Below are 57,671 nucleotides of genomic sequence, written 5' to 3'. Positions count from 1 at the left end.
GCCAGGCGCTGGCGCGGGCGATGATCGCCGGCAAGCAGCAGCAGCTCGATACCGCCTGGCAGCAGGACAACACCGGATCGCGCGAGCTCATGCCGGTCGACTACCTGACGGCGAAGGCGGCCGACGACGTGACCGCGCTCGGTCTCTTTTCGCCAACAACGGTGCAGCAGGCGGAAGCAGGCATGCAGGCATCGCTGCCGAGGGCGCCATCGCGCTCGTCCGTCGATGCCACGAACAAGGCGTACGACGATCTCGCGAAGGCCAAGGCCTCGGGCAATCCGGCCGCCCTCGCGTCGGCGCAGCAGGCGCTGAACCAGGCGGTCACGGCCGAACTCCAATCGGTCTATCGAGGCCAATTCGCCGGCAACACGCTGTTCACCGACGACGAGAACGCCAACTGGCTGTATCTGGCCGAAGTGCAGGTGATGCGGGACCATATGTCCAGCGCGCCTCTGCTGAAGCAGCTGCCGTCGCTGATTCAGGCTGGCGAGATCACGGCGTCCAGCCTCGGCAGCGGCAACGATCCCCGGCAGGCGGCGCTCTCGCTCGATGCCTCGCTCGGCCCGCTGCAACAAAACGGCGCCGATCCAGGCGGCAGCGTCACCCAGGCAGTGCTGGGCGATGCCCGCGTCCAGCAGTTGATCGCGAGCGAGGTGATGACGGCGACCACCGGCACCGATCCCGGCAACGGGCCGGCGACGCTCGCCCGTGAAGCGCAGGCGATCGCTCCCTATGAACAGAACGATCCGAACGGTCCGGTCGCGCGGCAGATCATTACGGGGGTCGTCGGGAGTGCGGCAACGAAGCTGGTGCTGGCGGACGCGTCGACCAAGGCCGCGGCGAGCCACGATCCGCTCGGCACCGCCGCACCGCTGATGCAGGCGGCCCAGCTCTCGCCAAGCCTCACGCTCGCGGTCTACGCCAATTTCGATGGGCGTGGTGCGACCGGCGGCGTGACGAACATGCTTGCCCAAGCCGCCGGCAACCTCAAGAGCGCTGCCGGCTATCGCGATGCTGCCATCATCTATGCGGCGCTGCCGGATGATCCTCAGGTAACGGGCGACCCGGCCGCGCTCGCCGCCGCCCAGAACGACAAGGTCTCGCTACTGACCGCCGTCGGCGGGCAACTCGGCAAGCCGAACGATCCAGCGGCGAAAAATCTGAAATCCTGGATCCAAGCCTCGTTCAGCGGCGCGAACTCGGCGCCCGCCTGGCTCGCCGAAGATCTGTCGACCGGCTACCAGTATCAGCAGAACGACAAGACGGTTACGGCCGGCAAGCTCGGCAATGCCGACCTCGTCTCGACGATCCAGGACGCGCTCTACCAGCAGAAAGCGGATGGCACGTCAGGACCCGCCCCGGCATCCGATACGACGGCCGAAGACATGGCCGACGCCGCCAGTGCCGACGGCACGACCTTGCAGCTGGCCACGTCCGACAGCACGCTTTCCGCCTATGTGAGCCAGGCCTACGGGCTGCGGCCGGGCGAGGTCTCGCCCGATACCATCGTCTACAGCGACACGACGCTCGGCCAGATGGTGGCTCAAATCAAGCGGCAAGCGGGCGTCGCCACGCTCGGCAACGGCAGTTCGATCGCGCTGCAGGCGACGCCCGTCATGATCGACGGGCAGCTGGCCGCCGGCTTCCGGGTACAGAAGCAGGATGGCTCGACCGTCTGGCTCGGCCCGACGGGTGCCATCACGACCGACTGGGCCGGCCAGAACCTGTCCCTGACCCAGCACGTGACCGGTACCGTCGTGCAGGTCGTGGGCGGCGTATCGGAAGCGGATGCCGGCGGCAACGCCAATCCGCTGCTCAAGCTCGACACGCCCCCGCCGCCTCCGCCGCACCATCAGTCGATCTGGGCGACGGTCGGCGAGGATGCGTTGGCCGTGACCGCCGGCATCGCGGGCACCGTTCTCAGCGGCGGCAATGTGCTCGTCGGGTTCGCCGCGGCCTTCGTCGTCGAAGAGGCGTTCGACACCGTCGAAGGCAAGGTCACCGTCGTCAAGTTCGGCGCAGATCTGGCCACCGGCCACGCCAGTTGGAAAGAGGCCGGGCAGTTCGCCGTCGATACCGGGACGGAAGTGGTCGAGGCCGCGGCCGACGCCGTCGGACCCGCCGCCGCCGGCTGGGTTTCGGCCAAGATCGCCGGTACGGCTGCGGTGACGGTGGCGACCGCGGCGACCGAAACCGCCGTCACTGCGACGACCGAGACTGCGGCCGCCGCGACGACCGGCGCGGCTACCTCGACCGCCGCGGGCACGGCGGCAACGACGTCGGCGACCGCGACGGAGGCCGGCAGCGAGACCGTTGCCGCGGCGGATGAAACGACGGCGAGCGTTGGGGCACAGGCGCCGATCGCCCTGTCGAGACGGGTGATCTCCACGGCCGCCGGCGCCGTCACGATGCAGGGCGTGCAAGGCGTCGCCACGCTTGCAAACACCGCGATCGCCGACGGAGCGCACGGTACCCTTTCGTGGGGGGACATCCGCCAGGCGGCGGAGCAACAAGGGATCGGCATGGCGCTTGCCGTCCCTACGGGCGGCCTCAGCGGTTGGATTCCCACCGGGCGGATCGTCGCCCAGGCCGTGGTCGGCTTCGGTTCGGGGCTCGCGCAGAGCGAAGTGTCGGACCAGGTGTTCGATCATCACAACCTGACGCGCGACGACGTCCTGGGCGCGCTCATCATGACCGTGCCGACAACCCTCCAGGACATCGTCTCGAACCACGACGGACAGGAAGTCATCCAAAATATGGCGCACGAGGCGGCGACGCCCATCGTGCCTTCCGAGCTTGACTCCGAGCAGCCAACGGATCGTTCCGACAGCGAGCCTGCGACCGAAACAGCGGCGTTTACCGTGCCGGCCGGGCAGGGCCCGGATCGATCGGAGCCCCTTCCTGTCGGAGAGCCGCCGGCCGACACCGCGGCGACGACCGTGCCGCCAGAGAGCGGCGTCGATCAGCCGGCAGATCCCGAAACCGTTCTTTCCGGCGCCTCGCCGCTGGCCCAGGTCGCATTCGCGACCTTGGAGGGAGCGGGTTACAGGTGGGACGACGCCACGTGGAACGCGGTCAACGACTATGTGGACGACGCATCGCGATCGCCCGACCCGGCCTTGGGTGATGCGGCGCAGAAGGCGCGAGCGGCGTTGGGCAGCGGCGATCGATCAAAGGGCTTCATCGTCCTGGCCCCGGAAGGCGAAGCCTTGGGCGCGCTGCTCGCGGAAGATATCCGCGTGCAAAGCGCAGGTGACCCCTATTCGGGCGCCTCGGCACGGGCACAGATCGCGTTCGGTGTCTTGAAGAAGTCGGGCAACAAGTGGACGAATGTCACTTGGAAGGCGATCAACGGTTACCTGGACGAGGCGGTGCAATCGTCAGATCCTGCAGTGCAGGAGGCGGCGCGAAACGCCCGTGACATCTTGGGCAGCGGCAGCCCGCCCGCGGGCATCCCCGTTTCGGAAGCGGAAAGCGAAAAGCTGGGGGTGCTGCTCGCTGCGGACATCCTGGAGACGCAGCGCACGCAGGCAGCGCGCCAATCGTCCGCGATCGCGTCCGATCCGGTCGAAACCGCGATCCGCAAACCGGCAGCCAGGCTCCTGAGCAGTGAAACTGCGGGTACCGGAGCCTTGGAAAATGTCCCGGAAGCCACTCTATTGAAGCGAATTCTCGTCGTGCTCGCGCATCCCGACGACGAGACCTTGAGCGCCGGCGCGTTCACGAGACTTCTCCAGGCAGGGTTCAAGATAGACACGGTCTATCTGACGGAATCCAACGGCGGATCGATGTATGGTTTGTCGAAAAAGGGAATGCCTGAAAAAAGCTACGACGCGGCAGGGAAGGAAGAGTCGGATCCGGTGGCTTACGCCGCACGGCGTGTGGGCGAGATGAGGGGATTTTGGGGGGCGATCAAGGGGAGCGCCGCCAATTTGGCCCATAGAGTCATGAATAATCCCGACTTCAACCCGTTCAATGCGCCCAGAAACAACGTCCGGTACGCCATAAAGGCCGATTGGGACATTCCGGCGATTCAACGGGAAATCGGCGGCAAGCTGGAGGAGCAGGACTACGATTTCATCTTCACGACGGGTAAGGATCCCAAAATCCACGAAGCTCATGACGAGGCGCACAGAATGGTCGATGACGCCGTTGCGACCTATACGGCGAAGACCGACAAGACCGCGCCTCCGATCGTCGAAGGCGTCGAAGAAGGCTGGTATAGTCTCGATGAGCTGAAGCCGCTCATTCCGAGCGAAACGATCGAGCTCAACCTCCATCCGAGCGAATTCGATGCGAGGCAAAGAGCGCTGGAACACGAATACGGCAGCCAGCCGCCGGGCCATTCAAAGACCTTCGGCAATGCTCGCGAGCGGGAGCTCATGCGCATTCCGGCCATGCCGCCGGAGACGACAGCGGCGCTTCTGAAAATCCTGTCGGCCCCGCTAGCTGCTGCCGATGAGACCGCGCTGAATTCAGCAGAAGCAGCTCCTCTCACCAGGATCACGGTGTCGAAGAGCGACCCGGCGACGGTGGAGACTGTGCCGATCGCGGATCCTTCAAAGCGTCCCCCATTGGTCGGCCCGCAGACGACGGCGGAGCTGCGAGATCTGATGGTCGATTACTGGCAGCTCGCGACGAGCGGCGCCGGCGAGCGCCCGGTTCCGATGACCTCGGGGCAGGAGCCGCAGTGGTTCTATCTGACCCAGGCCGGCGCGCCGCATGTTCCCGAGCATACCTCGCTGCGGGATCGGCTCGATCTCAAGGGCGATGACGGCAGCTTCTGGCATGGCCCCCGGAGGGACGCGGTTGCCTATGTCTCTTCCGATCAGCCGCTTCATGAGGTCATCGGTCCCGCAGGGACGGGCCTCGACCTGGTCGGGAATACCCGTCCCTGGGCGAACATTTCAGGGGCGCAAGCGGAAGCGAACCTGCTCTACAAGACGAAATTCACCAACAACCCCGGCGAGCAGGCGATCGAATGGACGCCGACCGTCTATAAGCTGATCGGCCCTCCGGAGGTTCTCGCCGCTGCCATCAAGAGTGGCCATATCGATCCCGAACTGATCGAAGGCGGAACGGCGATCATCAATTCGCGGGCCGGCTTGTCCCACTATACGGCGATGAACGCCGCCGCCAAATACAGTCCCAAGCCCGGAGATGTGCTCACCGCCCCGGTCAAGAAAGGCATGACCCCCAAGCAGGTTCGGCGGGGCGTCTACAAGGCCGCCCGCAATCTCACCGGAACCGCCGCGGGCGTCTATGTCGGCGCGCGGTGGGGGTATGAAGGAGGCCAATATATGGCGACCCGCGGCTTGCTGGCCACCACCGGGCTTGGCATGTTCGGCTATCGTGCGGCAGTCGGGGCCATGACGCAGATTGCGAGGAACCGACTTGGCAGGCAGCTGGTGCCGGTCGGCCAGGATACCCGCCCAGGCCTCGACGGGGTCCGTCAGCAAATCGGTGGCTGGCGCGGGATGGTCAGAGGAATACGGCCGTCGGATCGGAACAGCCTGGCGCTCGCGGGCGAAATCCTCAAGATCAACCCCGAGGACGGTGATGCCTATCGCATCCTGGATGGGGCGCCCGGCAGTCTGGTGTCGCCGAAAAGCGAGCTGGGGCGCGTGCTCGAGCCGCTCCGGCAGGCGAGTCTCGCGATCAACCATGACGCTGGCGGGCTTCGCGAGGTGCTCGATTTGGTAGCGGATCCAAAGGACAGCCTCGTCGCATCATCTCTCGGATCGCTCTCGCAAACGGCGACGGCGGCGAGCAATACGGCGACGGTGAGCTTCACGCCGGTCCACTTGGCCGGCGATGCCAGCGTCCTCATCCCTCGGGGCCTGGCCAATCAGGCGGAGCGGGATGCGATGGACCATGCCGTCCAATCGGAGGGCGAGAAGCCGCGCGCGAACTATCCTGGAAATGAAGGCCGGTCCCGGTTCGTCCAGTTCGTTCAGGGGCTCGGCGATCGCGCCAATGTGATCTATCCGAGCGAAAGCCCCGTCGGCAGTCGCGTGCGCAAGCCGTCGTTCGTCGCCCGCCTGCAGGAATTTTCCATGAAGGGCGCCACCATCGGCTCCGTGCCGTTCATGGCCGCCGATGTGCCGCACGCGATCCAGGCCTTCAGCTCCGGTCATCCGGTGGCGGGTCTGATCCAGGTGGGCTACGCGCTCGGCGACATGGTGTTCATGAACGGGTACCGGAACGCCTATGTGGACGCGTTCCGTGCCAATCGTGAGATGGGCCCGCTCGTTCGGCAAAGCCGGGTCATCCCCTGGCTCAACGCACCGCTGAAGGGCGCGGAATCCAACCCCACCGACATCACGAAGCCGCGTCTGGTGGACAAGGGTATTCTCAAGACCTACTCGCCGCTCATCGTCGTTGGTGCCGGCATGAGCCTTCGCGTCCTGCTGGGCCTGCTGGCTCCATGGGATCCGAAGAATGGTCGATCCCGGAAAGCGGCTTCCGTGTCGTCGCGGTCATCTTCGTCGGCATCGACCCATGCGCCGAACTCGTTGCCCACGGCAACTGCAGCAATTTCGTCCGTTCCTGGTTGAATGGAAACTCGGGTGGAATTCTCGGCAATCAGGCGGCCTTTCAGCGTGCTGGAAACGCCGCCAGCGGAATTTTTTTTCCGAAGCGCCTTGGACATCCTGGCACCAAAGTGACGGAGAGGGTCTATGCTCGCTTCAATCCTGGCTTTCTTCAGAATGCCAGGGCATTGGACGACTGATGAACAAGGCTCTTCTCTTTTGCGCGATCGCATCCCCTTCGTTCCGGAAGATGCTCCAGAGTGCCTGAAACGGGGCGCGCAACATGTCGTAGAGCTGGCGGGCCGGGATACCAGACGGTCTGAGTTACGAGGGCAATGACGGATTCCACGATAGAGCGCCTTCTAGCCGCATCGGGCTGTCTCGACTTGTTGTGGTCCAGTTGGGATGCTTGCCCGGTCGGCCCGGTGGTTCGACAGCGGCTGGATAGACTGGCTCGGACTCTGCCGCCCGTACCCCATATCGGGCTGGAATTGAGGCTCGGAGGCGGGATCGACCGAGTGGATCTCCACCAGCTGCTCAACGCAAACGAGATTTCCGGCTCGGGACACGTCCTCGACCATCTCGATGCCCTGTCGCATGCTGGTGATGGAGGTGCCGCGGCGCGGCTGCATCGCTTCCTCGACGCCTGGGCGCGAGGCAATGCGTTCGGAACGGTCTTCCGGGACATATATCTGGAATACGACTTGCCGGACGGTGAGGACTGCCGCCTCGCGCGGGTGCCCGGAATTTTTCTCGACGTGCACAACCGAAGCGAAGATCCGCGGGACCGGGCCGCGCGCGAGGCATTGATGCTCGACGCAGTCGCCCGGTTGCGGGGCGGGCTCGAACCCGAGATCGCGGCGAAACTCTCAACATGCTTCGCGGCAGCGGCGCGGGTCGGTTCGATCGGCCATCTGGGCGTGATGGTGGGCCGCGTGGGTTCTGCGATCCGCGTCAACATCAAGGATCTAGGCCGGGACGACCTGCTGCCTCTGCTCGAAGCGATCGGATGGCCCGGCGATCGCCCGGCAGCGCTGGAGGTGTTCGCCAGAATGCTGGATGAGGTCGATCTCGTGACGGTGGCACTCGATCTGGACGGCGATTGGCAACCCTCCCTCGGCGTGGAAGCCTTCATCAACCGACGGCGCGCCGCTGATCCGCGATGGCGGCGGCTGTTCGAGCTGCTCACCGGCGAAGGGCTATGCTTACCCGCCGAAGCGCAGGCACTGCTGTCCCTGGGGGGCAGGATCACCCCTGGTACCGCGGCGCCACCCTGGCCCGCGTCATGGGCCGTCGCGGCCATGCTGGCGCCGAGGGACCGCCTAGCCTCGTTCCAGTGTGCGCTGACCCATGTCAAAGTCACGCTCGACGGCAAAGGCGCCCGGCAGGCCAAAGTCTATGTCGGCATGCATCACGAATGGCAGCTGCCGGCGGCGCGCGCCGCCACCGACGATCGGAGCCGACCCGCGTCGGCACTTCCCTCCGAAAGGCTGTTGAGCCAAGCGATGGACCGCGCCCTCGACTTCCTTGCCGCTCGCCGTCGGCAAGGCGGCTTCTGGCGTGACTTCGACCTGTCGATCGGCGAAAGCGACGAATGGGTCACCGGCTTCATCGCCTGCCAGCTCGCCCTGGCGGGACAGGAGCGCGGCCGAAGCGTCGCTGAGCAGGCGATTGCATGGCTGCTGAGGCGCCAACGGCCGAGTGGCGGATGGGGCTACAATGCTGTCAGCCCGCCGGACGCGGATTCGACGGCCTGGGTCCTGCATCTCGCCGCGGCTCTGGGCATCGCATCACCCGCGCTGGAACCGGCAAAGGCCTTCCTGGCGGAACATTTTCTGCCCGATGGCGGCGTTGCAACCTATGGACCGGCAACCCCCATACGGCTGGATGATCGCGTGCTGACGACGGCGGAGGCCGCCGGCTGGCGGCAGGGCCATGATTGTGTGCTGGCGAACGTGGCGCCGCTGTTCGGTGGCGACACGCTGGCGCGGCTCCGTCGACGCCACCGGCCCGACGGCGCCTGGACCGCCTATTGGTGGGACAATGATATATTCGCGACGGCCCTGGCCGTTGACAGCCTCAATCCGGCGGATGATGCCGCAGCGATCGCGGCCGCCCGGACCTGGTGTCTCGCGCTCGACCCCGCGAGCCTGTCGACTTTCGACCTTGCCTGGGTGCTCCGTCCGCTGCTGAACCACGGGCCAGCCGTCGACGGCATGCCGGCGTTGACGCGGTTGCTCCAGTTGCAGGAACGGGACGGTGGCTGGCCGGCCGGCGCGCCTCTGCTGCATGTTCTTCCGCATCAAACCGACCGGGACGGTGCACCACCCAAATACATCGATCAGGAGCGGTGTTTCACCACTGCTTCTGCGCTGGCCACCCTGGCGCTCGCACGGCGTGCCATCGAGCCGGTATCACACAGGAAAGATCGATGACTTATCAGGCCGCCATGGCATTTCTCGAGGCTCTGTCCGGACAGCCGGACATAAGGCCCGCTCCGGCAGCGACCGAGAACTACCAAGAACTGGCGCGGCATGCGACACGGCTTGGTTTTCCTTGCACCGCGCAGGAACTAGATCAAGCCTTTCGCCATAGCTATAATATTCTTCACGCCGCCTGGCGAAAAAAACACCTATGAATAGGCGTTCGGCACGGTGCCGCTGTCATTGCCGCTGCCGGAAGCGTTGTGCTTAACAATCTCCGCCACTTCGTCCGTCGAAGTGATTTCCGGCTTCACATAAGGAATTCGAACCGATTCCCGACTCTTTATCTCGGTATTGACGGACATACTCACCAAGCCTTCATTTTGCCGGTTTTTCTTAAGAACGAGAATTTAGATGCCACAATCATAAGAGAAATGCAACCGTCGCCAAAGCGAAAAAGATGGTGGATCGAACGGTAACACGGTTGCTGCAGTAATTTCTCATGATCGACGCGTGTCGTTGAAGATTTCTTCAACTATTGTTCGAGATAAATCAGGCAATGCATCCAGGCCGCGTGGCCGGAGGGCCCTGAGAATCGGAACCCGGGACGCAACCAGGCATTGGCGTTGAAACAGAATCGCCTGCCCGGCGGGCCGAAGCGGCACGAAAGGCAGATAGAGTTCGGCCGCCAGTGCCAGGAATGCCTCCCGTGGCGACAATCGTTCCAGCACCGGATCCTCAATCCCGGGCGTAAACCCGCCGAGCAGCAGAATTGCGCTGAGCGGTACCGGAGCGATCGAGACGGCCGGCTCAAACTGAATATGGCGTTTCGCTGAATCGAAGATTGTCGGCCAGTCGGACAAAGCTTCGCCCAGGTGTTCCAGACTTTGTGGCCAGAGCTTCACGCCCCCTTGGCCTGGCAGGACGAGCGGACTATTCGTGCCGGCGACGATGACGCTCATATCATCGCTCAGCAGCGTGCCGCCGTGCTGGATCAGATGGGCCACCAGCGTAGATTTTCCGCTGCCGCTCGGGCCGGCGATCGCGACGGCGCAACCGCCCATCGCCACCGCTCCGGCATGCAGCGTCACCTGTCCCTCCAGACGCAGGATCAACCCGAGCACGGGGCCGAGGGCCAGATGCACCAGATCGCCCATCTGGGCCTCGGGCCGGGTCCAGACGACGCCGACGCGGCCGGTATCGGCGGCTATGACAAACTCGGCATGATCATCCCCGCCGCTGAAGCGGATCAAGTGGCGGACGCCGTCGGGGGTCGCCTGGCACCAAAGCCGCGCGGCCGTGGCATGGGCCCTCTTATCGAGCGGCACCTCGATCCAGCCAGGCTCGGTCAAGGAGGGCAACGCGAGCGGATCGCAGCAGCCGTCGAACATGAATGCGATGTCCGCATCCGCTCCCGCCGCCGCCTCGACCAGCCCGGGCCACGCGAAAGACAGGACGACCCGTTTGCCATGAAGCAGATAGCACGGCATGGGAAGCTTACCCGAACGCCGCGATGTCAGCCGGCTCGCGCCGGGACGGCAGATCGCGCAACCATATGGCCAACGTCCAGATGAAATAGATTTGCCCAACGGTCGCCTGATCCAGGCGCTCGGGATGGCGCAGCAGATCGGCCACGGCCGCGCGGTCGATGTAGGGCTGCATGGCGTCGAGCGAGAGCAGATCGAACATCCAGGGCTTCGGCCCGTCGCGCAGCAGCCAGGCCTTGATCGGCGTGCCGGCAAGCGCCGTCTTATGCCGATGCAGGACCGCGGCAGGAAGTCGTCCTGCCATCGACAGGCGCAACAGCATCTTGTCGCCCCGCCAAGGCAGTGGCGGTATGCCATTGACGAAACGGACCAGCCGGAGGTCGAAGAACGGATATCGGACCTGCAGCGGCACGCCGGTAAAATCCGCGTCCGCCCTGTCGAACAGGTTGCGCCAAAGGATATCTGTCGCCATGCCGGTTCCCGAGGGCGCCAGGTGCTGCTCCAGCCAGGCGAGACGGCGGTCGTCGATGTGTTCGCGTCGGGCGAAATCGCGGTCCAGCAAGCTGTCGGAACGCAGCGGCCACGACCGCCGCCGACCCGCGTGCCGGCGCTGGCGGACACCGTTCCAGGGTTTGCGCCGGTGGCGCAGGCCGAGACTGGCCATATCGGGCAGAGCGCGAAGGATTTCGGCCGCGCCCACGGGTGGCAGGCCGGCGAAATCGAAGAGCGGGTCGCCGCCATAGCCGCGCAGCAGCACGCGTGCATGGTCGGCGGCACGCGCAAAGACGGCATCGTGGGACGAGAGCAACGCCTGCGCCGGTTCCGGCGCGACATGTCGCGGGTTCAGGGCGATGGCCATATCGAGCAGCGGCTCGATCGGGAATAGATCGAGCGGCATATCGTGCTGCGCGGCGATCGTCCGTGCGAGGCGCCCTTCGTCATCGGGCAACAGATGATCGAAGTAAAAGGTGTGGGCTCTGAGGGCCCGTTGGGTCTTCGCCGGCCCCCACAGGGTCGCGACGCTGCTGGCGATACTGCTCGCGTCCATGCCGCCGCTGAGATCCGTCGCCACCTGCTCGCAGCGCAACCGGTCGCCGACCGCCCGATCGAAGAGTTCGCGAAAGGCGTCGACATGATCCGCCGGCCGTCGCGTGTGGGCCGGACCCGGTCGCGCCGGCAGCGCCCAGTAGCGGCAGTTCTCGACCGTGCCGCCGGCAGCCATCAGTTTGCAGCCGTTTTCCAATCGACGGATGCCGCGGTAGAAAGTGGTGTCGCACCGGGCATTCATGCCGATCGCCAGATGGGCAGCGATCGCGTCCTCCGACAGGCCGAGATCGACCGCCGGATGCGCCTTGACGCACAGCAGGCTGTTGCTGAGCACCAGGACATCGTCGATCTCGGCGACATAGAGGGGCATGATACCGAACTGGTCGCGGGCGGCCAGCAGGCGCCGCCGTCCTCCATCCCACAGGCAGAACGAGAAATCGCCGGCCAGGCTGTCGAGGCAGTCATCGCCCCTGATCCGATAGGCATGGAGCAGCAATTCGTCGTCGGAAGTGCCCCGGCCGACCGGGGCGCCGGCGGCGTTGAGCGAGGCCAGCAACCTGTCGCGATCGTCCAGACGCACGTCACCGACGAGGTACAAACCATCAAGCCCGATCGGGCCGGAGTGCCGTTCGGTTTCAGGGTCCGTACGCAACAGCGCGCAGCCCAGTCCAATTGAACCCTCGCACCATGTTCCCGTACCGTCCGGCCCCCGCCAGGCCAGTCCCGCAGTCAGGTGCGCCAGCAGGCGACGATCGACAGGGCGCCCGGTCCGGTGATGGATCGCGATGAATGCGCTCATGGCCGGCTTAATCGGCCTCGCGCGCGACTAGCAGCTTCTTGGCCAGCAAGTCTTCGACCAGTTCCCGCACGTCGTTCTCGGCCGTCGCACGGTCGATGTCAAACGTATCGACAAGCCGATCGATCGCCTCTTCGACAGAGCCGTCCTTCAGAAAGCACGCCCAAAGGAACGAAGCAGTTCTCGAAAGAGAATAGTATTTTCCGCCATTTATATCGAGGACGACGCCGTCATCGGCAATCTGGGAGAAGATGGCGGTCTCAGCAATCGACACTGTACGGGGAAGAGTCACAAAAAGGCCTAGCGGTTACTTGTTTGGACGATGCGGAATCTCTGAACATTCCCGGATGACGATGGCAACCGAAAATCGCCAATCAAAGCCCCGAGCCTGTCATTGGGATAGCCTGCCTCCGCTGCGGAAGCTATCATCCCGCCATGGGAAAGTGGTATCGAATCGCGTCGACGTTCCGCAGGCTGGAACGGATCGGCCGTCGCCGCCGGCGGCTTTTGTTCGAGGCGGCGCTATGGCTTTCGCTGGCGCGTGCGAGCATCCTGATCGTGCCGTTCCGGCATCTCGCCCCCCGTATCGGCCGTGTGGCGCCGCTGGCAGATGGGCTAACCCCTGTGCAGCGATCGACGCTTCTCGAAGCCGAGATCGAGCTTGTCCGAGACATCGGTTGGGCGGTGACGCGTGCGGCGCGCTATGCCCCTTTTGAGGCGGTATGCCTGCCCCAGGCCCTGGCCGCGAAGATGATGTTGCGCCGGCGCAAAGTGCCGGGGGTGCTTTTTTTCGGGGCTGCCCGGCGGCCGGCAACCGGCAGGTTGGAAGCCCACGCCTGGGTGCTGGCGGCAGGTGTGGAAGTCACCGGCTATCCCAGCGCGCACAGCTTCACGCCGACCGTCTGTTTTGTCTGACGCGACGGCAGCCCGGATCACGGGCACGGGGCCCGAAGAGCGGCCGCGCGATCCGCGCGGGAGTGCCGGCGATTTTCTGGCCGATACGATCAGCCCGGAATTCGGCTTGCTGGCAATGTGCTGCCGATGGCCGCCGTCGCCTGATCGCGACGCCGCCATCCGAGCGGCGGCGGCCCGCCCGATCGACTGGCCTCATTTCGAGCGCGTAGTCAGCCGCCAGCGGGTGGCAGGGTTGGTCTGGCATGGGCTGTCGCGGACCGGGATCGACATGCCGGAAGCAACTCGGCAGGCGCTTCGGAAAGCAGCGACCGCAATAGCCCGCAGCAGCCTGGCGCTTGCCGCCGAGTCGCTTCGATTGCAGGGCCTGTTCGACCAGGCGGGCCTCGATTGTGCTCAGGTAAAGGGGGCGACCTTGGCGGCGCTGGCCTATGGCAGCCTCGGCATCCGCCATGCCAAGGACATCGATCTCGCCGTGCCGGAGGTGCAGCTCTCAGCGGCATGCGGCCTGCTCAAGACCGCCGGCTATGAGCAGCAGCGACCCCCGCCGGAGATTTCGCAGGCAGGTTTTGACTTATGGCGGCGCTACGACAAGGACATCGTGTGGTGGCATCCGGCCAAGCACATCGAGCTGGAACTCCACTGGAACCTGACGAACCTCTCGATGCCGATCAATGAAACGCTGGATTTCTCCACGTTGCAGCCGATCGACATTTCCGGCTCCGGCGCCGTCAAGACGCTCCCGCCAGCACAGCTCTTTGTCTATCTCTGCGTGCATGGCGCCGGCCATGGCTGGTATCGCCTGAAATGGCTGGCCGACATTGAGGCGTTGCTGGAAGACAAGACCGGGAACGAGATCGAGGCGTATTATCGGCTAGCCCAGGAGACGGGCTCCGAGCGTGCTTTAGGTCAGGCATTCCTGCTCTGTGCGGATATTTTCGGCCTGGAGCTGCCGCCTGACCTGTCGGCGATGCTGCACCGCTCGCGCCGGGCAAGATTGCTGGCGCGCCTGGCCTTGATCTGCATGACCCGCGGCAAGGCCGAGACGGAAATCTACCAGCTGCCATTCGGCACGAGCGTCGTGGCGGTCTCGCATTTTCTTTTGGCGCGAACGCCTCGCGCCTTCTTGGCCGAGATTGCACGCAAGAGCATCAATTTGGAGGACGTGCTGTACCTGTCCCTGCCGAAGCGATTGGAATTTCTCTACTTGTTGCTCCGGTGGCCGCTTTGGCTTTGTCGCCGTTGGAAAAACGCAGCGACGAGATGATCCGGGGAAAGGCGGCGACCTCGTCGCAGCGGAAGAGCGGGTTCAAATCTCGCGCCAATGCTTGGTCCATCTGTCCGTTACGGCGATAAATCGTCGACATCATTCGATCTGGCTGGTCCACCAGCAAAGCCGAAGAAGGGCGGCGCGGATGCGTCTTACCGTCGGGGAACCCTCATCGCCACCGCGGGAAGGGAAGCGGACGCCCGGCGCACCGACCCCTCGATCCCTGTTCAGTGCGCGGGACCTAGAAGTCCGCGACCTGGCCCCAGGCTGAGGCATCGAAGCGCTCGAAGCGGTACGGCCTGGGATCGACGATCGGCTCTGCCCCCGAGATGAGATCGGCAACCAGATGGCCCGCGCCGGGCGCAATGCCGAAGCCATGCCCGGAGAAGCCCGCCGCGAGCATGAGGCCGGAGATTTTCGGGGTCGGCCCAATGCAGGGTACGCCATCGGGCGTGCTGTCGATGTAACCCGCCCAAGCTTCGGTGATGCTGGTCTGAGCGAGGCCAGGCAGAAGCTCGACCGCCCGATCGTATGTCAGGCGAATGGTCGACGGATCCGGGGCGGGGTCGAGAACCCGCATCCGCTCCATCGGGGTCGGCCGATCGAGCCGCCAGCGTTTCAGCGTCTCGTGGCCCGAGCGGGCGCCTTCGAGCCCGCCGGGAGCCAGGCTCCGCCAACGCTTGGCGAATATCGGCAGAAACTGTGGCGCGAAACGCAGCTGCTGCGGTGTCACGTCCACCCGACCGCGGCCACTGATGGCGAGCGTGTATTGGCCGTTGCTCCGTCGGGTGACCGAAACGCCGGCGGTATGAAGCGCGTCGGGCAGCCCGTTGGCGGCAGGCGCCGAGACCGCGAGGATCGACGAGCGGATCGAGGCCTGGGGAAATCGAATCCCGAGCTGGCGACAGAAGGAGGAGGCCCAGGCCCCGCCGGCGAGCACGGCGACCTTGGTCCGGATCGTGCCGCTTTCCGTCACTATGCTGCCCAGGCGGCCACCCTCGGTCTCGATGCCGCGGGCGGCGCAATTCTGATGCACGGTCCCGCCAAGCGTCATGATCGCGCGCGCCACGGCCGGTGCCGCCATGGACGGGTCCGCAGTCCCGTCCGTCGGCGAGAACACGCCCCCCTTCCAAAGGCGGCCGGTGGCGTGGCCGCGTTCGCTGGCCTCGGCGCGGTTCAGCATATGCGTCGAAACGCCGACCGTTTGCGCAAAATCGCGCCAGCGGGCCCAGCGCTCGAGTTCTTCGTCATCATTGCTCAGGTAAAACAGCCCACACCGGCGAAAGCCGGTAACCTCGCTGCTTTCAGCGGCAAAGCGCTCCCAAAGGTCGAGGCTCTTGGTAGCCATCGGCAACTCGCGCGCGTCCCGATTTTGCTGTCGGCACCAACCCCAGTTGCGGCTCGATTGCTCGGCGCCGATGGCGCCTTTCTCTAGCAGCGCGACCTTGATGCCCCGCCGCGCCAGGTAATAGGCCGCGAAAACACCGACGACGCCACCGCCGATTACCACGACGTCTGCAGATTTCGGCAGAGCAGGCGACGTCTCGACAGTGAGCAGCGGTGCGGGCATCGGTGGCATCTCCAGCGTTGCCGTTCAATCTAGGGATTTTGCGGGACAGGCGCTGCCATATAAGGCCCGCGCACGGCATATAATTCTGCGGCCCGGCTTTTCGGAAAATGATTATGCTTTATCGACGAATTCAGTCGCCCGTCGCGTGCTGCCTCGGCTGTGGTACAGTTTGGTTCGCCTGATCGCAGCAGTTTATGCTGCGCCCCGACAGCCGACGCTCCAGATTGGCGGGCCCATGAAACTCGATCGGATCGACGTCAAGATCCTCTATGAACTGCAGAAGAACGGCCGCATCACGAACGTGGAGCTTGCCGAACTCGTCAATCTCTCGCCCAGTCCGTGCCTGATCCGGGTCAAAAAGCTGCAGGCCGAGGGCTATATCGAGAGCTATTCAGCCCAGATCAATATTCGAAAGCTTGGGCCGACCCTTATGGTTTTCACTGAGATTACGTTGAAAAATCATAGGCATGCTGATTTTGCACGCTTCATCGCCGTCATTGAGAAGATCGCTCAGGTCATCGAATGCCATCTCATTTCCGGCGGCTATGACTATCTGCTGAAATTCGTCACTTCCGGGATCGAGGAATATCAGACGATCATGGAGCGGCTGAGCGACATGGACATCGGTATCGACAAATATTTCAGCTTCGTCGTGCTGAAGTCGCCGATCGTCAAGAATCACTTGCCATTGACGAAGCTGTTCCCGCTCTGATCCCCGGGGTCAATGGCGGCAATACTCGCGCACGAGCTCAGGGTTCTGGTCGAGCCGGTCGAGCCAGGATGGATCGAGCTTCGGCACCGAGGAGAACAGCAGCTGGGAATAGGGATGCTGCAGCGGCTTCGCTTGCCTCGGGCTGATCTGCTCGACCTGCTTGCCGCCGTACATCACCACGATCTCGTCGCAGATCGCCTCGACCATCGACAAGTCGTGACTGATGAAAAGATAGGACAGGCCCAATTCCCGTTGCAGTTCCTTCAGCAGCTCGATGATCGCGGCCGCGACGACTGTGTCGAGGGCTGAGGTGATCTCGTCGCACAGGATCAGTTTCGGCTCGGCGGCGAGCGCGCGCGCGAAATTGACGCGCTGCTTCTGCCCGCCCGACAGCTCCGACGGCCGACGCTGGCGCAGCGCGCGCGGCAGCCTGACCATGTCGAGCAGTTCATCGATGCGCGCGTCGCGGGCCTGCCGGCCCAGCCCGTGATAGAAGGCGAGGGGCCGGCCGAGGATATCCTCGATCGGCTTCGCCGGGTTGAGCGCGGTATCGGCGGATTGGAAGACAATCTGCATCTGGCGCAGCTGGTCGCGGCGCCGCTCGTGCGCCGAGGCGGCGAGCCGCGTGCCCTCGAAGGTCACGCGGCCGGAAGCGGCCGGCAGGATGCCCGCGATCGCCCGGGCCAATGTCGACTTGCCCGAGCCGGATTCGCCGATGATGCCGAGGTTGCGGCCTTTCTCGATCCGCAGGCTGATCGACTGCACCGCGGGGACGAGCGGCAGGCCGTTCGCCTGGATCGGGCCAAAGCCCGCGGTCAGGTTCTCGATCTCGAGCAGGGGCTGCGGGTCCGGCTCCCGCGCCGCCCGCTGGTCGTGTGGCTTGGGCGCGAAGGCGGCGAGCAGCTCCCTGGTATAGGGATGCTTCGCCGCATGGAGGATCTCCGCCGTCGTGCCGGTCTCCTTCACCTCGCCGTCCTTGAGCACGACAATCCGGTCGGCGATCTGCGCCACGACCGCGAGATCATGGGAGACGTAGACACCGGTGATCCCGCCACCGCGCATGACCGACTTGAATGCCTTCAGGACCTCGATCTGGGTCGTGACGTCGAGCGCCGTCGTCGGCTCGTCGAAGATGACGAGCTTCGGGTCACCGATCAGCGCCATCGCCGCCGACAGTCGTTGCAGCTGACCGCCTGAGACCTGGTGGGGAAAGCGCTCGCCGATCGTCTCCGGACTCGGTAACGACAAGGCCCTGAACAGGGCGATCGCCCGCTCGCGTGCCTTCTCCGGCAGCATGAGCTTGTGGATGCGGGTGACCTCGATCACTTGATCCATGATCTTCATCGACGGGTTGAAGGCGGCGGCGGCGCTTTGCGGGACATAGGCCATCTCGGTGCCGCGCAGCCGGGCGCGGTCCCGCTCCGAGAGGGCGACCAGGTTCTTGCCGTCGACCAGGACCGTGCCGCCGGAAATCCGGCAACCCGGGCGGGCATACCCCATGAGCGTCAAGGCCATGGTGGTCTTGCCCGAGCCGCTCTCGCCGATGAGCGCCACGATCTCGCCCTTGGCGATGTCGAGGCTCGCCCCTTTGATGATCTCGATCCGGCGGCCGGCGTCGGTCTTGGCCTCGACCCTGAGGTCGCGGATCTCGACGAGCTTCCCGCTGCCGGCCATCATGCGTTCCTGTCCCTGATCTTGTGCGGCAGGTTGTCGATCAGCAGGTTGACGCTGATGGTGAGGCTGGCGATGGCGAGCGAGGGCACGATGACCGCCGGGGCGGCGAAGGGCAGGCCGCCGATATTTTCCCGGACGAGCGCGCCCCAGTCGGCGTAGGGCGGCTGCAACCCGAGCCCCAGGAACGACAGGCCCGAAAGCAGCAGCACGATGAAGACGAACCGGAGCCCCAGGTCGGCCAGTACCGGACGGATGATGTTGGGCAGGATTTCGGCACCGATCAGATAGAGTGTGCCTTCGCCGCGGGTGCGTGCCACGGTCATGAAGTCCATCGTGTTGACGTTGACAGCGAGCGCCCGGCTGAAGCGGTACGCGCCGGGGATGTAGATGACCGCGAGCGTCAGAATCAGCACCGGAATCGACGAGCCGACCGCGGCCACGACCACGAGGCCGAACAGCTTGCTCGGGATCGAACTCATGGCGTCGAGGAAGCGGCTGAGGAACATGTCGACGAGACCGCCTGACGCGGCCGCCGTCATGCCCAGGCTGATGCCGCTGAGGCAGGCGATGACGACGGCGGCGAGCGAGATGCCGACGGTGTAGCGCGCGCCCATCAGGACGCGGGAGAGCATGTCGCGGCCGAGATAGTCGGTGCCGAGCCAGGCGTCGCCGCTGATCGGCTCGAAATAATCCGAGCCGACGATCTCGCCCACCGGATGCGGGATGAGGATGGGCGCGAACAGGGACACGATCACCCAGGCGAGAATGACCGCGAATGCGGCGATGCCGACCAGGCTGAACCGGTAGCCGAAGTGCGATCCTGCCGGCCGGGGCACGGCGGCGCTCGTCATCGCAGCCTCGGGTTGGACACGATGGCGACGATGTCCGCGGCGGTGATCAGGATGAGGTATCCCAGGCAGAAGATCATGGCGCAGCTCTGGATCAGCGGCAGGTCGCGCGTGGCGACCGCGTCGACCATCAACTTGGCGATCCCGGGATAGTTGAAGATCGTCTCGACGATGATGACACCGCCGATGAGATAGGACAGCGACAGCGCCACGGCGTTGACGATGGGCCCGAGTGCATTCGGCAAGGCGTGCTTCAACACCAGGCGGCCGCGTGAGGCCCCTTTCAGCCGCGCCATCTCGACATAGGCGGTGTCGAGCGTCTCGATCACGGCGGCCCGCGTCATGCGGATCATCTGTGCCGAGACGACGAAGGTGAGCGTGATGACCGGCATGGCGTAGATCCTGACGGCATCGGCGAACGAATGGACATTGTTCGCGAGCGAGAGCGCCGGCAGCCATCTGAGGTAGACCGCGAACAGCAGCACCGCGGTCGTCGCCACCATGAATTCGGGGATGGAGATGACGCCGATGCTGAGCACGGTCACGATCCGATCGTAGAGCGTGCCGCGCAGCATCGCGGCCGTGATGCCGAGCGTGAGCGCCAGCGGCAGGGAGACAAGCGTCGTGATCCCCGCGAGCTTCAACGTATTGACGAAACGCCCGCCGACCAGCGCCGCCACCGGCATCTTGTTGGCGTAGGACGTGCCGAGGTCGCCCTGGAACAGCCCCAGTATCCAGCGCAGGAAACGCAGGATCGCCGGATCATTGAGGTGCATCGCCTCGCGGAGACCGGCGACGGCCTCCGGCGTCGCCGCCTGGCCGAGCAGGATCGTCGCCGTGTCGCCGGGCAGCAGGCTGGTGGCGAAGAACACGGCGAAGGAGACGATCAGCAGCGTGATGATCGCGATGGCCAGCCGATGGAGGATGAGGGTCGCAATCAGGGTGTTCATCCGCACGCGCCCCCGTTGGTGCTCTGCTGCATAGGTTGCAAAATAGCTGCAAATGGCGTGCTAGCCGGATCGGATGGGGCGGAACCAACGGACTGTTCCGCCCGACCCATGCATCCGAAGGCCACGCTCCGGACGAGACTCCGTCCCCGTGTCAGGCCGTGAGCCAGACGTGTTCGGCCATGGCATAGCCCATCATGCCGCCGAGCGGGTTCGTCTCCAGGCCCTTGAGCTTCTCCGTCGTGGCATCGACGCCCGCGATGAAGGCCGGAATGACCGTGCCGGCCTCTTCCGAGACCATGACCTGCATCTCGCCGTAGATCTCCTTGCGCTTCGCCTGATCGAGCATGGCGCGCGCCTCGATCATCATCTTGTCGAACTTCTCGGACTTGTAGTGGCTCTCGTTCCACGGCGCGTCCGAGGAATAGAGCAGTGAGAACAGGATATCCGGTGTCGGGCGGAAGTTGATGTTGCCGAAATGAATCGGTGCTTTCAGCCAGTAATTGTCCCAATAGCCGTCGGGCGGCACGCGCTGGACGTCGAGCTTCAGGCCGATGTTGGCGCCGGCCGCCTGCACGATCATCGCGATGTCGACCGACGAGCCGGCGGCCTCCGAGGCGATGACGGGAATGGACTGGCCCAGCACCCCGGCCTTCTGGAAGTGGAACTTCGCTTTGTCCGGATCGAATGCCTTCGGCTTGATGTCGTTGTTCCGATAGACGTTGCCCGGGAACACCGGCTGGTCGTTGCCGAGTTCGCCCAGGCCGCGCAGCGCGGACTTCAGGATCTGCTCGCGGTTCACCAGATACTTCATGCCATCGATGAAGTCCTTGCTGTTACCGGGCGCCGTGTCGAGGCGCATGTTGAGATTCGTATAGTTGCTGGCGCTCGACCTCGAGAGCACGAAGCCGCTCTGGCCTTCGACGAGGCGAATGGAGCGGGGATTGATCGCGGCGGCCAGATGGATGTCGCCGGACAGGAGCGCATTGACCCGGGCGTTGTCGTCGCTGATGGCGAAGAACTCGAAGGAGTCGACGTAGGGGGCGCCGGATTTCCAGTAGTTCCGGTTCTTCGTCATGGTCGAACGGACGCCGGGCTCGAAGCTCTGCAATACGAAGGCGCCGGTGCCGTTGCCCTTGGAGAAGTCCTTGGTGCCGTCGGCGACGATCATGAAGTGATGCAGCGCCAGGATCGTCGGAAGATCGGCGTTCGGTCCCGTGAGTGAAATCGCCACGGTCGACTTGTCGATCGCTTTCACGTCGCTGATCTGGGCGGCGATCTTGGCGACCTTCGATCCGACCGAGGGGTCGAGATGGCGCTTCAGCGAAAAGACGACGTCGTCGGCCGTGAGATCCTTGCCGTCATGGAACGTGATGCCCTTGCGCAGCTTGACGGTCCATACCTTGGCGTCGGGGCTGTCGAAGCTGTCGGCAAGCTCCATCTGCGTCGCGCCGGCCTGATCGATGATGGTCAGGCGATTGTAGAGCGCGCTGCAACGGACATAGTCGGTCGAGAGCGATGCCTTGGCCGGGTCGAGCGTGTCCGCGGTCGATGCGGAGAAGCCAGCCGCCTTGAAGGCACCGCCGGAGGTCGGTGTTGCCGCGACGGCATCCGCCGCCCGCCCGAGGAGGGCGACGCCCGCAGACATCGCGACGCCGCCGGCCAGCATCATCTGCAGAAGCTCGCGGCGGCTCGCCCCGCGCCGAATGGCATTTTCGACGAGGGCGTCGTCGGACTTGTCCCAATTCATGATTCTGGTGTCCATGAAGCTTCCCTTCCTGTCTTGCGGCCGGCGTCCGTCTTTGCTGCGGATCTGTCCCGGCAAGTCAGCTAAAAGCTGGAGAGCGATTCTGGTCTTTTCTTCGTTCGGGTCGAAGTGGGCTGCGGTACAGTCGTGCCGCGGTCGAAGTCTGGCTTTCACGCAGTCCAGCGCCGGTCTGCCGCCCTCGTTACTTTCCGGCCCAACCAATTTCCGGGTGGTGCCGGGCGAGATTGTTTCAGGCCACGTGCAGAACGAAATTTTGTGCGGTCTACAGGCGCTTGCGTGAAAAAGCCCACTTTCCCTTGGATTTTTGGATTTCTAGGCAGCGAGTGTGGCACGGGTTCCACGCCGAATTCTCCGAATCGGCGGCTGTAGGCGGCACAAAATTGCGATTATGCCGATTGCACCGCATTTCGGGATCGGTACGATCTGCGGCCCTCAGGCGAGCGCCTGACGCACGTCGGGATCCGCCAGCGTCTCATCGAGCGTCCGGCGCGTGCGCTCGACGATCGCGTCGATCTCGCCCTCGGTACAGCAGAGCGGCGGCGCGTAGCCGAGCACGCCTTGGGGGAAAGCCCGGATCACCAGGCCGTTCGCCCAGGCGCGGTCGAAGATGCGGCGCGCCGGCTCCGCCGCAGGCGGAAGACGTGTCTTCAGCACCTTGTCCGTGACCAGTTCGACAGCGGCGAGCATGCCGCGGCCGCGGACGTCGCCGACCAGCGGATGGTCACGCAGGCTTTCGAGCCCGGCCAGCAAGCGCCGGCCGGCCTTGACGCCATTGTCCAGCAGGCCGCCTTCGTAGAGCTTCAGGACCGCCAGGCCGACGGCGGCGCTGACCGGGTGGGCGGAATAGGTGTAGCCGTGCCCGACCGCTGCATGGCCGGCGCCATCTGCGATTGTCTCGTACACATGATCGGTCATGAAGACGGCGCCCATGGGCACATAGCCCGAGGTGAGTCCCTTCGCGACGGTCATGAGGTCCGGAACGATGGCGTCGTGGGTGCAGGCGAACAGCGGTCCGGTGCGGCCGAAGCCGGTGATGACCTCGTCGGCGACGAACAGGATGCCATGCCGATGGCAGAGTTCGCGGATGGCCTTGATCCAGCCTTCGGGCGGCACGATGACGCCGCCCGAGCCCTGGATCGGTTCGACATAGAAGGCGGCGACGCGGTCGGCACCGATCGCGGCGATCTTGGCCGCGAGCGCCTCGAGCGACGCCGCGATGATCGCATCCGGCTCGCTGCCGACCGGATTGCGGTAGGGATAGGGCGACGGGATCTTGTGCTGCCAATCGAACGGCACGCCGAAACCGGCATGGAACGAGGGAAGTGCCGTCAGGCCGGCGCCGACCGTCGAGGACCCGTGATAGCCCTGCTCGACCGAGATGAACTGATCCCGCTGGGGTTCTCCCTTCGCATGCCAGTAATAGCGGACGAAGCGGACCGTGCTGTCGACCGCATCCGAGCCGCCGAGCGTGAAATAGACGTGGTTGAGGTCGCCGGGGGTGCGGTCTGCAAGCTCGGCGGCAAGCCGGATCGCCGCTTCGCAGCCCAGGTCGAAATAGGCGGTGGCGTAGGGCAGCTCGCGCATCTGCCGCGTGGCCGCCGTGATGATGCTTTCATGGCCGTAGCCGGCATTGACGCACCAGAGGCCGGCGAAGCCGTCGATGAGCTGATGGCCGGTCGCATCGGTCACCGTGGCGCCCTTGGCCGATTTGAGAACGCGGACGCCGAGTTTTTCGTGACCTCGGTACGAGGCGACGGGATGGATCAGATGGGCGCGGTCGAGTTCGATCAGGGAATTGGCGAGCATGCTGATCTCCGAATTAGCCTAAGGCTTGGCTGGCGAGGGCGAAGATGGCGGTGCCGGGGTTCGCCGTGCCGATCCCCGACGGGACGTGCATGACGATGCCGCCGCCAACCGGAGCGAGGCCGATGTCGGCGAGCCAGTCCGAAAGGCCGCTCTCGCTCGGTGTGTCGATACGCAGGAACGCCCCGGTCCGGGGTGCCGCGAAGAAGGCGATCAGGGCCTTGGCATTCGTCGGATCGGCGGCGACGACGGGGCCGATGACCTCGCCGCGCCCAAACGGGCGGATCGCGGCGAAACCTTCGACCCGCCCGTTGCGCCGGACGACGGCCAGCCGTCCCGATGCCGCAAGCAGGTCGATGAGCGCCCCGCGATCGGCACCGAACGCGGCGCGGTCGAGCATCTTGATCCCGGCAAGGTCGTCCTCGCCCGCATCCTGGACATTTCCGGGGGAGGCGACCGTTTGTACCGTCCCCTGATGCTGCCGGATCTCGCCGCATTCGACGAAGCCGAGCTTCTGGTAGAGCGGCAGCCCCTCGATGGTCGCGGTCAGCCGAAGCAGCCGGGTGCCGGCATGCGCCATCGCTTCGCCCATCAGCCGGCGGCCGAGCCCGTGGCCGCGCAGGGCCTCGTCCACGATCACCATGCTGATGGTGGCGCAATCCTGCTGGTAACGCGTCAGGAGAATGGTGCCAACCACGTGGCCAGCCGCATCGACCGCCACGGTGCCGGCGCTCAGGCTCAGCGCCATCCGCCAGTCTTCCGGCCGATGGGGCCATTGCGCCTGGCGCGACAGGGCTACGGCGCCGTCGATGTGTTCCGGGCCGAAGGCCGTCAGGGTAATTTCGCTCGATATCTGCATGGGGCGTCCTCTTCTGCCTCAAGCGTGCCGCAGAATCCGGTGACGGATCGTCTGAAGGCGGCGGTCCCGGCGCTATCTTCCGCCGCTCCACAGGCGGCTTTCCGCATTTTATGCCGCACGGTCTCTCGCGAGCTTGCTTGGAGCGTGGCTCCATCTCTATCGCCCCATTGGCGCGGAACTCTGTGCCGAACCTCCCCGTCCAAACGCAACAATCTGCTTTCCAGGCCGGCCAGTTCGGTCGAACCCGCCACGGGCTCCGGACGTAGGATGAGATCAGCAGAAGCGAGGTCGCTTCGGAACGGAGGATGGACGCAGATGGCCGGATTTCGCCCCAAGTACATCACTTTCGATTGTTACGGCACGCTGATCAATTTCGCGATGGCCGAGGTCGCGCGCGATCTCTTCGCCGACCGGGTCGACGCCGTGCGCATGCAGAAGTTCACGACCGATTTCGGCTTTTATCGGCGGGATGAGGTCCTGGGCGACTGGAAGCCCTATGGTGACATCATCCACAACTCGCTGAAGCGCACCTGCAAGGCGCATGGCGTCGCCTACCGCGACGAGGACGGCACGGCGGCCTACGAGAGCGTGCCGACCTACGGGCCGCATCCGGACGTGCCGGCCGGCCTCGCCAAGGTCGCCAAAGAAATTCCCCTGGTCATCCTGTCGAACGCCTCGAATTCGCAGATCATGTCCAACGTCGAAAAGCTGGGCGCGCCGTTCCATGCCGTCTACACAGCGGAGCAGGCCCAGGCATACAAGCCGCGGTTCAAGGCGTTCGAGTATATGTTCGACATGCTGGGATGCGGCCCGGAAGACGTGGTCCATTGCTCGTCCTCGTTCCGCTACGACCTGATGGCGGCATATGATCTCGGCATCAAGCACAAGGTCTGGGTGAACCGGGGGCACGAGCCGGCGATCCCTTATTACGAGTATGTCGAAATCGCCGATATTTCCGGGCTGGCCGGCGCCGTCGGTCTCTAGCAAAGGCGGGGCCGATGCAGTTCGTCTCCTATTGGCACGACACCGCTCCCGTCTTCGGCGGGGGTGCCGCGGGGCCGATCGGCGGCCACTATGATGTCGCCGTCATCGGTGGCGGCTTCACCGGGCTCGCGGCCGCGCGCCAGCTCGCCAAGGCCGGGGCCAAGGTGGTCGTGCTGGAGGCGGACCGGGTCGGCTCTGGCGCCTCTGGCCGCAACGGCGGGCATCTCAACAACGGCCTCGCCCACAGCTATCCGGCCGCCAAGGCCGAACTCGGCAAGGAGCGCGCGGTAGCACTCTACAAGGCGTTCGACGCGGCGATCGATACGATCGAGCAGGTGGTCGGCGAGGAAGGCATCGACTGCAATTTCCGGCGGGCGGGCAAGCTCAAGCTCGCATCCAAGCCGAAACATTTCGATGCCCTCGCCCGCAACTTCGAACAGATCCACGCCGAGGTCGATCCGGACACGGTGTTGCTTTCCGCCGCCGATCTCAAATCCGAGGTCGGCTCGCCGTTCCATGGCGCGGTTCTCTATCGCAAGAGTGCCATGATGCACATGGGCCGCTATGCCACCGGCCTTGCGGCCGCGGCGGTCCGGCATGGCGCCGCGATCTTCGAGCATGCGGCGGTGACCGCGCGTCAGAAAGTCGGTGGGCGCCACGAACTTACGACGGACCGCGGCCGCCTGACGGCGGACAATGTCTTCCTCGCGACCGGCGCCTACACGACGCCGAACTTCGGCTATTTCCGGCGCCGGATCCTGACGGTCGGCAGCTTCATCGTGGCGACGCGGCCGCTGACCACGGCGGAGATCGCCGATACGATGCCCACGAACCGGACCTGCGTCACCTCGATGAACGTCGGCAACTACTTTCGCCTGTCACCGGACGACCGGCTGATCTTCGGCGGCCGCGCGCGCTTCTCCGCGACATCGGACCAGCGCTCGGACGCCAAGGGTGGTGCCATCCTCAAGGCGGCGCTGGCCCAGATGTTTCCGCAGCTTGCCGACGTCGGGCTCGACTATTGCTGGGGCGGCATCCTCGACATGACCCAGGACCGCTATCCGCGTGCCGGCTCGCAGGACGGGGTGTGGTACGCCATGGGCTTCTCCGGCCATGGCGCGCAGCTTTCGACCCATCTCGGCATGATCATGGCCGATGCCATTCTGGGCCGCGAAGACCGCAATCCGATGAAGGGCGTCGATTGGCCGGCCGTGCCCGGCCATTTCGGCAAGCCCTGGTTCCTGCCGCTCGTCGGGCTCTATTACAAGGCGCTCGACCGTATCCAATAGGCGCGGGTTCGTTACAGGCCGATGAGCACGCTCTTGCTCTTGCGGTTGGCGAGATAGGCCTCGCGGCCCAGGTCCTTGCCGATGCCGGAGCGCTTGTAGCCGCCGGTCGGCAGGATATGGTCGCGCGAGCGGCTGTAGCGGTTGACCCAGATGGTACCGGCCTGGATCTGCCGGCAGAGGCGGATCGTCCGCGACAGGTCGGCGGTATAGAGGCCGGCGGCAAGCCCGTAGGTCGGGTGATCGGCCAGCGCCAGCGCCTCTTCCTCGCTCCGGAAGGTCTCGACCGTGAGCACTGGTCCGAAGATCTCCTCGCGGACCGCCGGCGACGATCGGTCGACGCCGGTCAGGATGGTCGGCTGGTAGAAATAGCCTGTCTCGTCGAACGGACGGCCGCCGATCAGGCATTCGGCGCCGGCCGCGGCCGCCGCTTCGACCAGCCCATCGATCCGGCGCAGCTGCCGCTCCGAGATGATTGGCGAATAGCGCGAGGTTTCGTCCCAGGTCGGGCCCGGCCGGACGTCCCGCATGCGCATCGCCACGGCCTCGACCAGCGCGTCGGCGATGCCTGCCTCGACGATGAGCCGGCTGCCGGCGACGCAGGCTTGGCCTGCATTGGCGAGGATGCTGGTGGCGATGGCGCTCGCCGCCCGCTCGATATCCGCGTCGGCGAAAACGATCTGCGGGCTCTTGCCGCCGAGCTCCAGGGTCATCGGCTTGATGCCGGTCCGGGCGATGTTGGCCATGATCGCGGCCCCGGCGGCGGTCGAGCCGGTGAAGCTCACCTTGCTCACGTCCGGATGCCCGGCGATGGCGGCGCCGGTCGTGGGTCCATCGCCCAGCACGATGTTGATGAGACCCGGCGGCAGGCCGGCGCGAACCGCGAGTTCGGCCAGATAGACGGTCGAGAACGGCGTCATCTCGGACGGCTTCAGGACGACGGCATTGCCGGCGGCGAGCGCCGGGCCAAGCTTCCAGGCGGCGGTGGCGACCGGCACGTTCCAGGGCGTGATGGCGCCGACGACGCCGTAGGGTTCGCTCATGATCATGCCGAAGCTCTGGTCGTCGGTCGGGACGAGGCCGCTGCCCTCCTTGTCGGCGAATTCGGCAAAAAAGCGGATCTGCTCCGCCGCGACCGCGATGTCGCCCGCGACCAGCAGGCCGACGGGCCGGGTCGACAACAGCGCCTCGATCCGGGCGAGCGTCACGGCCTCGGCCTCGATCAGATCCGCCCAGGCGTGCAGCGCCCGGGTCCGCTCGCGCGGCCGCACGCCGGCCCAGTTGCTGGCCTTCAAGGCCGCCTTGGCGCTCTCGACCGCCTGGTCGACCATCTCCGCGTCGGCGAGCGGGCAGCCGGCATGAGCGTGGCCGTCGGATGGGCGGCGCATGTCGATCGTGCCCTCGGCTGCGATCAGCCGGCCGCCGATGAAATGGCCGATTGGCAACGGCAGTGCGTCGGGATCGAAGCTGAGCCCCATGGGACGGTCCTTTCGCTCAATAGCCGCGGGTGCGGTCGACGAGGCCGATCGGGTCGAGCCCGGCTCGGAGGCGCTGCATGTTCTCGACCACCGCGCGGGCGGCGGTCGCCGCCTGGGTCACGCTGGCGATATGCGGGGTCAGGACGATCTGGGGATGCAGCCAGAAGGGATGGTCTTCCGGCAGCGGCTCTGGATCGGTCACATCGATGACGGCGCCGGAGAGCTGGCCACTGTCGAGCGCTGCCAAGAGGGCGTCATGGTCGAGCTGCGGCCCGCGTCCGACATGGACGAGGGCGGCCCCGGCCGGCAGCTTCGAGAACAGTGCCGCATCAAGGAAGCCGCGCGTCTCGTCGGTGAGCGGCAGCAGGCAGACGAGGATGTCGGTCGTCCGCAGCATCGCCTTCAAACCGGCCTCGCCATGATGGCAGGCGATGCCGGCGAGCGCGCGCGGACGCCGGCTCCAGCCGGCAAGGGCGAAGCCGAACGGCTGGAGCCGCTCCAGCACCGCCTGCGCGAGCATGCCGAGGCCGAGGATGCCGACGCGGCGCTCGGTTGCCTGGATCTGGGGAAGCGGCCGCCATTGCCGCATGCGCTGCTGGGCGGCATAGCTCGGCATGTTCCGGTGCAGCGTCAGGACGGCAAGCGCTGCATATTCCTGCATCATGCGCACGATGCCTGCCTCGACCATGCGCACGACCTTCACGTGGGCCGGCACCAGGTCGAGCTGAAACTGGTCCACGCCGGCGCCGATCGAGAAGAGCACTTCGAGATTGCGATAGCGGTCGAGATCGGCCGGAACCGTCCAGGTGATCAGATAGCGCACCGTGCCCGGGTCGACCGTGGCGGCATCCATGGTGAAGGGGACGTCGGGCAGGGCCTCGGCGAAGGCGTCCGCGAATACAGCGCCGCGCCTGGCGTCGGAGTTGAACAGGAAGGTCATGGCCGCGGGCTTCCCATCATGCGGTGCAGCGCTCGCCGAGCGCCCTCATCATCCGCTGGCATGCGGCAAGCTCGCTCGTGAGGATGAATTCGTCTGCCTTATGGGCGCGGGCGATGTCGCCCGGGCCGCAGATGATGGCCTCGATGCCGGCCTGCTGGTAAAGGCCGGCTTCCGTGCCGTAGCTGACGGCGGCGAGCGGCTCCTTGCCGGTCAACTGCCGCAGCATCGCCGCGAGCGAGGCGTCGGCCGAAAGCGACAGGGCCGGATAGGCGCTGATCGGCGTCCATTCCGCATCGAGGCCGCGGGCCATCAGAGCCTCGACGGCCGCCTTCACGGGCGCCAGCAGGCTCGCCGGGTCGACGCCCGCGATGGCGCGCGCCTCGAGTTCCAGCGCGCAATGGTCGGGGATGATGTTGATCGCCTGTCCGCCGGCGATGGTCCCGACCTGGAGCGAGGAATAGGCCGGCTCGAAAACCGGATCGAACGGACCCGTCGTCAGCCGCGCCGCTTCCGCAACGGCGGCATTCAGCACGTCGGCCATGGCATGGATCGCATTGATGCCGAGATCGGGCCGCGAGGAATGGCCCGGACAGCCACGGATCGTCACCCGGGCCGCGGTCTTGCCCTTGTGGGCGCACACCGCCTGCATGCCACTCGGCTCGCCGATGATGGCGCCGGCCGGTCTCGCGCAAAGCTCGGGCAGGTGGTCGATCAGGTGCGGCGCGCCGCGGCAGCCGGCCTCTTCGTCATAGGAGAACGCAAGATGGATCGGCCGGGCGAGCGGCATTCGCACCAGGGCCGGCACCGTGGCCAGGGCAGCGGCGATGAAGCCCTTCATGTCCGTAGCGCCACGCCCGTAGAGCCGGTCGCCCACCGTCCGCAGCACGAAGGGGTCGGCGGTCCATCCGGGCTCCTTCGCCGGCACCACGTCCATGTGGCCGGAAAGAATATAGCCGGGAATTTCGGCAGGGCCGATCGTGGCGAACAGGTTGGCGCGGTCGCCTTCCGGCCCCATCAGGACGGCAACCCGCACGCCGTGGCCTTCGAGATAGTCCTTGATCCAGGCGACGATCGCGCCGTTCGTCGTGCCGACGACGGACGGAAAGCGGATCAACTTGTCCAGGATCTCGATGACGGTCATAAAACTCCCCAGCACGCCGGAAGTGCAGAGGCAGCACCGCTCGCCGGATACCCACCCGGAAATGCTGCCTTCTTCGGTTGAGAGTGACGGTGCTGCGGCGCGATTTGATACCGAATCGCCCGCGCATTTGGTTTATTGTTTTGCTGATCGGCAACATTTCGTCGAATTCTGCCGGGTATCACCCTCTATCCTTGGTATCCAATCCGGCAATTGGTCCTGGTCGGAAAGTTTCGTGAGGGGATCCAAGTGAGGCCGGCTCGCAACCTACATGTCGACGTCTTTGCGATCAGGATTGACGATATCCGGGACGTGGGGCTGGACCGGCTGCATGCCTTGTCCCTCTCCGTCGGCTGGCCGCATCGCGCCGAGGATTGGCGGCTCTTGCTCGGGCTGGGGCAGGGGGTCGTGGCCCTGGACGAGATCGATCGAGTGATCGGCTCGGCCATGTGGTTTCCCCATGGCGACAGCTTCGCGACCGTCGGCATGGTGATTACGCAGCCGCGGCTACAGACCAACGGAACCGGGCTTTGGCTGATGCGCCATGTCCTGCCCGAGCTGGCCGGGCGCGACCTCAGGCTGAATGCGACACGCGCGGCGCAGCGGCTCTATCGGTCGCTCGATTTTCAGGGCGAGAAGACCGTGTTCCAGTATCAGGGCACGGTACGGCCGGCTGTGGAGAGTGAAGAGCACGCCGTCCATGGGCTGATCCAGCCGCTGGCGAGCAACGATTTGACCCGGATCATCGCGCTGGACGCTATCGCTTTCGGTGTGAGGAGAGAAAATCTCGTCGAAACGCTGCTCGGTCAGTCCCGAGGCTATGGCCTGTTCCGCGACGGCGACCTCCGTGCGTTCGCTCTTTGCCGCCCGTTTGGGCGCGGCCACGTGATCGGGCCGGTCGTGGCGGCGACCGACGGCGACGCGATAGCGGTGGTCCGGCCGCATCTGGTCGAGCATGACGGTGCCTTCGTGCGGCTGGACACGCACCTGGAAACGGGCGACTTCACAGCCCTGCTGTCGCAGAGCGGCCTGCCGATTTACGATACGGTGCTGACGATGTCGTTTGGCAAGCGCCTCGCGACTTTCGCCCCGACGGATCCCGCGCCCTTCGTCACCTACGGCCTTGCGAGCCATACGCTCGGATGAGGCTCGGGATCGCACCCCGGGCCTCGGGCCCGGAACAATCGCTGTCGAGCGAGCGCGTGACCCGCAGCAAGTCCCGGCGGCCCGCCGGCTTCGGCAATATTCTCGCTCATGTTCGCGCGTGCCGTCTGGCTGGTCAGGCCCTTCACTGGGGAGGCGACGACCGCAACCCCGTTGACCGCTTCGCCGGCGCGGGCACCGTCCTGTCGGAAAGCAGCATCGGTCCATAAGCCCGGGCAAAGAGGCTGAATGCGACAATCCACAGACAACCCGACGCGACCAGGATCGGCATGAACGGTCCCAGGCCGAAAGCCGCGACCAGCCGCAGCAATGCTGCAAAAGCGATCGAGACATAGATCGCAGCGGTGGCGCGATTGGCGGTGAGCGTGCGACCGGTATGGCCGAGCGTCGCGCGGGTCATGACCGCGAGGATCATCGTGCCGAAGGCTCCCACTGTCAGGGCGTGAAGTGCCGCTGTCTGCGGCACGCCCCATCCCAGCATCGACAGCCCAAGCAAGGCCGATCCGGCAACCATCCAGGCATATCCCAGATGGAGGATGAACAGCAGCGGCTCGGCCATGGTGGCACGGCCGCGCCAACGATGCAGGCGGGCGCAATTGAGGGCCGCCGCGAACAGGAGCAGCGCGCCGACCGGGGCGAATTCGGGCAGCACGACCCAACCGATCAAGCCGACGTGCAGCAGTCCGAGCGCCCCGCGATCGATCCAGCCGTTGGTTGGCGGTAGATCGGCCACGCCCCGTTTCGTGAGCCAATTCCGGGTGAAGGTAGGGACGATCCGGCCGGCGATCACCGAGATCAGGACGATCGTCGTCGCCAGCCCGAGGCGCCAGCCGAGCCCGGGCGAAACCGCGACGCCGTTCGCCTCGAGATGCATCAGAAGATTGGCGGCGCCGAGCAAGGCGGCCGGCAGGACCATGGGCAGATTGCGCCAGTTCCGGCCGGCGACGATCTCGCGCGCGGCCACGACCAGGAGCGTCACCGGAAAGGCGAGGTCGGCCGCGATCGATAGCCATGCCGGCATCAGGCCCGAGGTCAGGCACACGATCCGGCCCAGCAACCAGAAACCTGCCAGCAGAACCAGGGGGGCACCGCCGACCGGCGGGCGCTTGGTCCAGTTCGGGATGGCGGTCAGCAGAAAACCGCCGACGGCCGCCATCACGAAACCGAACAGCATCTCGTGGATATGCCAAGTCAGCGGATCGAACCGGCTCGGTAGCGTGAGCCCCGTCGTCAACAGGGCGAGCCACAGCGCGACGGCGCAGATTGCCCACAGCGCAGTCGCCAGGAAGAAGGGACGAAACCCTGCGGTCCAGATGGCTGGGCGAGGCTTCGCGGCCGCGGCACCCGAGGCGGCGCTCATGCGTGCACCCGCATCTCGAAGCGCACGGCCTGTCTTTCGACGAACCGTGCGATTTCATGGACGTCCGCCAAGTCGTAGCACGCCAACGCGCCGCCATGCGGCGCATCGCTTGCGATAGCGATGACGGACGGATCATCCCGATATTGCGGTCGGCGATCGGTGCCCGACAAGACCACCTCGAGTTTGGGAAAGGGCGCCAGGCGGAAACCCTCGACCAGCACCAGATCGACAGGACTGAGGCGAGCGATCAGGGGCTCGACCGCCGGTTCGTCGAACACCCCGGTCTGCTCATGCATCAACGCCCAACGAAAGCTGTTGGCGACGATGATTTCCCGGGCGCCCGCCTCGCGCTGGCAATATGTATCCTTTCCTGGGCGATCCAGGTCCACGTCGTCGCTGACCCGCTTGATCGTGGAGACGGCGAGGCCCTGCTGCGTCAGGTATCGAACCACGCCCTGGATCAGGCCGGACTTGCCGCGGCATCCGCCGATCACGCCGAAGACTTTCACGATCCCCTCCTAAAACTGTTCAAGGCGCAATGCCATCGGCCGGTGCCGTCGCGGGAAGACCGAGGCCTTCGACTTTTGCGGCACCATCCAGCCGCACCTCGGCCGACCGCCGGGTGTAGAACCACCAGGTCATGACCAGGCAGATCAGGTAGAAGACGACGAAGCCGATCAGCGCCGCCCCGGGTCCGCCGGTCGCGGTGATCGAGCTGCCGAAGCTCTTCGGAATGAAGAAGGCGCCGATCGCGGCGACCGCCGAGGTGAAGCCGAGCACGGCGGCACCTTCCTTGGCGGCGTCGCGCTGGGCCGCCTCGGTCGCTTCGGCACCCCGTCCGGCAGCCTGGCGCTGCAGCAGCGTGCTGAAGATCGCCGGCATCATCTGGAAGGTCGAGGCATTGCCGACGCCGCTGGCCGCGAACAGCAGCAGGAACATGCCGAGGAAGCCCCAGAAGGCGTCGGGCTGGTCCTTGATACCGATGAAGAACAACACGCCGGCCACGGCGGCGATCATGGTGACATAGACCCAGATCGTGACGCGCGCGCCGCCCCAGCGATCGGCCATCCAGCCGGTCAGCGACCGGCTGGCGGCGCCGACCAATGGGCCGAGGAAGGCATAGGCAACGGGGTTCACGCCCGGAAACAACACCTTGGTCAGCAGCGGGAAGCCCGCGGAATAGCCGATGAAGGAGCCGAAGGTGCCGGTATAGAGCCAGCACAGGATCCAGGTGTGCTTGCGTTTGAAGATCACGGCCTGATCGGCGAAGGACGCCTTGGCCGACGCGATGTCGTTCATGCCGAACCAGGCGGCGACGGTCGCGACCAGGATCAGCGGCACCCAGACGAAGCCGGCGTTCTGCAGCCAGATCTGCTTGGTCGTCCCGGCGACGGCCGCCGTCTGCGGCATGCCGCCGAAGCCGCCGAACAGCCCGAGGGTGATCACGACAGGCACCAGAAACTGCACCGCCGAGACGCCGAGGTTGCCGAGGCCGGCGTTGAGCGCCAGTGCCTGGCCCTTGCCCGCCTTCGGATAGAAGAAGCTGATGTTGGCCATCGACGAGGCGAAATTACCGCCGCCCAGCCCGCACAACAGCGCCAGGATCAGGAACACATTATAGGGCGTCTCGGGATGCTGCACGGCCAGGCCGATACCGATTGCGGGCACCAGCAACGAGGCGGTCGAAAAGGTCGTCCAGGTCCGCCCGCCGAAGATCGGCACCATGAAGGCGTAGAAGCCGCGCAGAATGGCGCCCGACAGGCCGGGCAGCGCCGCAAGCCAGAACAGCTCGTCGGGCGAGAATTTGAAGCCGATCGCCGGCAGGTTCACGACCACGACCGACCAGACCATCCAGACCGCGAAGGCGAGAAGCAAGGCAGGGATCGAGATCCACAGGTTGCGCGTCGCGATCCGCCGCCCGGTCCTGGTCCAGAAGCTCTCGCTTTCCGGCGCCCATTCGGTCAGCACCGCGCCCTGCGGCTGCAACTCCGGCAGGAAGCGGCGATCCGTCGTTGTCGTTGTCCGCTCCGAGCGCAGAATGGCGCCGTGCATCCAGACCAGATTCACGACCGCAACCAGGAACAGCAGCATGAAACAGCTGGTCCACAAGCCGGTCAGATCGTTCATCAGGCCGAAAGCGATGGGCATCACGAAGCCGCCCAGGCCGCCGATCATACCGACGGCACCGCCGACGGGCCCGACATGGTCCGGATAATAGATCGGGATGTGGCGATAGACCGCCGCCTTGCCGATCGCCATGAAGAACCCGAGCACGAAGGCGATCATGGTGAAGGGAACGACGCCCAGGTCGAAGCTGAACTGCAGATCGCCGTGGATGCCATGGACGATATAGTCCGTCGCCGGGTAGGACAGCGCGAAGGTGCAGGCGATGGCCGCGCCGAACGACCAGTACATCACCCGGCGCGCGCCGACCTTATCGGCCAGTACGCCGCCATAGACCCGGAACAAGCTGCCCGGGATCGAGTAGGCGGCGCCCAGCAGGCCCGCGGTTGCGATGTTCAGGTGATAGGCGCCGACGTAGAAATGCGGCAGCCACAGGGCCAGTGCCACGAAGCCGCCGAAGACGAAGAAATAATAGAGCGAGAAGCGCCAGACCCGGGCGTCGGCAAGGGGCGCCAACTGCTCGGCCAGGGACAGCGGCTTGGCCGCACCCGCTTGCCGGGCCCGCATCACCGGATCATCGCTTGTCGTGAACCAGAAGACGATCGCCATCACGGCCAGAGCGGCCGCCCAGACCTGTGCCACCATGGTCCAGCCGAACGCGATCATCACCATCGGCGCCAGCAGCTTGGTCACCGCGGCGCCGACATTGCCCATGCCGAAGATGCCGAGCGCGGTTCCCTGCTTTTCCTTGGGATACCAGCGCGACACATAGGCGATGCCGACCGCGAAGGAGCCACCGGCGATGCCGACGCCCAAGGCCGCGACCAGCAGCATCGGGTAGGTATGGGCAAATGACAGCAGGAACGTCGCCGCGGCGCCGGCCAGCATGACCAGCGTGAAGAGAATGCGGCCACCGATACGATCGGTCCAGATGCCGAGCACCAGGCGGATCAGCGATCCGCTCAGGATCGGCGTGCCGACCAGCAGGCCGAACTCCGTATCGTCGAGGCCAAGCTGCTGCTTGATGCCGATGCCGATGATCGAAAAAATCGACCAGACGGCGAAACAGACGGTGAAGGCGAGCGTACTCACGCCCAGGATCTGGTTTGAGTGGGGATCGATCGTCTGCGGCATGCTCGGCATCCCTTGGCGGGCCCCGTCGATGGACGGGGCAATGGGCTGATTCGAGCAAAACCTACTCTCGACCTGGGTGCCTCTCGTTGACTTGGATCAAATACGCTCGCAGTTCACGCCGGGTACTCCGCGCTTCTTGAGGAAGGCCGCGATCTGCTCTCGGTTAGCATGGCTATTCAGGAATCAACGGGCCCAGGCACTGGACAAGGCTTCCGCGCATCCGAATCGCGACGTCGATTGATCTGAATCAATGTCCGTGCCTGGGGCAATGCTCAATCTCCATCCTCGCTGTCACGTCCCGCTTGAGTGGGCCGTCACGAACCGCAGGGGTGAGAATGAGCCACTTTCTCGATCGGCTGACCTTCTTCAAGAAGCAGGTCGACACGTTCTCCAATGGCCATGGCATCGTCACCGACGAACCGCGCGACTGGGAGGACAGCTATCGAAAGCGCTGGCAGCACGACAAGATCGTGCGCTCGACCCATGGTGTGAACTGCACCGGCTCCTGCTCTTGGAAGATCTACGTCAAGGGCGGGATCGTGACCTGGGAGACCCAGCAGACCGATTACCCGCGCACGCGGCCGGACCTGCCGAACCATGAGCCGCGTGGCTGCGCCCGCGGTGCCAGCTATTCCTGGTACCTCTATTCCGCCAACCGCGTGAAGCACCCGATGGTGCGTGGACGTCTGCTCAAGCTGTGGCGCGAGGCACGCGGAAGGTTGACGCCGGTCGCCGCCTGGGCCTCGATCGTCGAAAACCCGGAGCACCGTGCGAGCTACACGAGCAAGCGCGGGCTTGGCGGCCTCGTCCGCGCGGGTTGGGACGAGGTCAACGAGATCATCGCCGCCGCGAACGCCTATACCGTGAAGACCCACGGCCCGGACCGCGTGATCGGCTTCTCGCCGATCCCGGCGATGTCGATGGTGTCCTATGCCGCCGGCGCGCGCTATCTGTCGCTGCTGGGCGGCGTCTGCCTGTCGTTCTACGACTGGTATTGCGACCTGCCGCCGGCCAGCCCGATGACCTGGGGCGAACAGACCGACGTGCCGGAAAGTGCCGACTGGTACAACGCCGGATACCTGATCATCTGGGGCTCGAACGTGCCGCAGACGCGCACGCCCGACGCGCATTTCTATACCGAGGTCCGTTACAAGGGCACCAAGAGTGCCGTGATCTCGCCGGACTATGCCGAGGCGACCAAGTTCGCCGATCTGTGGCTGCACCCGAAGCAAGGCACCGACGCCGCGCTGGCGATGGCCATGGGCCATGTCATCCTGCGGGAATACCATCTGAACCGCAAAGTCGAGTATTTCGAGAGCTACGTTCGGCAATATACCGACCTGCCGATGCTGGTCCGCCTGGTCGAGAAGGACGGGCGGTATGTGCCCGACCGCCTGGTGCGCGCCGACGATTTCGCGGCCGAACTGGGCGAGGCGAACAATCCCGCCTGGAAGACCGTAGCGCTCGATGCCGACGGCAGTCCGGTGGTGCCGCTCGGCTCGATCGGCTTCCGCTGGGGCGAGGACGGCAAGTGGAACCTCGAACCCCGTCGCAGCGACGGCACGGATACGTTGCTGCAGCTGAGCCAGATCGAGCGCGGGACGACGGAAGAGGTCGCCTTTCCTTATTTCGGCGGCGCCGCTACCAACGGCTTCACCGCGACCGAACATCCAGGAATCGTCACCCGCGTCGTGCCGATCCGCACCCTGATGCTCAAGGACGGCGAGACTCCGGTCGCCACCGTGTTCGATCTGCTGTGCGCCAACTACGGGCTCGACCGCGGCCTGGGCGGCGGGGGTGTCGCGTCGGATTACGACCAGGACGAGCCCTATACGCCGGCCTGGGCGGAACGCGTGACGGGGGTGCCCCGCGCCCACATCATCCACGTCGCCCGCGAGTTCGCGACCAATGCCGAGAAGACCAGCGGCCGTTCCATGGTCATCCTCGGCGCCGGTGTGAACCATTGGTACCACATGGACATGACCTACCGCGGGATCATGAACCTGCTGATCCTGTGCGGTTGTGTCGGCCAGTCCGGCGGCGGCTGGTCGCATTATGTCGGCCAGGAAAAGCTGCGTCCGCAGACCGGCTGGCTGCCGGTCGCCTTCGGGCTCGACTGGTGTCGCCCACCGCGTCAGATGAACGGCACCTCGTTCTTCTATGCCCACACCGATCAATGGCGCTACGAGACGCTCAAGGTCTCGGAGATCCTGTCGCCGCTCGCGCCGGATGGCGACTGGTCCGGGTCGATGATCGACTACAATGTCCGAGCCGAACGCATGGGCTGGCTGCCCTCAGCCCCGCAGCTGAAGCAGAACCCCCTGACGATCGCCGCCAGGGCCGAGGCCGCCGGGCTCGAGCCCAAGGAATTCGTCGCTAAATCGCTTCAGTCCGGCGCGCTGGAGATGTCCTGTCACGATCCGGACGATCCGGCCAATTGGCCGCGCAACATGTTCGTCTGGCGCTCGAACCTGCTGGGCTCGTCCGGCAAGGGGCACGAATATTTCCTGAAGCACCTGTTGGGGACCCCCAACGGCGTGCTGGGCAAGGATCTGGGCGCCGAAGGGCGCGAGAAGCCGCAGGAGGTGGCCTGGCACGACAAGGCGCCGGAGGGGAAGCTCGACCTGCTGGTGACGCTCGACTTCCGCATGTCCACCACCTGCATGTACTCCGACATCGTGCTGCCGACGGCGACCTGGTACGAGAAGAACGACCTCAACACCTCGGACATGCATCCCTTCATCCATCCACTGACGGCGGCGGTGGATCCGGCCTGGGAAGCCCGCACCGACTGGGACATCTATAAGGGCATTGCCGCCGCCTTCTCGAAGATCTGCCCCGAAGTGCTCGGCTGCGAGACCGACGTGGTGCTGACGCCGGTGCTGCACGACACGCCGGGCGAGTTGGCCCAGCCCTATGGCGTCGAGGATTGGAAGCACGACGGCACCGAGCCGGTGCCGGGCCGGACCATGTGCTCGGTCGCCGTGGTCGAGCGCGACTACCCGAACCTCTACGCGCGCTTCACCGCAATCGGGCCGCTGCTGAAGCAAAACGGCAACGGCGGCAAGGGCATCGGCTGGGACACCAGGCACGAGGTCGAATTCCTGGGGGCGCTCAACGGTACGGTCCGTTCCGGTCCCGCCGCGGGACAGCCGAAACTGGAAACCGACATCGACGCGATCGAAGCGATCCTGAGTCTGGCGCCCGAAACCAACGGCGAGGTCGCGGTCAAGGCCTGGCAGGCCTTGAGCAAGCTGACGGGACGCGAGCACGCCCATCTGGCGCTCGCCAAGGAAGACGAGAAGATCCGCTTCCGCGATATCGTGGCGCAGCCGCGCAAGATCATTTCCTCGCCGACCTGGTCCGGTATCGAGAGCGAGACGGTCTGCTACAACGCCGGCTACACCAATGTCCACGAGCGCATTCCCTGGCGCACACTGACCGGCCGGCAGCAGCTCTATCAGGACCATCTCTGGATGCGGGCGTTCGGCGAGGCGCTGGTCACCTGGCGGCCGCCGGTCGACACCAAGGGAACGGCGCAGGTCAAGGGCAAGTACGGCAACGGCAATCCGGAAATCGTGCTGAACTTCGTCACGCCCCACCAGAAATGGGGCATCCACAGCACCTACACCGACAATCTGCTGATGCTGACCCTGAGCCGGGGCGGGCCCTGCATCTGGATCAGCGAGACGGACGCCGCCCAGGTCGGCATCGCCGACAATGATTGGGTCGAGGCCTACAACACCAATGGTGCCCTGGTGGCGCGCGCGGTCGTCTCGCAGCGGGTCAATCCCGGCATGGTGATGATGTATCACGCCCAGGAAAAGATCGTGAACATGCCGGGCAGCGAGGTCACCGGCCAGCGCGGCGGCATCCATAACTCGGTGACGCGCGTCGTGCTGAAGCCGACCCACATGATCGGCGGCTACGCCCAGCAGAGCTACGGCTTCAACTACTACGGCACCGTCGGGAGCAATCGCGACGAGTTCGTCGTCATCCGACGCATGGACAAGATCGACTGGCTGGACGGGTCCGGTCCCGCCACGCGGCAGAAGGAGCACGTGGCATGAAGGTTCGGGCGCAGATCGCGATGGTGCTGAACCTCGACAAATGCATCGGGTGCCATACCTGCTCGGTCACCTGCAAGAATGTGTGGACCAGCCGCGAGGGCATGGAATACGCCTGGTTCAACAATGTCGAGACCAAGCCCGGCATCGGCTATCCGAAGGACTGGGAGAATCAGAACAAATGGAAAGGCGGCTGGGTCCGTCGCCGGGGCGGTGCGATCGAACCGCGCATCGGCGGCAAGTGGCGTATTCTGTCGAATATCTTCGCCAATCCCGACCTGCCCGAAATTGACGATTATTACGAGCCGTTCACCTTCGATTACGGCCATCTCCAGACCGCGCCCGAGGGTAAGGTCATGCCGACGGCCCGTCCACGCTCGCTGATCACCGGCGAGCGGATGGAGAAGATCGAGTGGGGGCCGAACTGGGAGGAGATCCTCGGCGGCAAGTTCGCGGACCGCTCCAAGGACAGCAATTTCGAGGGCGTGCAGAAGGAGATCTACGGCGCCTTCGAGAACACTTTCATGATGTACCTGCCGCGGCTATGCGAGCATTGCCTCAATCCGGCCTGTGCCGCCGTCTGCCCGTCCGGTGCCATCTACAAGCGCGAGGAGGACGGTATCGTCCTGATCGACCAGGACAAGTGCCGCGGCTGGCGCATGTGCGTGTCGGGCTGCCCCTACAAGAAGATCTATTACAACTGGTCCTCGGGCAAATCCGAGAAATGCACCTTCTGCTACCCGCGCATCGAGGCCGGTCAGCCGACCGTCTGTTCGGAGACCTGCGTCGGCCGCATCCGGTATCTGGGCGTGATCCTGTATGACGCCGACCGTATAGAGGAAGCCGCGTCCGTGCCGGACGAGGGCGACCTCTACGAGGCGCAGCTCAAGGTCTTCCTCGACCCGTTCGATCCGGCCGTGCAGGCCCAGGCGCGCCTGGACGGCATCTCCGACGCCTGGCTCGACTCCGCGAAGAAGTCGCCGGTCTGGAAGATGGCGATGGACTGGAAGATCGCCTTCCCGCTGCATCCGGAATACCGCACCCTGCCGATGGTCTGGTACGTCCCGCCGCTGTCGCCGATCCAGGCCGCCGCGGCCAAGGGCGACCTTGGCATGGTCGGCGGCATGCCGGACGTGAAGTCGCTGCGCATTCCGGTCGAATACCTGGCCAATCTGCTGACTGCCGGTCGCACCGCGCCGATCACCGCGGCCCTCGAGCGGATGCTGGCTATGCGCGCTTACATGCGGGCCAAGACCGTCGATGGCGTCATCGTCGATCGGATCGCCGAGGACGTCGGGCTCTCGAGCCAGGACATCGAGGACATGTATCAGCTCATGGCGATCGCCAATTACGAGGACCGGTTCGTCATCCCGACCGCGCATCGCGAAACCGGCGAGGATACGTTCCAGATGCGCGGCTCGTGCGGCTTCTCCTTCGGCGAAGGCTGTTCCGGCAAAACCGGCTTCAGCTTGTTCGACGCGAAGAAGCCCAAGACCCCGATGGAGGTGCAATGATGGCCCGTACCTACCGGGCCCTCGCGGCCCTCATCTCCTATCCGACCGAAGCGCTGCAGGCTGCGGCCGGCGAGATCGCCCTGACGCTGGCCGAGGAAGGCCTGATCCCGGCTGCGGAGCGTGCCGCGATCGATGTCCTGCTGATCGAGTTGACCAAACGGGACGTCTACGACCTGCAGGAGCGCTATTTCGCACTGTTCGATCGCAGCCGCACGCTGTCGCTGCACCTGTTCGAGCATGTTCACGGCGAAAGCCGCGATCGTGGCCAGGCCATGGCAGATCTGATCGAGCTCTATCGCACCCACGGCCTGGAGCCGACGGCGGGCGAGCTGCCGGATTTCCTGCCATTGTTCCTGGAATTCCTTTCGCTCGTGCCGGAGGACGAGGCCCGCAGCCTGCTCGCCGAACCCGCCGGCATTCTCCAGTCGCTGGCCGACCGGCTCACTGGGCGCCACAGCACCTATGCCGCCGTATTCCAGTCGCTCGCGACGCTGGCGAATGCGCCGGATGCGGTCGTGCCTGCGATCGAACACGACGATCCGAACGATCTCGTGGCACTCGACGCCGCGTGGGAGGAAGCAGCAGTCCATTTCGGGCCTGGCGAGCAGGTGGACACATGCGGTGCCGAGCGGCTCGGCCGGCGGCTTCGCGCCGCGACCCACGCCGTGACGGCGGCCTGAGGGAACTGACCATGGCGACTTATTTGAACGGCGTGCTCTACGGCTGGTATCCTTATGTCTGTCTGACCGTATTCCTGCTCGGCAGCCTGCTACGCTTTGACGCATCGCAATATACCTGGCGCACGGGATCGAGCCAGTTGCTGCGCAAGCGGCAGCTGGTCTGGGGCTCCAACCTGTTCCATGTCGGCATCCTCATCATCTTCGGCGGTCATATAGTCGGGCTGCTGACGCCGGTGGTGATTTTCGATGCCCTCGGTATCAGCCACACCTTCAAGCAGCTCCTGGCGATGAGCGTCGGCGGCATCGCCGGGGCCGCCTGTTTCGTCGGGACCTCCCTGCTGGTTCATCGCCGGTTGTTCGATGCCCGCATCCGCAAGAACTCCAGCGTTGGCGACATCGCCATCCTGCTGATGCTCTACGCCCAACTGACGCTCGGCTTGACGACGATCGCGATTTCGGCACAGCACCTCGACGGATCCGAGATGGTCAAGTTCATGGACTGGGCGCAGGGCATCGTGACGCTTCATCCGGCCGCGGCCGCGCTCATCCTCGACGTCAGCCCGATCTTCAAGCTGCACCTGTTCCTGGGCATGACCATCTTCCTGGTCTTTCCGTTCACCCGGTTGGTTCATGTCTGGAGCGCCCCGGTCTGGTACCTGGGACGAACCGGCTACCAGGTCGTGCGGACGAAACGCCGGATCGCTGGCGGGGCCCGCGACCAGTCGATGACCCTGGCGGACCTCACGCCGAAGCCGCTCGGTGCCGCCTTGCCACAGCCCGCCGGGGAGGATTGAGCCATGCAGACCATCACGATCAACGACGTCGCCATCCCACACGCCGCCATCGCCCGCGAAGTCCAGAACCACGCGGCGGCGACGCCGCAGGTCGCGTGGGATGAGGCGACTCGCGCACTCGTGATCCGGGAGCTGCTGTTGCAGCAAGCCTGGGCCCTGGATCTCACGGCTGAGCCGCGTCTGCAGGACGGCGCGCGGGAGACGGAGGAGGAGGCGCTGATCCGGACGCTCCTGGAACGCGAGATCCGGACGCCCAACGCCGACGAGACCGTCTGCCGGCGCTACTACGACGGCCATCTGGCGCGTTTTCGAAGCCCCGATCTGTACGAGCCAGCCCATATCCTGTTCAAGGCCAGACAGGACGATGCCGTCGCCTACGACAAGGCCGTCGACCAGGCAGAGGGACTTCTGGCGGAGCTGATGAAGCACCCCGGTCGGTTCGACAGTCTCGCGCGCAGCCTCTCCGACTGTCCCTCCGCGACGGAAGGCGGGCGGCTCGGACAGATCGTCCGCGGCGAAACGACCTCGGAGTTCGATACGTTTCTGGTGACGATGGAGCCCGGCCAGATCTGTCCGACCGTCGTGCGCACGCCCTATGGCGTTCACGTCCTTCGCCTCGACCGTAAGGTTGATGGCCAAACCCTGCCATTCGAGGCCGTGCGCGATCGGATTGCGGCCTATCTCGAAGAGCGCACATGGCGCCGCGCCGTCGCGCAATATATCGCGCTGATCGCGGGACAGGCACAGATCGACGGCTTCGATCTGCCGGCCGCGACATCGCCGCTCGTGCAATAGGAGGGAACGATGTTCGGCGACATTCTGAAGGAACTGACGAATGAGACCACGGCGGGCGAAATCCTGGCCGTCATCAGTAGCCCGGAGATGGTGGCAAGGGTTCGTCACGACGCCTTGGCTGAGGGCGTCACGGCAGGCGCGTTCGTTGCGGCCAGGGTGCGCCACATCCTTGACCATGCCGGTGAGGAGACCTGGCTGGATCTGCTCGGTCGCATGTCCGGCTCGCCGCGCCCTGGCGTTGCGGCACTGGAGGCCATGCTGGATCAGGCTTTCCCGGATGAAGCCGCCGGGCCTTGCTGCAGCCACGCCCCATGAACGCGATAGGTCCAAGCCTCCTTCGAAGCACAGGCCGGGGTGAAGTTGCGAGATCGATCAGTCGGTTGCGGTTGCGGGTTCCGTCGGGCGAACCTTGAACCAGATAGCATAGAGCGCCGGCAGGAAAACCAGGATCATGACCGTGCCTCCGGCCGTGCCGCCGATCAGCGTGTAGGCCATGGAGCCCCAGAAGACCGACTGCGTGAGCGGAATGAACGCCAGCACTGCAGCGAGAGCGGTCAGAAGCACGGGACGCGCCCGCTGGACCGTGGCCTCCACCACCGCATGGTAGGTGTCGAGACCCTCTTCCTGGTTGGTGTGGATCTGGCCGATCAGGATCAGCGTGTTCCGCATCAGGATGCCGGAGAGGCCGATCAGGCCCAGGATCGCGTTGAAACCGAACGGCTGATGGAACAGCAGCAGCACCGGCACCGTCCCGACCAGGCCGAGCGGCGCCGTCAAGAACACCATGAACATCGCCGAGATCGAACGGACCTGCAGCACAAGCACGAGCAAGGTCAGCAGGATCATGATCGGGAACAGCGGCGCCAAAGCGGCATTCGCCTTGCCAGAGTCCTCGATGTTGCCGCCGGTCTCGATGCGATACCCGTCGGGCAGTTGAGCGATGATCGGTGCCAAGGCTTTCTGAATTTCCATCGACACCTGCGGCGGCTGCAGCGTCTCGTCGAGATCGCTTTGCACCGTGATGGTCGGTGTCCGATCCCGGCGCCGCAGGATCGGGTCCTCCGGCCGGATCTCGACATGGCCGATCTGGCCGAGCGGGATCAGGCGACCGTCATGGCTCGTCAGCGTCAGGTTCCCGAGCTTTGCCGGATCGAGACGGTCGGGACCAGCGCTGCGCGCCATCACGTCGACGATGCGGATATTTTCGCGGACCTCGGTCACCGGTGTGCCGGTCAGGAGGAACTGGATCTGCTCCTCAGCGTCGCTCGAGTTCAGGCCGATCAACCGGAGCCGGTCCTGGTCCAGGACGAAATGGATCGTCGGCTGACGCTGGCCCCAGTCCTGGTTGACCTGCCGGGTATGCGGGTTCGCCCGCATGACGTCTCCCACCTGGGTTGCGATGTCGCGCAGCTTCGCAACGTCCGGCCCCATCACCCGGAAATTGACCGGGAAGTGCGAATAAGGACCGAACACGAGTTGGACGGCACGCAGGCGCGCTTCGGGTGCCAGGCCGTCGGCAATCCGCTGCCGAAGGCGCAGCTTCAGGCGATCGCGCGCTTTCTCGTCTGGGGTGAGCACGATGATTTTCGCGAAGGACGAATCCGGCAGCTCCGGATTGTAGGAGAAGAAGAAGCGTGGTGCGCCCTGGCCGATATAGGCTGTGACGATTTTCGCCTCGGGCTGCTGCTTCAGCCACGCCTCGACCTTGGCGGTCGTGGTGCTGGTCGCCTCGATGCTGGTGCCTTCCGGCATCTGCACCTCGACCAGGACTTCGGGGCGATCGGAAGCCGGGAAGAATTGTTGCTTCACGGCACCCATGCCGACGCCGGCCAATAGGAACACGCCCAGGACGGAGCCGGCGACCAGAAACTTACGCCGGACAGCCCAGGCAATCAGCCTGCGGAGCTGCCGGTATCGCGGCGTCGAATAGATCGCGGCATGGCCGCCGGCGATCGGCTTGATATTCGGCAACAGCTTGACGCCGAGATAGGGGGTGAACACGACCGCGACGACCCAGGACGTGATCAGCGCAAATCCGACGATCCAGAAAATATTTCCGGCATATTCGCCGGCCGTCGACCGGGCGAAACCGACCGGCGTAAAGCCGATGATTGTCACGAGCGTGCCGGAAAGCATCGGGGCTGCCGTATGGCTCCAGGCATAGGACGCCGCCTTAATGCGGTCCCATCCCTCTTCCATTTTGACCACCATGATCTCGATCGCGATGATCGCATCATCGACCAGCAGGCCGAGCGAGATGATCAGCGCACCCAGCGTGATGCGATCGAACACCCGGCCTGTTGCAAGCATGATGACGACGACGGCGGCCAGGGTCAGCGGAACGGCGGCCGCAACCACGACGCCAACCCGCCAGCCGAGGCTGAGCAAGCTCACCAGCATGACCACGCCGAGCGCCACGAAGAACTTCAGCATGAACTCGTCGACTGCTTCGCTGATATTGACCGCCTGGTCGCTGATCTTCGTGAAGGCGAGGCCGACCGGAAGGACCGTGGCGATCTTCTTTTCCTCGGCGTCGAGCGATTTGCCCAGCTCCAGGCCGTTCCAGCCATCCTGCATGACGACGCTCAGCTCCATCGCCGGATCGCCCTCATGCCGAATGAGATAGGTGGGCGGATCTTCGTAACCGCGCTTCACCTCCGCGATGTCGGACAGCTTCAGCGTCCGACCGCCGGCGACGATGGGGGTATCGGCGATCTTCTGAAGATCGTCGAAGGCACCATCGAGGCGAACGAACACCTGGGGTCCATTGGTATCGATCGAACCCGATGGGGTCACGACGTTCTGGCGCTGCAATGCGTCGAAGACGTCGCGCGGGCTCACGCCGAGCGTCGCGAGCTGGGCGTAGGAAAATTCAACAAAGATCCGCTCGGGCCGTTCGCCCAGGAGATCAACTTTCTTCACGCCGGGAACATGGAGCAGCCTCTGACGCAGCGTCTCGGCTTCGCGGGTCAGCTCGCGCGGGGGCATGCCCTTGGCCTTGACGGCATAGAGCGCGAAGCTCACGTCGGAATATTCGTCATTGATGAATGGCCCGAACGCGCCTTGGGGCAGCTTGTGCGCCTCGTCGCCCAGTTTTTTGCGGGCCTGATAAAACTGTTCGGCCACGTCGGACGGCGGCGTCTTGTCGAGCAATTGCAAGGTCATCAGGACGAGGCCGGGGCGGGCAATAGTCTCGACCCGATCGTACCAACGCAGCTCCTGCAGTCGCTTTTCCAGCGGTTCGGCGACCAGGTTCTGCATCTCTTCGGCCGTGGCGCCGGGCCAGACGGCCGAGACCGTCAGCACCTTGATCGTGAAGGCCGGATCTTCGGCACGGCCGAGCTGGAGAAAGGCGAAAATGCCGGCGAGGGTGATCGCCACCAGGAGAAAGAGGGTGACGGCGCGCTCGCGAACCGCGAGTGCGGAGAGATTGAAGCCGCTCACTTGGTGGCACTCTGATCGTCGGCGCGCCGAACCTGCTGGCCGTCGTGAAGCAGATGGCCGCCGATCGCAATGACCTGGTCGCCGATCGCCACGCCACCGGTCACGGTTACGGTCTCCCCGCCCAACTGCGCGATCTTCACCGGATGGAACGAAACCGTCAGGGCCTTGGCATCCAGAACCCAGACGCCCGGTCCCTTGCCCTCATCGTCGATCGCGCCAAGCGGCACCTCGAAGGAGCCTTCCGGCGAAGAGAGCGGTAGATGGATCGTGACGGTGCTCCCGAGCGGCGCATTGGCCGCATCGCCTTCGAGGACATAGCGCGCTTCGAATGTCCGGGTCTGGACGTCAGCCGCGTCCGACAGTTGCCGCAGCTTGGCCGCCGCGCGTACGTCGGCATGACCGTAGAGGCTTGACGAGACCTCCGACCCCAGGGCGGGACGCACGCCTTCGGGCAAGGCGACCTTGGCCTCGCGGGGACCCGCATGGGCCAAAACGATGACTGTCTGTCCCGCGGTGACGACCTGTCCGGGCTCCGCCAGGGTTTCGACGACCACACCATCCGCTTCAGCCCGCAGCTCCGAATAATCGCCTTCGTTCTTGGCAACTTTCGCCTGAGCTTCGGCCGCCGACAGCATTGCGCGAGCGCTGTCGGCGGCGGCTTTGGCGAGGTCGTAGGCCTGGACCGATGCCGCGCCGGTTTTGATGAGATCGCGATAGCGCGCTTGGTCGGCAACCGCCTGGATTTCTCGCGCCTTGGCGGCGGCAACCGCCCCGGTCTGTGCGGTGATGGCGTGGGCCAAATCGGTGCGGTCGATCTTCATCAGCGCTTGGCCCGACCGGACGGTTTGTCCGGTATCGACCAGCCGCTCGACGATCTTGCCTGGGACGCGGAAGCCCAGATCGCTCTGGACCCGCGCCGACACGATGCCTGTGAAGCTGCGATCGGCCGCACCGGCCGGCTTCACCGAGGTGACGCGGACGAGCGGTGCGCCGACTCTGGCGTCCGGCTCGCTCGGCTTGCAACCGGCGAGACCGAGTGCGGCGGCCATCGCCAACACGGGAAGACTTGAATGCACTCGCGGCATAGCCGGGCTCCATCAAAGAGGATGGCCCAATTTAGGGACGAGTTACGAGTACGTCAAGTCGTCACAATTCACATTATGGTGCCAGACTCCTGAGCACGAGGTTCGCCACCACCCCCGTATTCTCCTCTATGTCGTCGAAATTCTGTTCGAGCATCACCGGATGGAGGAACGGCTGCATGGTCTGCAGGATAGCCTTGCAAGTTTCGTCCATTGGCGTTTTCCGCTCGAATTCGCCGGACGCGCGACCGTCCGTGACGATCTGCTGGATCAGTGCGAGCAACGCCTTTTCGTGGCCTTTAATGACGAGCCAACGGCCGTCGATCGCGGCGGCGACGATGTCATGAAGTTTCCGCTCGTTGAACAGCAGCTGCACGCCTTGCGCGCCTAAGCTCTTGTAGAAGCGTCGAATTCTGTCGATGGCCGGCGTGTCTTCCGCCGCGATGGCCGCCAGCTCCTGCTGTATCCTGCCCAGGCAAATTCGGCATACGGCTTCACCCACCGCCTGCTTGGAATCGAAGAACTTATAGATATAGGCGCTGGAGAGACCAATCGACCGCGCGATGTCGGCAACCGTGGTTTTGTCATAGCCATATCGGCGGAAATGCTCGTCTGCCGCCGCAATGATCTGGACGCGGCGCTCATGCTCGGGAGGGCCGCGCCGGCCAGCCGGCTCAGGGCCGTCTTGCGTTTTGTTTTCGTTGTCTTCCATTCAATCCTCCTACCGCAAATCGGATTCCGCGCAAACGCGAAACCACGTTCCGTTGATGGGAGCGTGGGCTTCAGCGTCCCTCCAGGCAGAACGAGCGCGAGCCGTCGATTTACAATACAGTGACAAGTGATAAGTTGACAAATTTATCATAATTCTCTACTTCACTCCTCAGGCTGATCTGGGGCTGCCACCATGACGCACTTGAGGACGTATCGATCGAAAGCGACAGCGCCGACTGCACCTCGCCGATTGGTAAGGTCAGTCGGGCCGCTCGGCGCGAGCATAATCGTGTTAGGCGGCTTGTCGGCCTGCGAAGTCGGTCCCGACTACAGCGCCCCGCAACCCGCGCTGAGCGCGTTCCACAACGAAGGTGCCGTCGCGGCCCGGAGCTCTCGTCCGCCGGCACCAGTCCTCGACACCTGGTGGACCGGGTTTCGAGACCTGGAGCTGACCCGCATTGTTGAGCGCGCGCTCGATCAAAATCTTGATCTGGCGGCATCGATCGCACGCGTCGATCAAGCCCGTGCGGCAGCGCGCGCCGCTGGCGCGCAGTTGTTCCCGATCGCAGACTTAAACGCTTCGGCAAGCCCGATCCATCAATCGCTCGACAGTCCCACCGGCACAATTGCTCACCACCTGCCGGGCTATGACCGGAACCAGACGCTCTATGACGTCGGCGTCGGCGCCAGTTGGGAAATCGACCTGTTCGGCGGCCTGCGGCGTGACTCGGAGGCGGCGGCGGCCGAAGCGGAAGCGGCTGAGGCCGCGCAGATGGGGACCCGAATTTCGATCGCGGCGGACGCTGCGGATGCGTATTTCCGGGTTCGCGGGGACCAAGCCCGGCTTGCCGTCGCGGCCGACCAGATTGCCACGGACAAGCATCTCGTGGACATCGTGAGCCAGCGCCGTGTGCGCGGGACGGCTACGGATCGCGAGCAGGCGCAGGCCGAGGCGCTGCTTTCCCAGGCACGCGCAAGCGTTCCGCCACTTCGGATCGATCTTGAAGCCGAGTTGAACCGGCTCGATGTTCTCATGGGTGCCCAGCCCGGCACTTACGCCGACGAGCTGGCGGCCGTCGCTCCAATTCCAATCATCCCGCGTATCGAGGACGGAGCGGATCCGATCGACGTGCTCCGGCGTCGGCCGGACGTCATCGCGGCCGAGCGCCGGCTCGCCGCGTCCAACGCCGAGATCGGCGTCGCCATCTCCGACTACTATCCGAAGCTCTCCTTGTCGGGCCTGTTCGGGTTCGAGAGCCTGAATGCGGGTCACCTGTTCAAGGCCGCGACATTCCAACCCGAAGCGACGGCTGGGTTGCGCTGGCGTCTATTCGATTTCGGCAAGGTCGATGCAGAGGTGGCCGGTGCACGCGGTGCGAATGCCGAAGCGCTCGCGACTTACCGGCAATCGATCCTGCACGCGGCCGAGGACGTGGAGAACGCGTTCAAGGCGCTGGTCGAGTGCGAAGCTCGGACGCGGGAGTTGCTGACGGAAACGGTCGCGCTGATGCGCGCCAGGGATTCCTCCCAATCCGCCTATCAAGGCGGGGTGATCAGTCTAACCGATGTGCTGGACGCCGACCGGCAGCTGCTGGCTGCCCAAGACGAACTCGCTCAAACCCGCGCCAACGCGGCGCGGGCAGCGGTCGGGTCGTTCCGAGCGCTCGGCGGCGGCTGGTCAAGTCCTGGTGAACCTGACCAAGCCAGTGCGTCGGCGGGCGTGGCCCCGATGATTGTCGCTCACGTCGAACCACGGGAATGGGGCCACGAACGCCGAGGCAGCATTTTGGCTCGCTACGGCACCACAGGGCAGGACCGGGACGGTGCGCAGGATCGAAATGCGCTCCACATCTGTTCGCCGAAATTGCGCATTCTGTTGCCGGTATCGGCGCTCGTGCCGTGGGCCGAGGGGAAGCGGCCGGAGGGCGTCCCGCCGCTCAGAATGCACCCGCCACGGCCATCCGGCCCCCCTCCCGCGCTCAACGGCGCGCAAGGGTCTGGCTGCGTCCATCGGCCGAAGCGAACCCAGCGATCCGCATAGTCGAGTACGGAATCGACGCTGTGGGTTCTCCCGTACACCGTCAGCTCCGGCCAGTTCGCAGACCATGCCGGCATGAGCCGCAACAGGAGTGCGGTATATTTGATCGGCATCGACGTATTGCCCTGATATCCCTCGTCGTCGGGCGACGACCGGATTTGCAAGCCGCCATCGATGTAGCCGTAAGGGTCCCGTACGGTCGAATGGGAATCCGTCATGCCGGCCCAATATCCGGCCTCCGTATCGGTCGGCTGTCCCCAGAGCGCCAGGGGATACCCCAGATCGTCCGTGCCGATGCCTTGGAACAGCGTTTCCGATTCAAACATGTTCGCGCCGTTGATCGCCGCCAGGTCAGCCAGCATTCCGGCGTCGTTGAGCATCGTCGCTGCAAAGGAAAGGGTGGTCAGCTTGCCGCCGCTATTGCCGCCGCCGCCGCGCTCGAAATCGCCGCCCGCCTTGTTCGTGGCCCATGTGTCGATGCCGAGCTGGACCAATCCGATCAGCGTGGCGCGCTTGGCGGCATTGTCCTGTGCCGCCGTGCAAGGGGCAGTGGCGGCCGTGCTGCACACGTTGCCCAGATTGAGCCAGGCCATCAGGTCTGTGTCGCGCGCCCAGATATCCGTGCTCCAGGGGCGACCTTCCGGAATATTATCCTCCGGCGGGATGTAGTCATTGTTGACCGAAGACGCGACATAGTCCAACCGCAAGCCATGCGTCCACGCTTCCGCGATGGTGCGGTTCGGCTGATCGGGGCAGGTCGCCGCGGGGCAATTCAGCCGCAACAGCTGATCCACCTGCAATTGATCGGTGGAGAAGGTGGGTTTGTAAGTGCCGACGTAAGGAGGGCGAAAGAGCTTGCCCGGATTTGCGGGTGCCGCCCCCAGCACAGTCAATACAGCGGCAAACTGGTCGCAGGATTTCAGGCCGTGATCGGGATTGGAGCCGCAATTCCCGCCTGGATTGCTGGAGACGAACTTGACGACCGAGTCGCCGGGTTGAGCGGTATAGGGCAGGCTCATCGACGCGATATGGTCGGCCAGGCGGATGTCCCAACGCTGCGAGGCACCCAACAGCGGTGACGGGTTGACGTCCACGCCGTGATAGCCGGAGGTGCTGGCCGGGTCGATCGCCGTGATATTGACACCGCCGCTCCCTTTCGCGACGACGAAATATTCGCCCGTCGCATATTGTCCGCACGCATAGGGCTGATGGAACCGGAACGTAATGTTATGCGCGCGCCCCGACGGAGCGGCATAGGTCAGGCAGGCGCCCTGAGCGTCGGATGTGAGGACGCCGGGATTTCCTGAGCAGCCGCAACCGGCCGGGGTGGTGATCGGAGAAGTCGACACCGTGACCGAATTGGATGCCGCGCTGATATTGCCCACTGCGTCGAAGGCTTTGACCGAATAGGTATAGCTGTTGTTGATCGCGATCGACTTGTCCGCATAACCGACCGTTGGAACGCTCGCGATTTGCTGGCCCCCTCGAAAAACCAGATATCCGACGACGCCGACATTGTCCGTGCTGGCCGCCCACGAGAGGTTCGCCTGGATCGCGCCCGCCACCACGGCCGACAGATTGGCCGGCGCGGTCGGCGGAGTCGTGTCTTGAGGGGGCAGCGTGTGGACAACCGCGACATTGGAAAGTGCCGACGCGTTCCCGGCCGCATCCAGGGCCATCACCTGATAGCTGTAGGTCGTATCGGCAGCGACGGTGCTGTCGGCATAGCTCGCACCCGATGCTTGCGCCAGCGGGACGGCGCCGCCGTTGCGGAAAATCCGGTAGGCGACGATGCCGACCACGTCCGTGCTGGGTGTCCAGGTCAAATTCACCAGGGAACCACTTGCCGCTTTCGCGATCAGATTTGCCGGAGCCGTGGGGGGTGCCGGATTGGGCCCGGGGGTAAAAGTGACGTCGATCCAATAGTTCGTAGACTGGTACGTATTGGCCGGTAGGGCGATGTCGCTGCCATACTGGTAAACGCCGTTTTGCCCATCCGTACCGTCCTGCAAGGCGCTCAGATTGCCACTGACGTAGTCGCCACCGGCAAAATAGTCCAGATCGTCGGAATAATGGCCGACAGGAGCATGGTAGGAGGCGACGAACGTGACATTGGCGGCAATCGGGATGGGCGTCGAAAAATTCACCTGCTGCCATCCCGATGCGGTCTCGTCGCCGAATGTCGCTTGTGCCAGCAGCATCCCGCTATTGTTCCACAGGCTTCCGACATGAATTCCGGTATTGGTCGGCGCCTTGTAGAACCGGATGCCGGTAATCTGCCCATCGACAGCGGCGCGGAAGCGAACGCCCAACTCCACCGCCTGCCCATCGTCCGAATCGATCTGTCCGGGGATCGTCGCGACACTCCATAGAGTCGCACTGGATTGAGCGTAGGCACGGACGCCCATGACACTCACAAGGACCACCAGCATTGCCGAGAGCATGGTCGTGGCAATCGTTTTGAAATTCCGGGGTGTCATGAGAAATTTCGCCTTTTGATGGGGAATGCCCCAACGTTGGATGCGGTGCCTGGCGGACTCAGATCGGAGCGTCGGCGACACTGGGTTTCTCCCGGGCCGCGGGCAGCGCGGAAGGCCTGGGGGATGCGCGCGACGCCGTCGGAGACCTGATCCGGCCTTCGCGGCTCGGGAAATTTGGCTGTCGGGGAATCAGGCGACGAAGCTGGGGTGATCGACCTGCTCGACCGCTGTCAGGCCGCCCGCTTCTGAAAGCGCGTGGAGCGAGAGAACCAGGTGGCTTTTTGCTTTGCACGACATGGGACTTCCTCCTTCCCATGCCGCACGGCCTTGCTTCGGCTCAAGCGAACGGATCGGCGAGGCGCGGCCCATCGGCGAGATGCCGTCGCCGGCGGCGCATCCGCGAGAGGCCAACCAAGCCGGCGCACACCAAGGGCAGTGCTGCCGGCTCCGGAACATTGGCGACATCGAGGATGAGAACGGTATCGGGGCTGAAGCTCAGGCCTGCCCAGTTCAGGGCGAATGTGTTGCCGGACACCGACAAATCCGCATCGGTCAGGCCCACCAGGGTTGTCGCGGGATCGATGGTGATGGCCGGCAGCGGGTTGCTGAAGTCGGTCAAGACAAAGCCGTTGAACGTGGTCCCCGTCCAACTCGTCGTTTGATCGAAACTTGCCATGAGCGTCGTATCGTCGACGGTGAGGTCGGCAGCGCCGCCCAGACCGGCGAACAGAACGCCGCCGCTGCCGACGGTCTGCGTGCCCATGTCCTGATAGAGACTGTCCAGCGACGGGTAAAAGTATTGCACGCCGACAACATCGCCGATCAGGCCGGCTTTAGCCGAATGTCCCGTCAACAACAACATCGCGCCGATGATGAGAACCGGAAACCTGGAAGCCATTCAATTTCCTTTGCTTGTCTTCCACAGTCTTGACATCGGCAAAGTTCAACAATCAAGAACGATTCTTAGATACGATGCAGAATATCCATTAAATATTTATACATATCTTAAATTATCTTAGTATGGTCTGGACCATTCTCATTGCCACACGGCAAAGATGCCCTATTCGGACGCTTGATCATTTGTCGATCGCGCAGGGCGCGGCTGCGCGGTCGCGGCCCACGAACGTGTCGGACCAGAGCAGGGCTGCCAGGTAGGTGAAGGGCGCCGTGGAATGCAGGTTCAGGTCATGACCCGTTTCCGGAATGATCACCGTCTGCAAACAGGCTTTCGGGCCATAGTAAGGGCGCTCCGAAGCGGCCAAGGTCGCGGCATTCGAACAATTCGCCCCACCGCTTGTTCCGGGTGATGCGCAAAAGAGGGCGTCGTTCTGGCCATCGATCAGCAAAACAGGAACGTCGATGCTTCCGGCGTAGCTCGGGGGGCTGCCCGGATCGGTCGCTCCTACATCCTGCAATTCGCCAACGGCGACCGTCTGCTTGGTCGCTTCGTCCTGCGCGATCACCGCAGGATCCGCCGTATGGGCATCATAGAACAAGGCGGCCCGCGTGTGCGGCCGGGTCGTCAAATACCCGGGATCCCATCCCGAATTGGCAAAGCGCGGATCCAAGATAGCCGAATAGGAGTCGGCGGCAAAAAGTTGCGAACCGGCGGTATTAATGGAATGAGAAACGCCGGTCAAAATGACGCCGTCGACATCCTGGTATTTTCCCGCTTCCTCCCAGGACGTGTAGGAGCCGAGCGAATGTCCGACGAGAACGACGCGCTGGAAAGCGTTTCCGCCGATCCGCCCGTTCCGGAGCGCCTGCACGACCTGATGCGCGACGTAGGCGTCCGAGGCGATCGAAATTTGCGAGCTGGCCGGATGGGAGCTCTGGCCATCACCGATCCGGTCGTAATCGAATACGGCGTAACCAGCGTTGGTCAGCGCCTTCGCATAGGAATAGATCGCCGGCTGAGAAGACCAGTTCCAATAATTGTGTCCATAGGTTGCGCCATGAACGGTGAGGTGGACCGTCCTTGCCGTGCCACGTGGCGGCAGGCAAAGTTCGCCGACAATCCGATATGCCTGCGGTCCACCCTCGGCCAGGGCGACCGACAGGGCCACCGGCTGGCATGCAGGCGGCAGATCGTCGGTTCGATCGGGTGCAGCCGCAGCGACGTCTACGAGGCTGATCAGGAAGCCGAATGTCGCCAATGCTACACAGCATCCCAGTTTACCAGCTGGTCTGACCTGCGTACGGAGGAGATTATTGTAGAAAATCACCAGCTTTTCCTCGAGACGATTATTCGGTATCGACGATATTCTGGACCCAAGCTCTTCGATAATTCAAAGACTGTCGATTAAAAATATTTTGGCTCTGAGTAAAAATTCTATTTAGACTGTCGGATACGTCACCAGGGTCGACAATCGCGGTGCGTATTCCCCGCATCGGGCCGCGAGCTGGCCGGCGAGTGTCGCCACCGTCGGGGCGTTGCGCAGGCCGCCCCGGGTCGGTTCAACACCCCAATTTGTCGGTCCGAGCCCCAGAGTCCCGAGCCTTGGGTTATCTCGCCCGGCCCGCAGCGAGCGGTGGCGACGACCAGCCAGGCCTCACGCCTCCTGACCTTTGGCCGCCTTCCTTCGAGAGGCTGAGGGCGATTTCGTCTTCTTCGCCTTGTCACGATTGTAACCGACGGCGGCACGGACGAGGTCTTTGAGGGCCCGTTCATCGATATTGTCGCCTTCGAAGAGGTCGATCGCGCGCCAGACTTTGCCGCCGAAACCATTATTGAAGAGCTGGTCCGGATCGGGGAGGCTCGCACCGTGGGCGAAGGTGACCTTCACTTTCTCCTTATGAGCGTTGCCGACCGCGATGTTGCCTTCGAGACACCACACCGGGCTACCCATCCACTTCCATTCCTCGACGATCTCCGGGTCGGCTTCGAGGATTGTCTTGCGGAGGCGCGCGAGCGTTGTCCCACGCCAGTCAGGGAGCCCTGAAATCAGCTGGTCGATGCGTGCCGAGGCGTTGATCTGGTCCAAATTCTTACTCTCCTTCTTCCAATCTCACGGAGCGTAGCCGAGCAGCGGTCGGGTCGCCTTGCCGACGAGGACTGTTGCTCAAACTACCAGGGTACATCTTCCATAGGCGATGAAGGCCGCCACGACGACCGGGCCGAGCGTCCACAAGCCCCACATCAGCACAGAAGGCCGAAATCCAGCGTAGCGCGCGTAAAGCGCAGCGAAGACCAGACCTTGCACCGCGAGGGTCGCGGCAGCGATGGGTGTGGCCACAGGCCATACGCTGGTCAGCACAAGGCCCAGGGCGCCGAACAGGGCGACGATCGCGTAGACCACCCAGAATCCCTGGGGGAGCGCTTTGTAGATAGCAAACTGCTGGGACAGTTTCGCGTAGCTGAAGAGCTGGTTCATGGAGGCCATGCAGAAAAACAGCGCCAACGCCACCTGTAAGACCCACAGCAGAATATTCATTTCAACCTCTCAACATGTTCCGTTTTCTTACGAGCAAGCGTTACCGCCGTATCGGACAGATGATTTCAGGATGAGTTCTATAGGGCCGCCTGCTGCCCAGGCCTGGCGAAAACCGTCCGCTGGCCGACGTCGGCGAATTGGGTCGCCTGTTCCGGCAGTTGCTCCAGCGCGGCAAATACTGCGTCACCCCTATTCGGCATCCGCTATCGGGAACTCCGTGGCCACCGACCAATGTATAACCATTGAGTTATGTATTGGTCAAGCGGGAACGGAAGGGCGATGACGCTCCCTCGTCCCGCGGCGGATGTCCTGACGGCATGCGCCGAACCGCTGATCGGCATGTGCCGAGTGCGGCGATTATCTCTGCGGCTAACC

General features: G+C 64.6%; 40 protein-coding genes and 1 pseudogene (1 of these 41 running past the window's edge). 16 read left to right on the top strand and 25 right to left on the bottom strand.

Translation table 11 applies throughout. The annotated features are described in order from the left end of the window. From VGV37_RS21780 to VGV37_RS21770, 3 genes are all read left to right on the top strand, one after another. Nucleotides 1–6,557, top strand: the 3' portion of a protein-coding gene (locus VGV37_RS21780; protein WP_326881867.1) for a PIG-L family deacetylase. It extends 1,999 nt beyond the left edge of the window; only the last 6,557 of its 8,556 coding nucleotides appear in the window; its start codon lies beyond the left edge, outside the window; the stop codon is at nt 6,555–6,557. A gap of 494 nt (nt 6,558–7,051) precedes the next feature. Continuing rightward, the gene (locus VGV37_RS21775; protein WP_326881866.1) at nt 7,052–8,968 is read left to right on the top strand and encodes a prenyltransferase/squalene oxidase repeat-containing protein; all 1,917 of its coding nucleotides are present in this window, start codon (nt 7,052–7,054) and stop codon (nt 8,966–8,968) included. Further along, nucleotides 8,965–9,171, top strand: coding sequence for a hypothetical protein (locus tag VGV37_RS21770; RefSeq protein WP_326881865.1), 207 nt, complete (start codon nt 8,965–8,967; stop codon nt 9,169–9,171). Before VGV37_RS21775 ends, VGV37_RS21770 begins: the two co-directional genes overlap by 4 nt. Here VGV37_RS21770 and VGV37_RS21765 read toward each other — a convergent pair. From VGV37_RS21765 to VGV37_RS21750, 4 genes are all read right to left on the bottom strand, one after another. Then, entirely contained in the window at nt 9,166–9,321 is a 156-nt protein-coding gene (locus VGV37_RS21765; RefSeq protein WP_326881864.1) for a hypothetical protein, read from the bottom strand. The two genes, VGV37_RS21770 and VGV37_RS21765, sit on opposite strands and share 6 nt — an antisense overlap. A gap of 135 nt (nt 9,322–9,456) precedes the next feature. Next, nucleotides 9,457–10,446: a hypothetical protein gene (locus VGV37_RS21760; protein ID WP_326881863.1), complete on the bottom strand. Its 990-nt coding sequence runs from the start codon at nt 10,444–10,446 to the stop codon at nt 9,457–9,459. 7 nt (nt 10,447–10,453) lie between these two features. Next, entirely contained in the window at nt 10,454–12,289 is a 1,836-nt protein-coding gene (locus tag VGV37_RS21755) for an asparagine synthetase B family protein (RefSeq protein ID WP_326881862.1), read from the bottom strand. Nucleotides 12,290–12,296: 7 nt separating this feature from the next. Then, nucleotides 12,297–12,560: a PqqD family protein gene (locus VGV37_RS21750; RefSeq protein ID WP_326881861.1), complete on the bottom strand. Its 264-nt coding sequence runs from the start codon at nt 12,558–12,560 to the stop codon at nt 12,297–12,299. A gap of 161 nt (nt 12,561–12,721) precedes the next feature. Here VGV37_RS21750 and VGV37_RS21745 point away from each other — a divergent pair, with 161 nt between their 5' ends. After that, nucleotides 12,722–13,201, top strand: coding sequence for a lasso peptide biosynthesis B2 protein (locus VGV37_RS21745; protein ID WP_326881860.1), 480 nt, complete (start codon nt 12,722–12,724; stop codon nt 13,199–13,201). After that, the gene (locus VGV37_RS21740) at nt 13,194–14,465 is read left to right on the top strand and encodes a nucleotidyltransferase family protein (protein ID WP_326881859.1); all 1,272 of its coding nucleotides are present in this window, start codon (nt 13,194–13,196) and stop codon (nt 14,463–14,465) included. Before VGV37_RS21745 ends, VGV37_RS21740 begins: the two co-directional genes overlap by 8 nt. Nucleotides 14,466–14,709: 244 nt before the next feature. On the opposite strand, the gene VGV37_RS21735 is transcribed toward VGV37_RS21740, so the two are convergent. After that, nucleotides 14,710–16,038, bottom strand: a complete 1,329-nt coding sequence (locus VGV37_RS21735; protein ID WP_326881858.1) for an FAD-binding oxidoreductase — start codon at nt 16,036–16,038, stop codon at nt 14,710–14,712. A gap of 223 nt (nt 16,039–16,261) precedes the next feature. On the opposite strand from VGV37_RS21735, the gene VGV37_RS21730 reads away from it, so the two are divergent. Next, nucleotides 16,262–16,750 (top strand): Lrp/AsnC family transcriptional regulator, encoded by a 489-nt coding sequence (locus tag VGV37_RS21730; RefSeq protein ID WP_349256466.1) that lies wholly within the window; start codon nt 16,262–16,264, stop codon nt 16,748–16,750. A gap of 9 nt (nt 16,751–16,759) precedes the next feature. Here VGV37_RS21730 and VGV37_RS21725 read toward each other — a convergent pair whose 3' ends face one another. The 6 genes from VGV37_RS21725 to VGV37_RS21700 all read right to left on the bottom strand — a co-directional run bounded on the left by VGV37_RS21725 (nt 16,760) and on the right by VGV37_RS21700 (nt 24,649). Further along, nucleotides 16,760–18,424, bottom strand: a complete 1,665-nt coding sequence (locus VGV37_RS21725; protein ID WP_326881857.1) for an ABC transporter ATP-binding protein — start codon at nt 18,422–18,424, stop codon at nt 16,760–16,762. After that, nucleotides 18,424–19,275, bottom strand: a complete 852-nt coding sequence (locus VGV37_RS21720) for an ABC transporter permease (RefSeq protein ID WP_326881856.1) — start codon at nt 19,273–19,275, stop codon at nt 18,424–18,426. Before VGV37_RS21720 ends, VGV37_RS21725 begins: the two co-directional genes overlap by 1 nt. After that, nucleotides 19,272–20,222, bottom strand: a complete 951-nt coding sequence (locus VGV37_RS21715) for an ABC transporter permease (RefSeq protein ID WP_326881855.1) — start codon at nt 20,220–20,222, stop codon at nt 19,272–19,274. Before VGV37_RS21715 ends, VGV37_RS21720 begins: the two co-directional genes overlap by 4 nt. A gap of 151 nt (nt 20,223–20,373) precedes the next feature. Continuing rightward, nucleotides 20,374–21,984 carry an ABC transporter substrate-binding protein gene (locus VGV37_RS21710; protein ID WP_326881854.1) on the bottom strand — a complete coding sequence of 537 codons (1,611 nt, stop codon included), beginning with the start codon at nt 21,982–21,984 and terminating at the stop codon, nt 20,374–20,376. Between the two features lie 435 nt (nt 21,985–22,419). Next, the gene (locus VGV37_RS21705; protein ID WP_326881853.1) at nt 22,420–23,793 is read right to left on the bottom strand and encodes an aspartate aminotransferase family protein; all 1,374 of its coding nucleotides are present in this window, start codon (nt 23,791–23,793) and stop codon (nt 22,420–22,422) included. A 13-nt stretch (nt 23,794–23,806) separates the two neighbouring features. After that, on the bottom strand, nt 23,807–24,649 hold the full coding sequence (locus VGV37_RS21700) for a GNAT family N-acetyltransferase (protein ID WP_326881852.1): 843 nt from the start codon (nt 24,647–24,649) through the stop codon (nt 23,807–23,809). A 315-nt stretch (nt 24,650–24,964) separates the two neighbouring features. On the opposite strand from VGV37_RS21700, the gene VGV37_RS21695 reads away from it, so the two are divergent. Both VGV37_RS21695 and VGV37_RS21690 read left to right on the top strand, forming a co-directional pair. Continuing rightward, complete coding sequence (locus VGV37_RS21695; RefSeq protein WP_326881851.1) at nt 24,965–25,633, top strand: haloacid dehalogenase type II; 669 nt, start codon at nt 24,965–24,967, stop codon at nt 25,631–25,633. A 14-nt stretch (nt 25,634–25,647) separates the two neighbouring features. Continuing rightward, entirely contained in the window at nt 25,648–26,922 is a 1,275-nt protein-coding gene (locus VGV37_RS21690; protein ID WP_326881850.1) for an FAD-binding oxidoreductase, read from the top strand. A gap of 11 nt (nt 26,923–26,933) precedes the next feature. Here VGV37_RS21690 and VGV37_RS21685 read toward each other — a convergent pair whose 3' ends face one another. Genes VGV37_RS21685 through argE form a run of 3 tightly spaced genes read right to left on the bottom strand, consistent with a single transcriptional unit; the run spans nt 26,934 to nt 30,478 of the window. Further along, nucleotides 26,934–28,397, bottom strand: a complete 1,464-nt coding sequence (locus VGV37_RS21685; RefSeq protein WP_326881849.1) for an aldehyde dehydrogenase family protein — start codon at nt 28,395–28,397, stop codon at nt 26,934–26,936. A 16-nt stretch (nt 28,398–28,413) separates the two neighbouring features. Continuing rightward, nucleotides 28,414–29,337: a glyoxylate/hydroxypyruvate reductase A gene (locus tag VGV37_RS21680; RefSeq protein WP_326881848.1), complete on the bottom strand. Its 924-nt coding sequence runs from the start codon at nt 29,335–29,337 to the stop codon at nt 28,414–28,416. Nucleotides 29,338–29,353: 16 nt separating this feature from the next. Beyond that, a complete protein-coding gene (argE, locus tag VGV37_RS21675) occupies nt 29,354–30,478 on the bottom strand; it encodes an acetylornithine deacetylase (protein ID WP_326881847.1) in 1,125 nt (374 codons plus the stop codon). 210 nt (nt 30,479–30,688) lie between these two features. Between argE and VGV37_RS21670 the strand changes: the two genes are divergently transcribed. Further along, the gene (locus VGV37_RS21670; RefSeq protein ID WP_326881846.1) at nt 30,689–31,621 is read left to right on the top strand and encodes a GNAT family N-acetyltransferase; all 933 of its coding nucleotides are present in this window, start codon (nt 30,689–30,691) and stop codon (nt 31,619–31,621) included. Between the two features lie 142 nt (nt 31,622–31,763). On the opposite strand, the gene VGV37_RS21665 is transcribed toward VGV37_RS21670, so the two are convergent. From VGV37_RS21665 to VGV37_RS21655, 3 genes are read right to left on the bottom strand one after another with little or no spacing between them, the layout of a single operon-like run. Beyond that, nucleotides 31,764–32,999, bottom strand: coding sequence for an NnrS family protein (locus tag VGV37_RS21665; protein WP_326881845.1), 1,236 nt, complete (start codon nt 32,997–32,999; stop codon nt 31,764–31,766). Continuing rightward, on the bottom strand, nt 32,996–33,508 hold the full coding sequence (gene mobB, locus VGV37_RS21660; RefSeq protein ID WP_326881844.1) for a molybdopterin-guanine dinucleotide biosynthesis protein B: 513 nt from the start codon (nt 33,506–33,508) through the stop codon (nt 32,996–32,998). The genes VGV37_RS21665 and mobB overlap by 4 nt, the downstream gene beginning before the upstream one ends. A gap of 19 nt (nt 33,509–33,527) precedes the next feature. Then, the gene (locus VGV37_RS21655; protein WP_326881843.1) at nt 33,528–36,257 is read right to left on the bottom strand and encodes an MFS transporter; all 2,730 of its coding nucleotides are present in this window, start codon (nt 36,255–36,257) and stop codon (nt 33,528–33,530) included. Nucleotides 36,258–36,592: 335 nt separating this feature from the next. On the opposite strand from VGV37_RS21655, the gene VGV37_RS21650 reads away from it, so the two are divergent. Genes VGV37_RS21650 through VGV37_RS21625 form a run of 6 tightly spaced genes read left to right on the top strand, consistent with a single transcriptional unit; the run spans nt 36,593 to nt 44,422 of the window. After that, entirely contained in the window at nt 36,593–40,327 is a 3,735-nt protein-coding gene (locus VGV37_RS21650) for a nitrate reductase subunit alpha (protein ID WP_326881842.1), read from the top strand. Then, nucleotides 40,324–41,838 (top strand): nitrate reductase subunit beta, encoded by a 1,515-nt coding sequence (narH, locus tag VGV37_RS21645; protein WP_326881841.1) that lies wholly within the window; start codon nt 40,324–40,326, stop codon nt 41,836–41,838. Before VGV37_RS21650 ends, narH begins: the two co-directional genes overlap by 4 nt. Next, a complete protein-coding gene (gene narJ / locus VGV37_RS21640) occupies nt 41,838–42,518 on the top strand; it encodes a nitrate reductase molybdenum cofactor assembly chaperone (protein ID WP_326881840.1) in 681 nt (226 codons plus the stop codon). The genes narH and narJ overlap by 1 nt, the downstream gene beginning before the upstream one ends. An 11-nt stretch (nt 42,519–42,529) precedes the next feature. Next, nucleotides 42,530–43,312, top strand: a complete 783-nt coding sequence (gene narI / locus VGV37_RS21635; RefSeq protein WP_326881839.1) for a respiratory nitrate reductase subunit gamma — start codon at nt 42,530–42,532, stop codon at nt 43,310–43,312. A gap of 3 nt (nt 43,313–43,315) precedes the next feature. Then, nucleotides 43,316–44,107 (top strand): peptidylprolyl isomerase, encoded by a 792-nt coding sequence (locus VGV37_RS21630; protein WP_326881838.1) that lies wholly within the window; start codon nt 43,316–43,318, stop codon nt 44,105–44,107. Nucleotides 44,108–44,116: 9 nt separating this feature from the next. Then, the gene (locus tag VGV37_RS21625; RefSeq protein ID WP_326881837.1) at nt 44,117–44,422 is read left to right on the top strand and encodes a hypothetical protein; all 306 of its coding nucleotides are present in this window, start codon (nt 44,117–44,119) and stop codon (nt 44,420–44,422) included. Nucleotides 44,423–44,479: 57 nt separating this feature from the next. On the opposite strand, the gene VGV37_RS21620 is transcribed toward VGV37_RS21625, so the two are convergent. From VGV37_RS21620 to VGV37_RS21610, 3 genes are all read right to left on the bottom strand, one after another. Then, nucleotides 44,480–47,551, bottom strand: a complete 3,072-nt coding sequence (locus tag VGV37_RS21620) for an efflux RND transporter permease subunit (protein WP_326881836.1) — start codon at nt 47,549–47,551, stop codon at nt 44,480–44,482. Further along, complete coding sequence (locus VGV37_RS21615) at nt 47,548–48,600, bottom strand: efflux RND transporter periplasmic adaptor subunit (protein ID WP_326881835.1); 1,053 nt, start codon at nt 48,598–48,600, stop codon at nt 47,548–47,550. Before VGV37_RS21615 ends, VGV37_RS21620 begins: the two co-directional genes overlap by 4 nt. Nucleotides 48,601–48,709: 109 nt before the next feature. After that, nucleotides 48,710–49,345, bottom strand: coding sequence for a TetR/AcrR family transcriptional regulator (locus VGV37_RS21610; RefSeq protein ID WP_326881834.1), 636 nt, complete (start codon nt 49,343–49,345; stop codon nt 48,710–48,712). A gap of 192 nt (nt 49,346–49,537) precedes the next feature. On the opposite strand from VGV37_RS21610, the pseudogene VGV37_RS21605 reads away from it, so the two are divergent. Next, nucleotides 49,538–51,007 (top strand): annotated as a pseudogene (locus tag VGV37_RS21605) (efflux transporter outer membrane subunit); the annotation flags it as partial. A 131-nt stretch (nt 51,008–51,138) separates the two neighbouring features. On the opposite strand, the gene VGV37_RS21600 reads toward VGV37_RS21605, so the two are convergent. The 5 genes from VGV37_RS21600 to VGV37_RS21580 all read right to left on the bottom strand — a co-directional run bounded on the left by VGV37_RS21600 (nt 51,139) and on the right by VGV37_RS21580 (nt 57,296). Then, a complete protein-coding gene (locus VGV37_RS21600; RefSeq protein WP_326881833.1) occupies nt 51,139–53,943 on the bottom strand; it encodes a DUF4082 domain-containing protein in 2,805 nt (934 codons plus the stop codon). Nucleotides 53,944–54,199: 256 nt separating this feature from the next. Further along, entirely contained in the window at nt 54,200–54,760 is a 561-nt protein-coding gene (locus tag VGV37_RS21595) for a PEP-CTERM sorting domain-containing protein (protein WP_326881832.1), read from the bottom strand. Nucleotides 54,761–54,938: 178 nt separating this feature from the next. Further along, entirely contained in the window at nt 54,939–56,087 is a 1,149-nt protein-coding gene (locus VGV37_RS21590) for an alpha/beta hydrolase (RefSeq protein ID WP_326881831.1), read from the bottom strand. Nucleotides 56,088–56,414: 327 nt separating this feature from the next. Continuing rightward, entirely contained in the window at nt 56,415–56,846 is a 432-nt protein-coding gene (locus VGV37_RS21585) for a DUF1801 domain-containing protein (protein ID WP_326881830.1), read from the bottom strand. A gap of 78 nt (nt 56,847–56,924) precedes the next feature. Next, nucleotides 56,925–57,296 carry a DoxX family protein gene (locus VGV37_RS21580; RefSeq protein ID WP_326881829.1) on the bottom strand — a complete coding sequence of 124 codons (372 nt, stop codon included), beginning with the start codon at nt 57,294–57,296 and terminating at the stop codon, nt 56,925–56,927. Nucleotides 57,297–57,671 lie beyond the last annotated feature (375 nt).

It is taken from the genome of Aliidongia sp., from assembly GCF_035943795.1.
GTDB lineage: Bacteria > Pseudomonadota > Alphaproteobacteria > ATCC43930 > CGMCC-115725 > Aliidongia.
This window is presented reverse-complemented; position numbering and strand designations above follow the sequence as displayed.

What these genes read in the sequence shown, in the direction of transcription:
- VGV37_RS21630 (WP_326881838.1), top strand. Translation starts at nt 43,316, where the DNA reads ATGCAGACCATCACGATCAACGACGTCGCCATCCCACACGCCGCCATC.
- VGV37_RS21765 (WP_326881864.1), bottom strand. Translation starts at nt 9,321, where the DNA reads ATGTCCGTCAATACCGAGATAAAGAGTCGGGAATCGGTTCGAATTCCT.
- VGV37_RS21755 (WP_326881862.1), bottom strand. Translation starts at nt 12,289, where the DNA reads ATGAGCGCATTCATCGCGATCCATCACCGGACCGGGCGCCCTGTCGAT.
- VGV37_RS21615 (WP_326881835.1), bottom strand. Translation starts at nt 48,600, where the DNA reads ATGGCCGCCGCACTCGGTCTCGCCGGTTGCAAGCCGAGCGAGCCGGAC.
- VGV37_RS21595 (WP_326881832.1), bottom strand. Translation starts at nt 54,760, where the DNA reads ATGGCTTCCAGGTTTCCGGTTCTCATCATCGGCGCGATGTTGTTGTTG.
- argE (WP_326881847.1), bottom strand. Translation starts at nt 30,478, where the DNA reads ATGACCGTCATCGAGATCCTGGACAAGTTGATCCGCTTTCCGTCCGTC.
- VGV37_RS21735 (WP_326881858.1), bottom strand. Translation starts at nt 16,038, where the DNA reads ATGCCCGCACCGCTGCTCACTGTCGAGACGTCGCCTGCTCTGCCGAAA.
- VGV37_RS21745 (WP_326881860.1), top strand. Translation starts at nt 12,722, where the DNA reads ATGGGAAAGTGGTATCGAATCGCGTCGACGTTCCGCAGGCTGGAACGG.
- VGV37_RS21690 (WP_326881850.1), top strand. Translation starts at nt 25,648, where the DNA reads ATGCAGTTCGTCTCCTATTGGCACGACACCGCTCCCGTCTTCGGCGGG.
- VGV37_RS21710 (WP_326881854.1), bottom strand. Translation starts at nt 21,984, where the DNA reads ATGGACACCAGAATCATGAATTGGGACAAGTCCGACGACGCCCTCGTC.
- VGV37_RS21715 (WP_326881855.1), bottom strand. Translation starts at nt 20,222, where the DNA reads ATGAACACCCTGATTGCGACCCTCATCCTCCATCGGCTGGCCATCGCG.
- narI (WP_326881839.1), top strand. Translation starts at nt 42,530, where the DNA reads ATGGCGACTTATTTGAACGGCGTGCTCTACGGCTGGTATCCTTATGTC.
- VGV37_RS21770 (WP_326881865.1), top strand. Translation starts at nt 8,965, where the DNA reads ATGACTTATCAGGCCGCCATGGCATTTCTCGAGGCTCTGTCCGGACAG.
- VGV37_RS21700 (WP_326881852.1), bottom strand. Translation starts at nt 24,649, where the DNA reads ATGCAGATATCGAGCGAAATTACCCTGACGGCCTTCGGCCCGGAACAC.
- VGV37_RS21580 (WP_326881829.1), bottom strand. Translation starts at nt 57,296, where the DNA reads ATGAATATTCTGCTGTGGGTCTTACAGGTGGCGTTGGCGCTGTTTTTC.
- narH (WP_326881841.1), top strand. Translation starts at nt 40,324, where the DNA reads ATGAAGGTTCGGGCGCAGATCGCGATGGTGCTGAACCTCGACAAATGC.
- VGV37_RS21695 (WP_326881851.1), top strand. Translation starts at nt 24,965, where the DNA reads ATGGCCGGATTTCGCCCCAAGTACATCACTTTCGATTGTTACGGCACG.
- VGV37_RS21650 (WP_326881842.1), top strand. Translation starts at nt 36,593, where the DNA reads ATGAGCCACTTTCTCGATCGGCTGACCTTCTTCAAGAAGCAGGTCGAC.
- VGV37_RS21685 (WP_326881849.1), bottom strand. Translation starts at nt 28,397, where the DNA reads ATGGGGCTCAGCTTCGATCCCGACGCACTGCCGTTGCCAATCGGCCAT.
- VGV37_RS21720 (WP_326881856.1), bottom strand. Translation starts at nt 19,275, where the DNA reads ATGACGAGCGCCGCCGTGCCCCGGCCGGCAGGATCGCACTTCGGCTAC.
- VGV37_RS21725 (WP_326881857.1), bottom strand. Translation starts at nt 18,424, where the DNA reads ATGGCCGGCAGCGGGAAGCTCGTCGAGATCCGCGACCTCAGGGTCGAG.
- VGV37_RS21680 (WP_326881848.1), bottom strand. Translation starts at nt 29,337, where the DNA reads ATGACCTTCCTGTTCAACTCCGACGCCAGGCGCGGCGCTGTATTCGCG.
- VGV37_RS21760 (WP_326881863.1), bottom strand. Translation starts at nt 10,446, where the DNA reads ATGCCGTGCTATCTGCTTCATGGCAAACGGGTCGTCCTGTCTTTCGCG.
- VGV37_RS21625 (WP_326881837.1), top strand. Translation starts at nt 44,117, where the DNA reads ATGTTCGGCGACATTCTGAAGGAACTGACGAATGAGACCACGGCGGGC.
- VGV37_RS21665 (WP_326881845.1), bottom strand. Translation starts at nt 32,999, where the DNA reads ATGAGCGCCGCCTCGGGTGCCGCGGCCGCGAAGCCTCGCCCAGCCATC.
- VGV37_RS21705 (WP_326881853.1), bottom strand. Translation starts at nt 23,793, where the DNA reads ATGCTCGCCAATTCCCTGATCGAACTCGACCGCGCCCATCTGATCCAT.
- narJ (WP_326881840.1), top strand. Translation starts at nt 41,838, where the DNA reads ATGGCCCGTACCTACCGGGCCCTCGCGGCCCTCATCTCCTATCCGACC.
- VGV37_RS21655 (WP_326881843.1), bottom strand. Translation starts at nt 36,257, where the DNA reads ATGCCGCAGACGATCGATCCCCACTCAAACCAGATCCTGGGCGTGAGT.
- VGV37_RS21610 (WP_326881834.1), bottom strand. Translation starts at nt 49,345, where the DNA reads ATGGAAGACAACGAAAACAAAACGCAAGACGGCCCTGAGCCGGCTGGC.